Annotated in this window: 85 protein-coding genes and 1 tRNA gene (2 of these 86 cut by a window edge); 44 read left to right on the top strand and 42 right to left on the bottom strand. The window is 66.4% G+C overall.

Annotated elements, in window-relative coordinates:
• The 38 genes from HDA39_RS00980 to HDA39_RS00795 all read right to left on the bottom strand — a co-directional run.
• Nucleotides 1-602: the 5' end (the start) of a PrsW family intramembrane metalloprotease gene (locus tag HDA39_RS00980; protein ID WP_184793349.1), read on the bottom strand. 1,090 nt of this gene lie to the left of the window's left edge; the window shows 602 of its 1,692 coding nt (coding positions 1-602); the start codon lies at nt 600-602; its stop codon lies beyond the left edge, outside the window.
• Nucleotides 603-946: 344 nt separating this feature from the next.
• A tRNA-Arg gene (locus HDA39_RS00975) sits at nt 947-1,021 on the bottom strand.
• Nucleotides 1,022-1,065: 44 nt separating this feature from the next.
• Nucleotides 1,066-2,286, bottom strand: coding sequence for a tyrosine-type recombinase/integrase (locus HDA39_RS00970; protein WP_184793348.1), 1,221 nt, complete (start codon nt 2,284-2,286; stop codon nt 1,066-1,068).
• A 41-nt stretch (nt 2,287-2,327) separates the two neighbouring features.
• Entirely contained in the window at nt 2,328-2,513 is a 186-nt protein-coding gene (locus tag HDA39_RS00965) for a MerR family transcriptional regulator (protein ID WP_202892830.1), read from the bottom strand.
• 20 nt (nt 2,514-2,533) lie between these two features.
• A complete protein-coding gene (locus HDA39_RS00960; RefSeq protein WP_184793346.1) occupies nt 2,534-2,734 on the bottom strand; it encodes a hypothetical protein in 201 nt (66 codons plus the stop codon).
• Nucleotides 2,731-2,946, bottom strand: a complete 216-nt coding sequence (locus HDA39_RS00955; protein WP_184793345.1) for a hypothetical protein — start codon at nt 2,944-2,946, stop codon at nt 2,731-2,733. The genes HDA39_RS00960 and HDA39_RS00955 overlap by 4 nt, the downstream gene beginning before the upstream one ends.
• Nucleotides 2,943-3,239, bottom strand: coding sequence for a hypothetical protein (locus tag HDA39_RS00950; protein ID WP_184793344.1), 297 nt, complete (start codon nt 3,237-3,239; stop codon nt 2,943-2,945). The genes HDA39_RS00955 and HDA39_RS00950 overlap by 4 nt, the downstream gene beginning before the upstream one ends.
• Nucleotides 3,236-3,904, bottom strand: coding sequence for an RNA ligase family protein (locus tag HDA39_RS00945; protein ID WP_202892829.1), 669 nt, complete (start codon nt 3,902-3,904; stop codon nt 3,236-3,238). Before HDA39_RS00945 ends, HDA39_RS00950 begins: the two co-directional genes overlap by 4 nt.
• On the bottom strand, nt 3,901-4,332 hold the full coding sequence (locus tag HDA39_RS00940; protein WP_337925581.1) for a ribonuclease H family protein: 432 nt from the start codon (nt 4,330-4,332) through the stop codon (nt 3,901-3,903). The genes HDA39_RS00945 and HDA39_RS00940 overlap by 4 nt, the downstream gene beginning before the upstream one ends.
• Complete coding sequence (locus HDA39_RS00935; protein WP_184793343.1) at nt 4,314-4,637, bottom strand: hypothetical protein; 324 nt, start codon at nt 4,635-4,637, stop codon at nt 4,314-4,316. Before HDA39_RS00935 ends, HDA39_RS00940 begins: the two co-directional genes overlap by 19 nt.
• Nucleotides 4,634-5,074: a hypothetical protein gene (locus HDA39_RS00930; RefSeq protein WP_184793342.1), complete on the bottom strand. Its 441-nt coding sequence runs from the start codon at nt 5,072-5,074 to the stop codon at nt 4,634-4,636. Before HDA39_RS00930 ends, HDA39_RS00935 begins: the two co-directional genes overlap by 4 nt.
• Nucleotides 5,071-5,505, bottom strand: coding sequence for a hypothetical protein (locus HDA39_RS00925; protein ID WP_184793341.1), 435 nt, complete (start codon nt 5,503-5,505; stop codon nt 5,071-5,073). The genes HDA39_RS00930 and HDA39_RS00925 overlap by 4 nt, the downstream gene beginning before the upstream one ends.
• Nucleotides 5,502-6,053, bottom strand: a complete 552-nt coding sequence (locus tag HDA39_RS00920; protein ID WP_184793340.1) for a hypothetical protein — start codon at nt 6,051-6,053, stop codon at nt 5,502-5,504. Before HDA39_RS00920 ends, HDA39_RS00925 begins: the two co-directional genes overlap by 4 nt.
• The gene (locus tag HDA39_RS00915) at nt 6,050-6,334 is read right to left on the bottom strand and encodes a hypothetical protein (protein WP_184793339.1); all 285 of its coding nucleotides are present in this window, start codon (nt 6,332-6,334) and stop codon (nt 6,050-6,052) included. The genes HDA39_RS00920 and HDA39_RS00915 overlap by 4 nt, the downstream gene beginning before the upstream one ends.
• Nucleotides 6,331-6,819 carry a hypothetical protein gene (locus HDA39_RS00910; RefSeq protein WP_184793338.1) on the bottom strand — a complete coding sequence of 163 codons (489 nt, stop codon included), beginning with the start codon at nt 6,817-6,819 and terminating at the stop codon, nt 6,331-6,333. Before HDA39_RS00910 ends, HDA39_RS00915 begins: the two co-directional genes overlap by 4 nt.
• Complete coding sequence (locus HDA39_RS00905; RefSeq protein WP_184793337.1) at nt 6,819-7,331, bottom strand: NUMOD4 domain-containing protein; 513 nt, start codon at nt 7,329-7,331, stop codon at nt 6,819-6,821. The genes HDA39_RS00910 and HDA39_RS00905 overlap by 1 nt, the downstream gene beginning before the upstream one ends.
• Before the next feature lie 2 nt (nt 7,332-7,333).
• Nucleotides 7,334-7,708 (bottom strand): hypothetical protein, encoded by a 375-nt coding sequence (locus HDA39_RS00900; RefSeq protein WP_184793336.1) that lies wholly within the window; start codon nt 7,706-7,708, stop codon nt 7,334-7,336.
• An 82-nt stretch (nt 7,709-7,790) separates the two neighbouring features.
• Nucleotides 7,791-8,639 (bottom strand): hypothetical protein, encoded by an 849-nt coding sequence (locus HDA39_RS00895; RefSeq protein ID WP_184793335.1) that lies wholly within the window; start codon nt 8,637-8,639, stop codon nt 7,791-7,793.
• Between the two features lie 75 nt (nt 8,640-8,714).
• The gene (locus HDA39_RS00890; protein ID WP_184793334.1) at nt 8,715-9,377 is read right to left on the bottom strand and encodes a dATP/dGTP diphosphohydrolase domain-containing protein; all 663 of its coding nucleotides are present in this window, start codon (nt 9,375-9,377) and stop codon (nt 8,715-8,717) included.
• Nucleotides 9,374-9,580, bottom strand: coding sequence for a hypothetical protein (locus HDA39_RS00885; RefSeq protein ID WP_184793333.1), 207 nt, complete (start codon nt 9,578-9,580; stop codon nt 9,374-9,376). The genes HDA39_RS00890 and HDA39_RS00885 overlap by 4 nt, the downstream gene beginning before the upstream one ends.
• Before the next feature lie 89 nt (nt 9,581-9,669).
• Nucleotides 9,670-9,960, bottom strand: a complete 291-nt coding sequence (locus HDA39_RS00880) for a hypothetical protein (protein WP_184793332.1) — start codon at nt 9,958-9,960, stop codon at nt 9,670-9,672.
• 1 nt (nt 9,961) lies between these two features.
• Entirely contained in the window at nt 9,962-10,312 is a 351-nt protein-coding gene (locus HDA39_RS00875) for a hypothetical protein (RefSeq protein WP_184793331.1), read from the bottom strand.
• Nucleotides 10,309-10,671, bottom strand: a complete 363-nt coding sequence (locus HDA39_RS00870) for a hypothetical protein (RefSeq protein ID WP_184793330.1) — start codon at nt 10,669-10,671, stop codon at nt 10,309-10,311. Before HDA39_RS00870 ends, HDA39_RS00875 begins: the two co-directional genes overlap by 4 nt.
• Nucleotides 10,668-10,841, bottom strand: coding sequence for a DpnD/PcfM family protein (locus tag HDA39_RS00865; RefSeq protein WP_184793329.1), 174 nt, complete (start codon nt 10,839-10,841; stop codon nt 10,668-10,670). The genes HDA39_RS00870 and HDA39_RS00865 overlap by 4 nt, the downstream gene beginning before the upstream one ends.
• A gap of 84 nt (nt 10,842-10,925) precedes the next feature.
• Nucleotides 10,926-11,306: a hypothetical protein gene (locus tag HDA39_RS00860; protein WP_184793328.1), complete on the bottom strand. Its 381-nt coding sequence runs from the start codon at nt 11,304-11,306 to the stop codon at nt 10,926-10,928.
• Nucleotides 11,303-11,620 (bottom strand): helix-turn-helix domain-containing protein, encoded by a 318-nt coding sequence (locus tag HDA39_RS00855; protein ID WP_184793327.1) that lies wholly within the window; start codon nt 11,618-11,620, stop codon nt 11,303-11,305. The genes HDA39_RS00860 and HDA39_RS00855 overlap by 4 nt, the downstream gene beginning before the upstream one ends.
• Nucleotide 11,621: 1 nt before the next feature.
• Nucleotides 11,622-11,864 (bottom strand): hypothetical protein, encoded by a 243-nt coding sequence (locus HDA39_RS00850; RefSeq protein WP_184793326.1) that lies wholly within the window; start codon nt 11,862-11,864, stop codon nt 11,622-11,624.
• The gene (locus HDA39_RS00845) at nt 11,861-12,427 is read right to left on the bottom strand and encodes a hypothetical protein (RefSeq protein WP_184793325.1); all 567 of its coding nucleotides are present in this window, start codon (nt 12,425-12,427) and stop codon (nt 11,861-11,863) included. Before HDA39_RS00845 ends, HDA39_RS00850 begins: the two co-directional genes overlap by 4 nt.
• A gap of 1 nt (nt 12,428) precedes the next feature.
• Nucleotides 12,429-12,602 carry a hypothetical protein gene (locus tag HDA39_RS00840; protein ID WP_184793324.1) on the bottom strand — a complete coding sequence of 58 codons (174 nt, stop codon included), beginning with the start codon at nt 12,600-12,602 and terminating at the stop codon, nt 12,429-12,431.
• A 188-nt stretch (nt 12,603-12,790) separates the two neighbouring features.
• Nucleotides 12,791-13,162, bottom strand: coding sequence for a hypothetical protein (locus HDA39_RS00835; RefSeq protein ID WP_184793323.1), 372 nt, complete (start codon nt 13,160-13,162; stop codon nt 12,791-12,793).
• Nucleotides 13,159-13,509, bottom strand: a complete 351-nt coding sequence (locus HDA39_RS00830) for a hypothetical protein (protein WP_184793322.1) — start codon at nt 13,507-13,509, stop codon at nt 13,159-13,161. The genes HDA39_RS00835 and HDA39_RS00830 overlap by 4 nt, the downstream gene beginning before the upstream one ends.
• Before the next feature lie 85 nt (nt 13,510-13,594).
• Nucleotides 13,595-13,936, bottom strand: a complete 342-nt coding sequence (locus HDA39_RS00825) for a hypothetical protein (RefSeq protein WP_184793321.1) — start codon at nt 13,934-13,936, stop codon at nt 13,595-13,597.
• Entirely contained in the window at nt 13,936-14,475 is a 540-nt protein-coding gene (locus HDA39_RS00820; protein WP_184793320.1) for an antirestriction protein ArdA, read from the bottom strand. The genes HDA39_RS00825 and HDA39_RS00820 overlap by 1 nt, the downstream gene beginning before the upstream one ends.
• A 94-nt stretch (nt 14,476-14,569) precedes the next feature.
• On the bottom strand, nt 14,570-15,178 hold the full coding sequence (locus HDA39_RS00815; RefSeq protein WP_184793319.1) for a DNA polymerase III subunit beta family protein: 609 nt from the start codon (nt 15,176-15,178) through the stop codon (nt 14,570-14,572).
• A 531-nt stretch (nt 15,179-15,709) separates the two neighbouring features.
• Nucleotides 15,710-15,886, bottom strand: a complete 177-nt coding sequence (locus tag HDA39_RS00810) for a hypothetical protein (protein WP_184793318.1) — start codon at nt 15,884-15,886, stop codon at nt 15,710-15,712.
• 1 nt (nt 15,887) lies between these two features.
• Complete coding sequence (locus tag HDA39_RS00805) at nt 15,888-16,094, bottom strand: hypothetical protein (RefSeq protein ID WP_184793317.1); 207 nt, start codon at nt 16,092-16,094, stop codon at nt 15,888-15,890.
• Nucleotides 16,095-16,195: 101 nt separating this feature from the next.
• On the bottom strand, nt 16,196-16,396 hold the full coding sequence (locus HDA39_RS00800; protein WP_184793316.1) for a hypothetical protein: 201 nt from the start codon (nt 16,394-16,396) through the stop codon (nt 16,196-16,198).
• On the bottom strand, nt 16,393-16,599 hold the full coding sequence (locus tag HDA39_RS00795) for a hypothetical protein (RefSeq protein ID WP_184793315.1): 207 nt from the start codon (nt 16,597-16,599) through the stop codon (nt 16,393-16,395). Before HDA39_RS00795 ends, HDA39_RS00800 begins: the two co-directional genes overlap by 4 nt.
• Before the next feature lie 1,868 nt (nt 16,600-18,467).
• Between HDA39_RS00795 and HDA39_RS00790 the strand changes: the two genes are divergently transcribed.
• From HDA39_RS00790 to HDA39_RS00680, 23 genes are all read left to right on the top strand, one after another.
• Nucleotides 18,468-18,782, top strand: coding sequence for an HNH endonuclease (locus HDA39_RS00790; protein WP_184793314.1), 315 nt, complete (start codon nt 18,468-18,470; stop codon nt 18,780-18,782).
• Between the two features lie 233 nt (nt 18,783-19,015).
• Entirely contained in the window at nt 19,016-19,285 is a 270-nt protein-coding gene (locus tag HDA39_RS00785; protein ID WP_184793313.1) for a hypothetical protein, read from the top strand.
• Entirely contained in the window at nt 19,257-19,688 is a 432-nt protein-coding gene (locus HDA39_RS00780; RefSeq protein WP_184793312.1) for a phage terminase small subunit, read from the top strand. The genes HDA39_RS00785 and HDA39_RS00780 overlap by 29 nt, the downstream gene beginning before the upstream one ends.
• Before the next feature lie 10 nt (nt 19,689-19,698).
• The gene (locus tag HDA39_RS00775; protein WP_184793311.1) at nt 19,699-21,135 is read left to right on the top strand and encodes a polysaccharide deacetylase family protein; all 1,437 of its coding nucleotides are present in this window, start codon (nt 19,699-19,701) and stop codon (nt 21,133-21,135) included.
• A 26-nt stretch (nt 21,136-21,161) separates the two neighbouring features.
• A complete protein-coding gene (locus HDA39_RS00770) occupies nt 21,162-22,823 on the top strand; it encodes a terminase (RefSeq protein ID WP_184793310.1) in 1,662 nt (553 codons plus the stop codon).
• A 14-nt stretch (nt 22,824-22,837) separates the two neighbouring features.
• Complete coding sequence (locus HDA39_RS00765; RefSeq protein WP_184793309.1) at nt 22,838-24,334, top strand: phage portal protein; 1,497 nt, start codon at nt 22,838-22,840, stop codon at nt 24,332-24,334.
• A complete protein-coding gene (locus HDA39_RS00760; protein ID WP_184793308.1) occupies nt 24,331-25,329 on the top strand; it encodes a VG15 protein in 999 nt (332 codons plus the stop codon). Before HDA39_RS00765 ends, HDA39_RS00760 begins: the two co-directional genes overlap by 4 nt.
• Nucleotides 25,330-25,331: 2 nt before the next feature.
• Nucleotides 25,332-25,874 carry a BAR domain-containing protein gene (locus tag HDA39_RS00755; RefSeq protein ID WP_184793307.1) on the top strand — a complete coding sequence of 181 codons (543 nt, stop codon included), beginning with the start codon at nt 25,332-25,334 and terminating at the stop codon, nt 25,872-25,874.
• Nucleotides 25,875-25,954: 80 nt separating this feature from the next.
• Nucleotides 25,955-27,142, top strand: a complete 1,188-nt coding sequence (locus HDA39_RS00750; RefSeq protein WP_184793306.1) for a hypothetical protein — start codon at nt 25,955-25,957, stop codon at nt 27,140-27,142.
• A gap of 63 nt (nt 27,143-27,205) precedes the next feature.
• Nucleotides 27,206-27,661, top strand: a complete 456-nt coding sequence (locus HDA39_RS00745; protein ID WP_184793305.1) for a hypothetical protein — start codon at nt 27,206-27,208, stop codon at nt 27,659-27,661.
• A complete protein-coding gene (locus HDA39_RS00740; protein ID WP_202892828.1) occupies nt 27,658-28,002 on the top strand; it encodes a hypothetical protein in 345 nt (114 codons plus the stop codon). The genes HDA39_RS00745 and HDA39_RS00740 overlap by 4 nt, the downstream gene beginning before the upstream one ends.
• A complete protein-coding gene (locus HDA39_RS00735; protein ID WP_184793304.1) occupies nt 27,995-28,336 on the top strand; it encodes a DUF5403 family protein in 342 nt (113 codons plus the stop codon). The genes HDA39_RS00740 and HDA39_RS00735 overlap by 8 nt, the downstream gene beginning before the upstream one ends.
• Nucleotides 28,333-28,821 (top strand): hypothetical protein, encoded by a 489-nt coding sequence (locus HDA39_RS00730; RefSeq protein WP_184793303.1) that lies wholly within the window; start codon nt 28,333-28,335, stop codon nt 28,819-28,821. The genes HDA39_RS00735 and HDA39_RS00730 overlap by 4 nt, the downstream gene beginning before the upstream one ends.
• Nucleotides 28,822-28,895: 74 nt before the next feature.
• Nucleotides 28,896-29,450, top strand: coding sequence for a phage tail tube protein (locus tag HDA39_RS00725; protein ID WP_202892827.1), 555 nt, complete (start codon nt 28,896-28,898; stop codon nt 29,448-29,450).
• A 142-nt stretch (nt 29,451-29,592) separates the two neighbouring features.
• Nucleotides 29,593-29,937, top strand: coding sequence for a phage tail assembly protein (locus HDA39_RS00720; protein ID WP_184793302.1), 345 nt, complete (start codon nt 29,593-29,595; stop codon nt 29,935-29,937).
• A 140-nt stretch (nt 29,938-30,077) separates the two neighbouring features.
• Complete coding sequence (locus HDA39_RS00715) at nt 30,078-30,302, top strand: hypothetical protein (RefSeq protein ID WP_202892826.1); 225 nt, start codon at nt 30,078-30,080, stop codon at nt 30,300-30,302.
• Nucleotides 30,303-30,317: 15 nt separating this feature from the next.
• Entirely contained in the window at nt 30,318-34,391 is a 4,074-nt protein-coding gene (locus HDA39_RS00710) for a phage tail tape measure protein (protein ID WP_184793301.1), read from the top strand.
• Entirely contained in the window at nt 34,391-35,290 is a 900-nt protein-coding gene (locus HDA39_RS00705) for a phage tail family protein (protein WP_202892825.1), read from the top strand. Before HDA39_RS00710 ends, HDA39_RS00705 begins: the two co-directional genes overlap by 1 nt.
• Nucleotides 35,291-36,925 (top strand): siphovirus ReqiPepy6 Gp37-like family protein, encoded by a 1,635-nt coding sequence (locus HDA39_RS00700; protein ID WP_184793300.1) that lies wholly within the window; start codon nt 35,291-35,293, stop codon nt 36,923-36,925.
• 34 nt (nt 36,926-36,959) lie between these two features.
• Entirely contained in the window at nt 36,960-38,015 is a 1,056-nt protein-coding gene (locus tag HDA39_RS00695; RefSeq protein WP_184793299.1) for a hypothetical protein, read from the top strand.
• The gene (locus HDA39_RS00690) at nt 38,012-38,344 is read left to right on the top strand and encodes a hypothetical protein (RefSeq protein ID WP_184793298.1); all 333 of its coding nucleotides are present in this window, start codon (nt 38,012-38,014) and stop codon (nt 38,342-38,344) included. Before HDA39_RS00695 ends, HDA39_RS00690 begins: the two co-directional genes overlap by 4 nt.
• A 90-nt stretch (nt 38,345-38,434) precedes the next feature.
• A complete protein-coding gene (locus tag HDA39_RS00685) occupies nt 38,435-39,253 on the top strand; it encodes a M15 family metallopeptidase (protein WP_184793297.1) in 819 nt (272 codons plus the stop codon).
• A complete protein-coding gene (locus HDA39_RS00680) occupies nt 39,253-39,564 on the top strand; it encodes a hypothetical protein (RefSeq protein ID WP_184793296.1) in 312 nt (103 codons plus the stop codon). The genes HDA39_RS00685 and HDA39_RS00680 overlap by 1 nt, the downstream gene beginning before the upstream one ends.
• 50 nt (nt 39,565-39,614) lie before the next feature.
• Here the strand turns inward: HDA39_RS00680 and HDA39_RS00675 are convergent, their stop codons facing one another.
• The gene (locus HDA39_RS00675) at nt 39,615-39,893 is read right to left on the bottom strand and encodes a hypothetical protein (protein WP_184793295.1); all 279 of its coding nucleotides are present in this window, start codon (nt 39,891-39,893) and stop codon (nt 39,615-39,617) included.
• A gap of 208 nt (nt 39,894-40,101) precedes the next feature.
• On the opposite strand from HDA39_RS00675, the gene HDA39_RS00670 reads away from it, so the two are divergent.
• The 20 genes from HDA39_RS00670 (at nt 40,102) to HDA39_RS00575 (ending at nt 49,873) form a co-directional block, all read left to right on the top strand.
• The gene (locus HDA39_RS00670) at nt 40,102-40,497 is read left to right on the top strand and encodes a hypothetical protein (protein WP_202892824.1); all 396 of its coding nucleotides are present in this window, start codon (nt 40,102-40,104) and stop codon (nt 40,495-40,497) included.
• A 332-nt stretch (nt 40,498-40,829) separates the two neighbouring features.
• Entirely contained in the window at nt 40,830-41,096 is a 267-nt protein-coding gene (locus tag HDA39_RS00665) for a hypothetical protein (RefSeq protein WP_184793293.1), read from the top strand.
• Nucleotides 41,093-42,217: a hypothetical protein gene (locus HDA39_RS00660; protein ID WP_184793292.1), complete on the top strand. Its 1,125-nt coding sequence runs from the start codon at nt 41,093-41,095 to the stop codon at nt 42,215-42,217. Before HDA39_RS00665 ends, HDA39_RS00660 begins: the two co-directional genes overlap by 4 nt.
• Nucleotides 42,218-42,356: 139 nt before the next feature.
• Nucleotides 42,357-42,911 (top strand): hypothetical protein, encoded by a 555-nt coding sequence (locus tag HDA39_RS00655; protein ID WP_184793291.1) that lies wholly within the window; start codon nt 42,357-42,359, stop codon nt 42,909-42,911.
• Between the two features lie 94 nt (nt 42,912-43,005).
• On the top strand, nt 43,006-43,293 hold the full coding sequence (locus tag HDA39_RS00650; RefSeq protein ID WP_184793290.1) for a hypothetical protein: 288 nt from the start codon (nt 43,006-43,008) through the stop codon (nt 43,291-43,293).
• A complete protein-coding gene (locus HDA39_RS00645; RefSeq protein WP_184793289.1) occupies nt 43,290-43,460 on the top strand; it encodes a hypothetical protein in 171 nt (56 codons plus the stop codon). Before HDA39_RS00650 ends, HDA39_RS00645 begins: the two co-directional genes overlap by 4 nt.
• Nucleotides 43,461-43,482: 22 nt before the next feature.
• Nucleotides 43,483-43,842: a hypothetical protein gene (locus tag HDA39_RS00640; protein ID WP_184793288.1), complete on the top strand. Its 360-nt coding sequence runs from the start codon at nt 43,483-43,485 to the stop codon at nt 43,840-43,842.
• 156 nt (nt 43,843-43,998) lie between these two features.
• Complete coding sequence (locus HDA39_RS00635; protein WP_184793287.1) at nt 43,999-44,442, top strand: hypothetical protein; 444 nt, start codon at nt 43,999-44,001, stop codon at nt 44,440-44,442.
• A gap of 77 nt (nt 44,443-44,519) precedes the next feature.
• Nucleotides 44,520-45,266, top strand: a complete 747-nt coding sequence (locus HDA39_RS00630; protein ID WP_202892823.1) for an AAA family ATPase — start codon at nt 44,520-44,522, stop codon at nt 45,264-45,266.
• A 16-nt stretch (nt 45,267-45,282) separates the two neighbouring features.
• Nucleotides 45,283-45,843: a hypothetical protein gene (locus HDA39_RS00625; RefSeq protein WP_184793285.1), complete on the top strand. Its 561-nt coding sequence runs from the start codon at nt 45,283-45,285 to the stop codon at nt 45,841-45,843.
• Entirely contained in the window at nt 45,831-46,013 is a 183-nt protein-coding gene (locus HDA39_RS00620) for a hypothetical protein (protein ID WP_184793284.1), read from the top strand. Before HDA39_RS00625 ends, HDA39_RS00620 begins: the two co-directional genes overlap by 13 nt.
• Nucleotides 46,010-46,390 (top strand): CHC2 zinc finger domain-containing protein, encoded by a 381-nt coding sequence (locus HDA39_RS44050; RefSeq protein ID WP_420488706.1) that lies wholly within the window; start codon nt 46,010-46,012, stop codon nt 46,388-46,390. The genes HDA39_RS00620 and HDA39_RS44050 overlap by 4 nt, the downstream gene beginning before the upstream one ends.
• Nucleotides 46,275-46,892: a toprim domain-containing protein gene (locus HDA39_RS00610; protein ID WP_420488791.1), complete on the top strand. Its 618-nt coding sequence runs from the start codon at nt 46,275-46,277 to the stop codon at nt 46,890-46,892. Before HDA39_RS44050 ends, HDA39_RS00610 begins: the two co-directional genes overlap by 116 nt.
• Nucleotides 46,889-47,281, top strand: coding sequence for a hypothetical protein (locus HDA39_RS00605; protein WP_184793282.1), 393 nt, complete (start codon nt 46,889-46,891; stop codon nt 47,279-47,281). The genes HDA39_RS00610 and HDA39_RS00605 overlap by 4 nt, the downstream gene beginning before the upstream one ends.
• On the top strand, nt 47,278-47,526 hold the full coding sequence (locus tag HDA39_RS00600; RefSeq protein ID WP_184793281.1) for a hypothetical protein: 249 nt from the start codon (nt 47,278-47,280) through the stop codon (nt 47,524-47,526). Before HDA39_RS00605 ends, HDA39_RS00600 begins: the two co-directional genes overlap by 4 nt.
• On the top strand, nt 47,523-47,726 hold the full coding sequence (locus tag HDA39_RS00595) for a hypothetical protein (RefSeq protein WP_184793280.1): 204 nt from the start codon (nt 47,523-47,525) through the stop codon (nt 47,724-47,726). The genes HDA39_RS00600 and HDA39_RS00595 overlap by 4 nt, the downstream gene beginning before the upstream one ends.
• Nucleotides 47,723-48,919, top strand: coding sequence for a hypothetical protein (locus HDA39_RS00590; RefSeq protein WP_202892821.1), 1,197 nt, complete (start codon nt 47,723-47,725; stop codon nt 48,917-48,919). Before HDA39_RS00595 ends, HDA39_RS00590 begins: the two co-directional genes overlap by 4 nt.
• The gene (locus HDA39_RS00585; RefSeq protein ID WP_184793279.1) at nt 48,919-49,236 is read left to right on the top strand and encodes a hypothetical protein; all 318 of its coding nucleotides are present in this window, start codon (nt 48,919-48,921) and stop codon (nt 49,234-49,236) included. Before HDA39_RS00590 ends, HDA39_RS00585 begins: the two co-directional genes overlap by 1 nt.
• Before the next feature lie 11 nt (nt 49,237-49,247).
• Nucleotides 49,248-49,511, top strand: a complete 264-nt coding sequence (locus HDA39_RS00580) for a hypothetical protein (RefSeq protein ID WP_184793278.1) — start codon at nt 49,248-49,250, stop codon at nt 49,509-49,511.
• The gene (locus tag HDA39_RS00575; protein WP_184793277.1) at nt 49,508-49,873 is read left to right on the top strand and encodes a sigma-70 RNA polymerase sigma factor region 4 domain-containing protein; all 366 of its coding nucleotides are present in this window, start codon (nt 49,508-49,510) and stop codon (nt 49,871-49,873) included. Before HDA39_RS00580 ends, HDA39_RS00575 begins: the two co-directional genes overlap by 4 nt.
• Nucleotides 49,874-50,087: 214 nt before the next feature.
• On the opposite strand, the gene HDA39_RS00570 is transcribed toward HDA39_RS00575, so the two are convergent.
• Nucleotides 50,088-51,281: an integrase core domain-containing protein gene (locus HDA39_RS00570; protein ID WP_420488705.1), complete on the bottom strand. Its 1,194-nt coding sequence runs from the start codon at nt 51,279-51,281 to the stop codon at nt 50,088-50,090.
• A 257-nt stretch (nt 51,282-51,538) separates the two neighbouring features.
• Here HDA39_RS00570 and HDA39_RS00565 point away from each other — a divergent pair, with 257 nt between their 5' ends.
• The gene (locus tag HDA39_RS00565; protein WP_184793275.1) at nt 51,539-51,826 is read left to right on the top strand and encodes a hypothetical protein; all 288 of its coding nucleotides are present in this window, start codon (nt 51,539-51,541) and stop codon (nt 51,824-51,826) included.
• 23 nt (nt 51,827-51,849) lie between these two features.
• Here HDA39_RS00565 and HDA39_RS00560 read toward each other — a convergent pair whose 3' ends face one another.
• Nucleotides 51,850-52,107, bottom strand: a complete 258-nt coding sequence (locus HDA39_RS00560; protein WP_184793274.1) for a hypothetical protein — start codon at nt 52,105-52,107, stop codon at nt 51,850-51,852.
• Between the two features lie 204 nt (nt 52,108-52,311).
• Nucleotides 52,312-53,484: the 3' portion of a helix-turn-helix domain-containing protein gene (locus HDA39_RS00555; protein WP_184793273.1), read on the bottom strand. It continues 36 nt past the right edge of the window; 1,173 of the gene's 1,209 nt are visible here — the last part of the coding sequence; its start codon lies beyond the right edge, outside the window; its stop codon occupies nt 52,312-52,314.

Below are 53,484 nucleotides of genomic sequence, written 5' to 3'. Positions count from 1 at the left end.
TTGAAGACGCGGCCGAGATAGAGGATGTTCTCGGTGAAGGCGAAGCCGATCCCGACCATCCCGGCGTACACCAGGGAGTCGATGATCCCGTCGAACTCCTTGCGCCGGACCAGCGCCAGCAGCAGGATCACCGAGCCCTTGGCGAACTCCTCGACCGGCGGCGCGACGAAGACCGCGGCCCGGTTGCCGCCGCCGGTGGTCTCGTGCAGCAGGCTCGCGGCCTGGGTGTTGATCAGGAGTGCGGCCAGGGTCGCGATGAACGCGCCCCAGCAGAGTGCGAACACCAGGAACCGGACCGGCTCGGGTTCGTAGCGGTCCAGCCACAGGTAGAGCGGGATGATGATCACGATCGGGACGAAGGCCAGCCCGATCCCCCACAGGAAGCCGCTGGCACCGACCGACTTGGCCACGATGCCGAAGATCAGCAGCCCCGCGATCGCGAACACCACCGCGATCACGATGCCGATCAGCAGGCCCCGGTTGCGCCGCTGGCCCGGGACCGGGTGCGGTCCCAGCGTGTTCGGCTGCGGGTACGGCGCGCCGGCCGAGCCGTTCGCCGCCGGTTGCGGCGCGTCGGCAGGGCCTCCTGAGGGGTAACTCATGACCGCAGCCTAGTTGGAGTCCCGTCAGCACGGCAGAACCGGCCACTCGGCGTTACCGGGATGGAACGACAAGGCTGTACTTATCCACCCGCTGTCCCCGTACGGCGTACGCCCCGTGACGCCGCACCGGGAACCCACGAGCGTGATCGGCCCCCGATCTGAGACACTCTTCCCCGTGCCGCAGGCACGGGCGCCCGTAGCTCAGCTGGATAGAGCGTCGGACTTCTAATCCGTTGGTAGAAGTCCTGGAAACACAGATATGGCCCCTGACCTGCGGTTATGCAGGTCAGGGGCCGTTCTTTTTGAGGTGAGTTACCGGTTAAGTTACCGGTGATGGGTACTTGCGCCCCCGGCTGGACTCGAACCAGCGACCAACGGTTTAGAAGACCGGCGCTCTATCCGGACTGAGCTACGGGGGCGTATCCCGCCCGAGGTACTGTACCGGGCACCTCGGGCGAGCTGGCTAGAGGATATCGGCGGCGCGCGAGTCGCCTCGTCCCATGAGATCGCGCTCCAGGTAGTGGTCGGCCGTCATGGATGGATCGCCGTGGCCGAGCTGGTCCGCGATGTCGGACAGATCCCACCCAGCCTCCTCCAGTCGCTTCGCGACAGTGCGACGCCAGGTGTGCGGGATGGCCCACGGCATCTCCGCGCCGTCGAGTATGTGCCGGACCGCCTTGTTGCAGTTCGACTGATCCCAGGGCTTCCAGGGATCGTCGGTCTGATGGGGTGATGGGAAGATCAGGCCCTCGACCCCGTACCGAGCGCCTCGCTCTCGTATCCGTTCGAGGAGCCAGCTCGGCATCCTGACCGCGCGCCTAGACCCCTCGGTCTTGGTGCCGAGGATGAGTGCCCAGCCCGTGAGAAGGTCGACATCCTCCCAGCTCATGCCGCGAGCCTCGCCGATGCGAGCGCCCGTGCCCTTCATGAATGCGTTGAGGTCGGCCGTCGTCGCCCACTTCCGCAGCGTCCGTGGGTTGGCGGCCTCGTCGATGGCGAGCTTGTCGGCGTACGCCATGACCGCATCGGCCTCTTCGGCGGTGTAGGCACGCTGGTGGTCGTGCTGAGCCTGGCGCACGGTCTGCTTCTTGACCTTCGCCTTGACCGGCCTGACCATCCTCGTCGCGTTCACCGTGAATACGCCGTCGTCGACCGCCATCCAGAGGATGCCCGACATCACCTGCCTGGCCATCTTGGCGGCACCAGTGCCGCGTCGGTCTGCCACCTCCTGGAGGAACAGGCGCAGCCTCTGGGGATCGTTGGCCTGCTTCAGGGTCAGACCCCGCAGAGTGGACGACTTGCCCTTCACATGATTCTTGAACGCACGCTCGTAGTCGTCGATCGTCTCGGCCGAGAGCTTCGACTCGGGGCGCTTGATCTGCTCAAGCCAGAGCTCTCCGGCCAGCGGGACAGGCGTTGATGGCGTCATGCCCTCCAGTGCGGCGCCCAGGCTTGGCTGTTCCTTGAGGGCATCCTCGACGTTCTCGATGGCTGCCCGGCGGGTCTTGCCGAAGCGGGAGATCTCTCGGGTGATGCCATCGAAGCCACGGAAGTAGACTCGGGCACGCCAGCGTTCAGCGGAGCGGTGGTGTACCGCCCGCTTCCACTTGCCGGCCCCGTCCCGCTTCTGCGGGATAGCCTCAATCTCTCCGTGCTCTCCGAGCCCGAGCGCCTTCCCTGCCATCACTCCCCCGTTTCATGTCGTGGTGGATCACCGCCGCCCGGTCAGGCAGCCTTGCGTTGGCGCACCAGGGTGCGCTCCTCGTACTGCTCGATGTCGGCCAACCGATAGGCGACTCGACCCCCCGGCCGGATGAAGTCCGGCCCTCTACCCTCCGAGCGGAGGTTGGCCAGATGGCCGACCGAGACCCGCCATCGCGCGGCGAGATCCTTCGGGGTCAAGTGGACCACGGGTGGACAGTTCTCGCAGCTCATTCGACCAGCTCGACGGCGTAGTCCTTGTCGACCGGCACCTCGAAGTCGCCCAGGTCCACCTCGTGCGCGCACTGATGGCACAAGATGACGCCCTGGAACTTCTCGTACGCCTTCTCGATGGCGTCCTCGCGATCCTCGGCCTGGACCTCAACCGAGGTGGACGCCTCCGTCCCCATGTAGACGCGGTAGGTGCTCACAGCTCGTCCTCCACGCTCGGAAGCGTGATGACGACCTCGGCCCGGAGGATCAGGCTGAAGGCTCGATCCAACTCCTCACCGGTCAGATCCTCCTCGCCCTCCCAGCACTCCGCGATCAGGTCCCACTCCGGGTTGTGCTGGCCGTACTTCCGCACCATCTCGGCGGCGTAGATCCGAATGGGGTCGGTCTCGACCTCGGCCGGCGTGCTCACAGCGCCGCCATGATGCGTCGCTCGGTCGGGCTGGACTGGTCGACCCGCACCACGCGCCGCTGCCCCTCGTCGAAGGTCCAGAGCACGGTCTCGTGGAGTCGCATCCTGTCTCGGAGCGGGAGTTGGTCCTTCGCCTGCTCGACCAGGGTCTCCAGGTCGGAGATGTCCAGATGGATCGGGTCGCCGTCCGGGATCTTCACTCCGCGGACGATCGGCGAGTTCGGCCGGCGCTCGCGGTACGCCTTGCAGAACTTGGTCAGCCGGTCGATGTCCTCCCAGCTCGTCTTGCTCACGCTGCAACCCCCTTCGGCAGGTGGTCGTTCTCCAACAGGGCCTTGAACACCTGGCCGGCGGCCGAGTGGTGCACGATGACGCCTTCCGGCTTCATGAATCCCGGCGCCGCGTGGGAGCCGGTCTCCTGCAAGTCCTCCAGCACCATGTACACGATGTCGGTGGAGAACGGGCCGATGTACAGCTCAGGGACCACGTCCAGCTCGGGCAGGATCTCGTAGCCGTCGATGTCCGACACGGCGGCGGTCAGCAGGGGGCGGTAGCGGTGGGTGTTGAACAGACTGAACCGCTTCTCGCCCTCGGTCAGGCCGTAGTTGCGCTGGATGCCGGAGCCCCACCACTCACCGAAGTGGCGGCCAGTGCCGAGGATGTCCACCAGATAGACGGCGTTGTCGTAGACCCACCCCGCGAAGCCAGCGTTGTCGGTGGTCTTGCCCGGAGTGATCAGGCGCTTCCGCGACTGCGCCCCGACGAGGTACTCCTTCTCGGGCACCTCGCACTCTCCCACCGGGCCGAGCACGTGCACCTCGGGGCCGGCGTAGTCGGCCAGCTCTCCGAAGCTGAACTCGCGGATGATCACCGCGGCGTTGGTGCCGTCGATCTTCTCCGTGATGCTCACGTCACGGAACAGGCGCGGCGTCTTCGGCCAACCCTCGAACTCGATCACTGCTGTACCCCCTGTCTGGCCGCCACCGCGAGGCGATCGGCTCGTTCGTTGAGTGGGTGCCCCGAGTGGCCCTTGATCCAGCGGAAGTCGATGTCTCCGCGGTGCAGGACCAGCTCGATGAGCGGTTCCCAGATGTCCTTGTTTGCGACGGGCTTGCGGGCCGAGTTGACCCAGTTCCGGGCGTGCCAGCCCTTCCACCAGCCCTGCTTGAAGCAGTTCACGACGTACGAGCTGTCGGAGACGATGGTGAGCGGACCGAACAGTGACTGAGCCGCCTCGTACGCCGCCTGGAGCTCCATTCGCTGGTTGGTGGTGTCGTTGGTTGCCCCGGACCCTTCCGGGCCGTCAGCGACGACCCAGGCCCATCCCCCGGTGCCTCCGGAGCAAGCTCCGTCCGTGTAGACCTCGATCAGATCGGAAGCACCCACTTCGGGCACTTCCGGTGGTGATCCAGCCCGATGCACCAGCACTTGTGGTCGTTCGACGAGCCGAACTCGTCGGTGACGACCTCGGTGAGGTCGTACTGCATGAAGTCGTAGCCCTCCATCCCTTGGCCGGTGATCCAGGGAATGCCCTCGCCGGCGTCCTCGATCGTTTCGAGGTACTCGTAGAGTTGATCGCCGGTGATCGGCTCGTGCTCACTCACTCCGAAGGCGTCTCGTACCTCCCACTCCTGAACCTCGACCTCGGCGGTCCGGCGCCAGGTCTCGTCCCAGGTGATGGTTGCCTTCACGCCGCCGCCGCGGTCTTGCGCTTCTTCACCCACGGCAGGCGCAGGGAGGTGAAGCCCCGAGCCTTGGATGCCTGGACGTAGCCCGGCTCGACCGCACCGACCAAGGCCAGGGCGTCGAGCAGGAGCTGGTAGTCACTCCAGTTCACCGGCACGTCGATGTAGAGATGCGAGTGGCCTGGCGTGGTCGACGGGATCAGCGTGGCCGGCACGTCGAGGTCGACCATGATGGTGTGTCTGGGCTCGGGCGGTCCGAACAGGTCGAACGGGTCCGCCGGCCGAGCCTCCACGATCTCGCTCGTCACCACCTCGGCGTCGTCGTCCATCCACTCGGTGGTTCCGCTCGGCTCGACCTGGTTCGAGTAGGGCTCGCCCTCCACGATCTCCACGATCTTGCCGACCGGGTGCTCGTAGATGCTCGGGACCCTGAGGGTGCTCACCAGCCCACTCCGAAGGCGTCGACGACGTGCTCGTAGGTCCACCCCGACCAGTAGCCGGAGTCACCGGCCCAAGTGGTGGCGTAGGTGCCGCCGGCGTCCCGAACCCAGGTGTCACCCTCGCCGTCGACGAACCTGCTCGGCCGGCGCCGCAGTCGGGCCTCTTCGGCACGCTGACGCTCGACCGCAGCCTCATCACCGCGGCGCATCGAGTCTCGCACCCACTCCCAGCCGGTGGTTGGCTCGGCCTTCGGCGTGAGCTTGCGCTCACCGCCGCAGTTCGTGGTGCCCCGCGGCTTTGCCTCGACGACCTCCACCTCGATCTCCTGCCCCACGGCGAGGTCGATGGTGCCCCCGTCCGGGAACGTCAACCGCACGGGGTTGTCACCGAGGATCATGATGGTCGTCGATTGGATGGGGCTGAGAATCCTCACTGCTGTACCTCCTGCGCGTCTCGGATGGCCACGTCCAACAGATCCCTGAGCATCACTGCATCCCGGAGTTGCATGTCGTGGAAGTCGTTGCGGTGGACCTCGCGGTTGAAGTCGAGAGTCACGAACGGTCCGTTGCTGGCGAGCGTGTCGATGTAGGACTGCGCCGACTGACCCTGGAACCGCCCGTTGTGTGTGATGCCCCGATGGACGACCTCGCCACCGCTCTCGACGGGCGAGAACCACTTGGCGTGGGTCTGTATCGACATGGCCGGCGGCAAGACCACGCCGTGGGTGTGGCCGTAGCGCACGCCATCGTCGAGCAGCTCCACATTGCGCGCCGCGGTCCACAGCGCGTAGTCGTCCGTGTCCGCAGGCTCGACTAGGACCTTGTCGCTCCCCGGTCCAGCCTGCCCGTGGAAGGGGCCGGCCTTGATGTCGAGGACTCGAACGAGGGTTCCCTTCAGGATGCGGCGATCGCTTCGTCCGCTCAGTGCATCCTTGATGAGGATGCCCCGGCGGTTGATGTCTCTCGCTTCGGTGGGAATCACGCGGCTCTCCTCTCGCTCGCCTGGAACTGCTCCCAGGTCAGGGTCGGGGCGGGGATGGTGCGCATCTGGTAGTCGCGCCGGCTCTCCGATGTGAGGTGGTAGGCGTCGCCGGCCTGGCACAGGTAGAAGCGGTTCTCCTGCTTGCCGATGCGTCGCGAGCCGACCACCTCCATCCGAGCTCGGTGGCTCGCCTTCGCCTTGCCGAGAGCCTTCTCGGCCAACCGCTCACTTGCGAACGATCGCTTGCCACACGGGCACATGCTGTGCGCCACGGTCTTCACACACTCACCTCCGTCTTCCAGATCGGTCCCCAGTCGGGCGTCTCGGCCTCGGGGTTGTCCTTGAACCACTGCACCCGGCGCTGGAGCTCGGCCTCGGGGCCGGACTTCAGCGAGTTCTCGGCCGCCTCTCGCGCCTGCTTCCGAGTGGTGTAGTACGCAGCCGGCGTGCCGTTGAAGATCGGCAACGTCCACGTCTGGAACGTCTCGTGCGTGGCCGTGGAGTAGACCAGCGAGAGGGCGGCGGCATCGGCCTGCCCCTCGGTGGCGTACCAGCCGAGCGCCACCTGGTTGGCCCGCGCCTCGTCCGGCGTCAGGTGTCCGGCAGGGAAGCGGAGCTGGCCCACCACGGTGAACTTCGCCCTTTTTTCGATGATCTCCAAGGCCGCGCTCAGCGCCGCGACAGCCGCGGCGTCCAGGTCTTCGTGATCCCGGTCGAGCACCTCGGCCATCGTGGCGACATGTTTCTTGGTGAAAGTGATTGCCACTACGGCCCCTTCCGTCCAGCTGCGCGCTTGCACGTCAGGCACGTTCGAGAGAATCGCCCTTCACCCCTGGGGCGCACGAGGGTGTTCTCCGCGGTGTACTCGTGGTTCTTCGGGCAGTGGGTCTTCGATCCGGTGGGGTGCGTGCCGTGCCTGACCGCATCCAGACTGTTGTTCGACTGGGTGTCGTACCGGAGATTGCAGAGATGGTTATTGGCCGGATTCCCATCTCCGTGGCAGGTCACCAGGCTCGGGTCCTCCCGCTCACCGACGAACGCCAACATCACGAGGCTGTGCACCCGGCGAGTGACGGTCTTGCCATCCCTGCGCAAACCGACCTTCAGGTGACCCCATCGATCCCGCTCTACCGTTGGGCGCAGGATGCATCCGCGTATCTTCTTGGTGTGGCCGCCGCGCCCCATCGAGACCGTGCGATCCAGGCTTCTCACCCGCCCGTCCGAGCTGGCCTGGTAGTGGCCTTCGTATCCGGGGATGTCCTTCCATGTGATCGCCACAGCTAGACGCCGGCACCTTCCAGTCCGTCGTCTTCGATCGGGCCGCAGGCCGGCAAGACCGGGGCGGTCGCGACCTGCTGGAAGTACTCGCTCATCAGCTCGCGGTCGACCAGCTTCACGCTCCACGGCAGCGGGATGTCGACCTCCTCCGCGGTGTGCGTGACGAATGTGTCGGTCGCCATGTCGATGGCGTCGTCCAGGAACTCACCGAAGGACAGCTTCTCCGAGGAGGCGACCGTGACCGCGGCGACGATGCCACCCTCGTCAGAGAACAGCGTGACCAGCTCGTCGTACTGGTCGGCCTTGTCGGCGGCCAAGATGCTGGCGGCGAGCTCGGCGGGGAAGGTGAAGCTCAGCTCGAAGTACTTGAAGTCCATGGGGGTAGATCTCCTCTCGTCAGGCGGGGCGAGACCCTGATGTCTCGCCCCAATCGCAAGTAACACACCGTGACCTGACGAATCAGGGCTGGTAGACCACGAGCACCCCTTCGTCGAGCGCCAGCTCCAGCGTCTGGTCGGTCAGGTCGAAGCTGTTGTCGGCGAAGCAGCGCCACCCCGCCTGGTCGTCCGAGAAGCCGGCGCCGTAGAACATCCGCGGCGAGTAGCCCTCGGCCAGCGGGACCACGATCGAGCCGCCCGGTAGGGCGTTCAGGCCGGCGGCGTCGTTCACCAGCGGGTACTCCAGCGTGGGCTCGGCGCCCGGCTCGATCAGCGGCTCCACCTGGAAGAAGATGTCGTAGTCGCCGTCGTCCAGCGTCACCGAGTACGGGAACGCCTGGCTGTCGGGGTCGATGCGGGTCAGCGTGCCGGGCCGTCCGTCGTACCTGCTCGTCCCCTCCTCGAACTCACGAACGATGCGGACGCGGTCGCCGACCTTCACTGCGGTCGCGACCACCGGCTCGGTGGGCTTCGGCGTGTCGGTCAGCTCGACCACCATGGCGCCGATAAGCGGGCCGGTGTCCGTCTTCACGGAGTAGGACCAGGTCTGGCCGGGGTGGACCTCCGCCACCTCGCCGAGCTCGCCGTCGAACTCGCCGCGGCCCTCGACCTCGTACTCACGGACGATGCGCACCCGGTCGCCGACTCCGGCGAACGACCCCAGCGTCTCGGGGTTGGTGATCTCGGCCGGCAGGTAGGTGTTGGCGATGTGATTGGTGGTGTACTCCGTGCTGGAGTTCGCCAGGCCCACGCCATGGCTGGTGCGCGCCAGGCTGAAGAACCGGCCGATGCCGCGGAACTCAGTGCCGGTCGGCAGGGCTTCGAGCCCGGCCAAGTCCTCGACTGTGATGGTGGTGTTCTCGTTGGTCACTGTGCGTCTCTCCTCGCTGTCGTGGTGTGTTTGTGCAACACTAACACACCGCTTCGACGGTGTGCAAGTGAGGTATCAGCCCACGAAGGTGAGCGGGCTGTACTTGCGGCGGATGTCGGCCAGTGTCGTGACCTCGCGGTTCGCCTCGACCAAGTTGCGCTCGGCTCGGGCGGTGGCGGTCGCCTCGTCGCACCCCGTCGCGGCGGTGCAGTACCAGGAGTCTCCGGTGCGGGCTCGGTGCCACCGCTCCTCGTCGCAGTCGAGCAGCTCGGTCTTCGGCTCGTCGTTCGGCCGGCAAGCGATCACCACCGGCGTCTGGGTCCTGATCGCCTGCTCTCGCAGAGCCTCGGCCTGCTCGGCGAGTTGGTCCCATTCGTTCGGCTCGCGCTGGTACTTCTTCGGCCGGTCGTCGGTGCCGATCCCCCGGATCATGAAGCCGAGCTGGCACAGCGCATGCCAGGCCGCGTGGCCCATGTGGAAGAGGTCGGACTCCGGGTCCCGATCCTCGCCCGACCAGTGCAGCATCTGGTGCCGCTGGCCGGCGTCGTAGGTGTCGGACCAGGGGAAGCCGTTGAGGTAGTTGTAGTGGTCGCCGTCCTCGTCGAGGTCGTACTTCGCACCACCCCACGACGCAACCTCGGCCACGTACGCCAACGCCAGGGGGTCGAGGCGGTGGATCTGCTGCGGCTTCCGCGCCTTCTTCCCTCCGGTCTCGGAGATCACCATCGTCTCGGTCACGCTGCCCTCAGTTCTCGCACCCGGAAGGCTGTCTCCCAGCTCGGGTTGCGCTCGATGAGCAGCCGGACGTACCGGCTGCGGTAGTTGTTGTTCAGGCGGTAGATGTCGCCCGTCGTCTCGATGCCGGTCAGCCAGCGCATGGTCTCCCAGAGCATCCCGATGCTGACGCTGGAGTGCCCCTGCTCGAACCAGTTCCGAGCCATGGCCTCCAGCTTGAGCAAGACCTGCGGGTTCTCTCGATGGAACTGCTCGAAGTCCTGCTGAATCGTGTCCAAGTGCGGGTGCCCTCTCTTCAGTTGTCCTTGAGGTAGGCGCGATCGAGCTGGGCGTACTCGATCCCGTCCAGGTGGATGCGCACGCCGTCGCCAGGCTCGGAGCGCGGGCTGTGGCGCGTCAGGACCAGGTCGTCCTCGGTCATGATGTCCAGCTCGATGGGGCGAGGGTGGAACACCAGCTCGGGATCCATCTCGCCGAGACTGATCGAGAGCGTCACCCCCTGGTAGGTCACGTAGAGCTGGTCGTCGGGGCCATCGAGCACGATGTGCTGCGTGGTCAGGGCTTCGCCCTCGTTGTCGATGTGCACGTCAGTCCTCCTCGTTCATGGACCGGGCCAGGGCGGCGGCGGCCAGGATGTCTCGGGCGTGCCGCTCGGCAGCGCCCGGCGTCAGGTAGGCGATCAGGTGGTCGGCCGCCTCGACGGCGACGAACACCGCACCGCTTGCCGAGTCAGGGCTGGCGTACGCCATCAGGTCCTCGTCGTCGTCCACCCATCCAGCGTCGGCGCGGACGGCCGCGGGTTCCTCGACGACCACACCGCAGGGGACGCACGGGCAGTTGTTCGCCCTGTCGTTCGCTTCACCCCAACTGGCGATGACGTTGGGGTGGTTCTCGTAGAACTTCGCCCACTCTGGCGAGCGAGGATTCTCCCGGCTCACGGGCAGTTCCAGTGCGGCTTGCCGGGGTATCGCACCTCGGTAGCTCCGGCGCCCACGCCCCAGTCGTCCAGCGGGCCAGCCATGGCCTCGTTCGACGGAAGCCCGTCCTCTTCGAGGATGCACACCAGGCGGCCGGTGTAGTACAGCTCGCCGTCGTCGTCGTACACCTTCCAGATGGCGTCCCCGAAACCAGCTTCCAGCTTGGCTAGCAGCTCGGCCGGCGCCTGGCTCGGTCCCATCGTGCCGGCGTCGCCGGTCTCCCCCTCGTCTGCGAGGTGGTCGATGTCCACGATCCAGGCGTAGTCCTCGGCGGGCGGGCCGTCGAGCTGCTGCGCAAGGGCTTTCAGGTACAGGTTCACGGGATCTCCTCGGCCTCGACGGTGCGGTCCTCAACGACGACGGGGTACGAGTGGGCGCCGTTGTTCAGGAACTCCTCCTCGGCAGCCCAGATCGCCGCGTCCTCGGAGTTGGCCTCCACGTGCACCGCGTACTCCGCAACCTCAGTGATCGTCACTCGATAGCTGGCCATGCTCGGTCTCCCATGTCTGGTGGTGGTCGTGCTTGAGCGCCTGCCCCGGAATCGAACCGAGGTGCAACCATTCAGGCTGGTGGATCAGTAGTCGCGAGTGGCCTCGGCCACTGCGTAGCCCCACGTGTATCCCTGGTCTTGCAGGTCCTGACCGACAGAGAGGAGACCGGCCGTCCGTCCCTCCGGAATCTCCAGCTCTCTCGGCCAGCCCTGACCGCCAACGCCGAACGAATCCGGGTGCACGTCTTCGGCGTCGGCCAGGAGTGCTAGCGCCTCGGGTCCGTGCACTCGATCCACGACCGCGGCGACCAGGCAGCTCGGAGCCTTCGTCTTGGGGTTCACGTAGACGCAGTGCTGAACCTGCTTGAAGTCGTCGCTCTCGTGGTAGTTGAAGTCCGGGCGCTCGGCCGCCAGCTCCAACATCGCGGTGCGTACCTCGTCGTACTTCAGGGTGAAGGTGGTCACGCTGTGCTCCTCTCGCTCGATGTCCCGCACGTCTGGCACGAGTAGCCAGCGGGCGGATTGTCCTTGCATGCTTGACACTTCACCGGAGTAAGCAGGTCGCCGAGCTCGCAGCTCAGTGCTTGAGCCAAGGCGATGGCGTCGGCCAGGCTGACGCCCCGCTTGCCCGTCTCGATGCGGGCGATGGTCGCCTGCTCGGTCCAGCCGCGCTCCAGCGACACCTTCCGCGCGAGGACCTTCTGGCTGATGCCGAGCGCGTCGCGCCTCTGCCTCATCCGCAGTGCGAAGGTGGCCTCGGCCTCGGGTGCGGCGATCACGTCAGCTCTCCTCGAATCGGATCAGCTCTGCCGACGAGAGGACGAACATGTCGCCGCCGTAGTGGCTCTGCACCACGAGCTGATCGGCGAACGAGTTGGTCAGCGAGGGCGCAACGCCGAGGATCTTGCAGTGCGCATCTCGTCGGTAGTGGCGCCCATAGATCACGACCACCCACTCCCCGACCCTGGACTTCAGGTACTCGGTCCGCGCGGCAGGCTTCATCGAGTAGATCGCCCGACTCATGCCGCCGCCGCATCTCCGGCCCACGAGGTCAGCGCCTCGCGCGCCTCGGTTGAGGCGTAGTCGTGGCCGTAGAGGTCCCACAGGGAGTCGACTTCCTCCCACGTCTCCATCGTCTCCTCGTCGCCACCCTCGCGACGCCAAGTGGCGCGCTCCTCCACGACGTAGCCGTAGATGTCACCCTCGGCCCACTGCATGAACGTCTCGGCGTCGCCGTCCGCGCACTCCTGCACTCGATCCTCGGGCGTGCCGTAGTACCACCGCGCGTCCTCGGTCAGCAGCACGAGGTAGGTGGCGTCTCGCGTGTCCACCTGGGACACCGCCCGCACGCCGTGGAAGATCTTCAGCCACCGGTCGATCACGTCGAAGTCGCGCAGTCGCTCCGACCACTCCCGCCGGACCAGCGCGCCGAGTCCGCGGGTGTCGTTGTAGGACAGGTAGCGGTCGTTCATCGAGATCACTGCCGACTGCACGAAGTCGGGGAACTCCGACTGACTCTCGTCGTACACCACTCGGACCCGGAAGTCTCCGGTCTCCTCGATCAGACCCTGCGCGTAGTCGCTCACGTCATTCCCCTTCGATGATGTAGTTCAGGATTCCGACCATGTCCGTCACGGCCCACTTGGCGACCGCCTCGGGGTTGTTGCCGTGCCGCTCCCAGTACGAGCGGAGGCGCTCGGCCTCCTCCTTCAGCGTCGGGCGAGGGGGGATGATCTCCTCGACCACAGCTCGGTCGCTCATCACTTCACCAGGGTCTTGATCGCACGGACCTGGCGACGGCGCAGCGTCTCGCGCTTGGCCTCGGGGGTGGTCTTGCGCGTGGTGTGCTTCATTGGTGTGTCTCCATTCAGGGGATGGCGCACTGGTCTGTACGCCGGAGCGCCTGCCGGGGACTCGAACCCCGCGTGTCTGCCAGTCAGGCTGGTGAATCAGTGAACGGTGACGCTGTCGGTCCAGGCGTAGCCCTCGCCGCGGTCGCGACAGAGGATCTCGGCCACCTCCTCGGCGGCATCGACATCGCGGTAGAGCTGCGCGCTGTCGTACTCACCATCGACGGTGTAGACCGCGTAGAGCTCATGCTCCGGCGTCTCTGGAGTGGGCGCGACGACAGGATTGCGGAGCAGTGCGACCAGGTCGTCAGCGATGTCGCGGAGGTCTTCGTTGAGGTCTGCCGACAGCTCGTCTGCCTCCTCGTAGCCAGCCTCTCCGGTCTCCGCCAGCTCGTAGAGCTCGGCCAGGTACTTGCGGCTCTTGGCCAGCCCGTCGTAGTGATCGAGCACGTCGGCCAGCGGGCGGGTCACGACTTCCACGCTTCCGTGTGGTCGACCGCATCCTGCACGTCAGCGGAGGTGTCGTCGCTCTCGACTTCCCATGCGGCAACCTCGATCTCGACCGTGTTCCCAATCCCGCCACCGACCAGCGCCACCAGTGCGTCGCCATCTTGGGCGTCGGACGTGTGCGCGGCGTAGTACTCGATCGCGTCGGCGATCTCGTACCCGATGCGACCCTCGGGCAGCTCGATCATCTCGTTGCCGTCGTCATCCAAGGTGACTGCGACGTACGCCTGGAACTTCGCCAGGACGGACACCTCGACGCGCTTGACGCGCATCTCGTTGAACATCATGGGCTCTGTGACGGTGGTCGTCATGAGTGGATCTCGTCTCTCTCGTTGGGGTGGTGCGAGTGCCCTCCCCGGACTCGAACCGGGGTGACTTCCCTTCAGGGCTGGTTGCTCAGTAGGCGTTCTGGGCCCACTCCTCGTCGGTCCAGAGGAAGAACTCGCAGTCGTGCCAGCCGAAGGCGTGACCCTCCGGCGCGACGTTCTCGTTCATCCACACCTCGGCGTCATCCGCGAGATCAACGACCCAGTCGTAGACGTCGCAGTCCTGGCCGTCCCACACGATCGACTCGTCGCCGGCCTCGTACGCTTCGAGCGCACGCCGGTCGTCGTCGTCGATCTCGAAGCCACGATTCGCAGCCCTCCACACCAGCTCGGAGGTGACGTACCGGCCGCGGTGTCCCTCGATCCAGCACCCGATCTCAAGCGGGCTGGCCTTCTCGATCACGGCGCTCATCAGTGCGCGTCCCAGATGTGGACCATGCCGGAGGGGTCCTCTCCGGACCAGTAGTCCTGCATGAAATCCTCGGTCGCCGCATCCCAGTCGATGTGATTCAGCGGCCAGGGCTGTTCCCTGTCGAGGAAGTCGTCCGCATAGTCCTGCGCGAAGTCCACCTCGGAGTCCCACTCGCCCCGGTATGCGTCGTCGCACCTCCGCAGATCCACGTCGACGAACGCAACGCCTGCCCATTGCGCGTACATCCGCACGGCCTCGGTCGTCAGGCGATCGTGGCTCTCGATCTCGTTCAGGAAGGCGCCGATCCGGTTCGCCTCGTCGGGCGACATCTCCCGGCTCTCCGGCATGCCGTCCGTGTCCATCACCCAAAGCTCCTCGTGAGCCTCGGTGATGTGCTCACTCGGCACCTTGACCCGAGCATCGAACTCGTTCTCACCGGTCGTCTCGGTCGGCGCGTCTCCCGCGTCGAACCACTCGCCGACCAAGTCGCCGCCGTTGTAGCAGGCGAGGCAGCCCACCCACACCATCGCGTCACTCATGATTCCCTCACTAACACACTAGGTTCTGCGAGTGCCCGCTCCGGAATCGAACCGGAGCTTGAACCGTTCGGGCGGTGAAGCACTACTAACACATCTAGCCGTTGAGGCGCACCGGCATCAGGAGGTAGACGAACTGCACGTCGTCGCTACCCCACTCGGCACGCATCGCCTTGGGACCGTTGAAGCGGAGCTTGACGGACTGATTCCCGTCGAAGCCCGGCATCTTGCCCAGGTCGGCGAGGTACTTCGGATTGAAGCCGATCTCGTCGACCGGGTTGATCTCGGTCGGGATGATCCCGTCGACCTTCGGGAAGTCGCCGTCGAGCGGCTTGAGTCGGAGCTCAGCCTGGCCCGTGTCAGCGTGCAGGATGCCGTCCTCGACGGTCAGCGCCACAGGCGCCGGCGCCTGCCCCTTCTTCGGCTTGGGGAGTGCGTTGACGAGCTGCTTCACGTCCGCCGCAGAGAGTGTGACCATCCAGTCCGGCGACGGCGCATCCTCTGAGTTGAGCGTGATCGTGACCCGAGTCAGGCGGTATCGATCAGTGGCCCGGAAGATCAACTCCCCTCCACACTTCTCAACCTGCACCGCGGCCAGGATCGGAAGGAACACATCCTTCCCCGCACTCAACAGCGCCGCACTCAGTGCATCCCGAAGGTGGGTAGCGGGGACCAGCGTCCGAACGTTTTCCAGCGTGACAGTCATGCGGATCTCTCTCATCTCAAGTGGGATTGGTATGTGCGATTGCGTCAGCCTGGCTCGCACGTGCCTACGTCTCTTCCCTGTGTCCCGGCCAGCGATCGCAACGATCGGGCTCGGGGGTAGGTGCTTGTGAAGTTGTCCCTGGTTTCACGAGTCGCCGTTCGGATTCACGGATTCAGCCGCGGATCACATCGGAGCTCACCCCCAGTTGGCTTGGCATCCTCAGCGGGCAGGGCGCCACCCTGTCCCGGACCACGCGACTCCTGGCGGGAGGCCACGTGGTTTCGCCGTGTGCTCGGTCACCGATACGTCGCCGCATCCCCCACCGAGTCCCGCAGGATGCGGCACGGTGACAAGCCTTTACGCTTCGGTCGGACCCTGCGATTTCGCTTCGCTCGACCCATCTCGACCCATTCCTTTCTTCCGCTCTGCGGATTGATTACCGCTGGACAGACGCCTCCTTGATCCCCGTACGTCTGTCTGAGTGCCAGCCGGGGACTCGAACCCCGTTGCCTGCCTGTCCTGGCGGTTGCTTCACCGGCCGTCACGCATGTCCACGACGCCCGACGTATCGAGGTCGGCGTCGAGACAGAAGCTCATCTGTCCGGGCTCCAGCGATGCGGCGTGACCGCACTGACTGTCCGGCTGGTAGTAGTTCCAGCTCGCCGAGAGCATCCCGACGGCGATGGCCAGGGCACACAGGATCCGCACGTCAGCGACCCATCAGGTGCCACGGGAACTTCCGCTCACCCTCCGGCCGCGGCCTCGGGGCCACGTGCCTCACCGACACCTCACCACCGGGGACCACGCGGTCCTGCATGCGGTGCTTCACCTTGCCGTGCCGGTAGATCTCGGTTCCGTGCGGGTGACGGCCCAAGTGAGTGCCTGGGACGTTCTCGGTCAGCAGCTTCTGGCTCATGGCAGAGCTCTCCTCTGATTCGTGGTTCGGGTGATTCGGCTGAGTAGCCAGGGCTGCACACCTCCACCCCCGTGCCGGGAGGTGTGCAGGTATCAGGTGACTCAGAGCTTCTTGAGCAGGACCCCTGAGGGGTGGATGTCGTACTGGTAGAGGCCAGCCGTAGTCAGTCGGTGCTTGGTCGTGCCGGGAATCGGAGCGGTGTCTCCCCCGTTCACCGCGATGACAGCCTTGCTCCACTTCCCGTCGTCGCCGGGATTCGGCCTGGCCTTGTCGAAGATGTCGTCCCACGTGTAGTCGGTCATTCGGCCGGCCTTTCCGTGACGTCGCCGCACCGAGGGCAGACGCCCTGATCGATGCCGTCGACCGTGTGGGTGGCGTGGCCAACCTCCCGGCAGATCCGAGCGTGAAACTCGGTCACAACCTCACCCGCCAGAGCGGGCATCTCGCGCATTCGGCGCTGGGCGGCGAGCTGCGCCTCAAGTGCCAGCCTGTCCGTTCTCGTCATGTCCGACTCCCTCACCATCACGTGGGTGACACACTAACACACCATGGTCAAAAAATAGAGTCCCTCCGTTCCGATTCGATCGGTCTGTCGCTCGCACCCGCTCACCTCTCGTCAACGTGTTCGGAGAGAGTGAGCCTAGGTGCGGCACCCGGAGGGTTGTTACATTTGTGGCCGGAGAGGTGAGCGAGCGAGGCTCGCACCGTTACCCTCTCCGGCCCCAGCCACACCTTCGGGCAGCTCCCCGGTTTCCCGTTCGGCCCGGCCAGTGTGGCTGGTTTCGCAATCTCACTCGCCGACCTCAGGTATGCCCAAGGACAGTAGCAGCTAGCTGCATTGCGAAAGACTCCGGCGCGGCTCGTCTCGCGGCCTACCGCAACCCTGCTGTCGACCTGGTAGCTGTCGCCTCTCACCGGCATACCGGATCGAAGCTAGGCGTATCGAGAGCTCTTGTGCGGCGGTTCCATCGTTGCCCGCCTGCCAGGTACAACATTCCCGGCAAGTAAGTACTTGGCCCTCCGGCGGCGAATGCGCGCCGTTCATTTCCCGGAGTTCCCGTTGCCCGTGATGCTTTACGTTGTCCCGAAGGACGCGGTCGATTCGATCTCGGGCCTATTCAGTTGTTGTGTCCGTGTCTTGCTGGTGCAAGCTTACCACACTTGCACACCGTGTGCAACTTGCGACTTTCGATTTCCAGTCGATCGGCGGGCGGGAGACAAGCTCTAACCGGAGAGCTCCCAGCGGGAGATCCAGCCGCCCTGACCAACTGAGACACAGTCAATCATGGATGTGATGGTGTGTCAAGCCGAGTCGCTGAGCGGTGTGGATCGGTGGCTACTGCCATGGTTTGGCGGGCGTGCCCATCTGGGGCCACTTGGAGGCTGTCGCTGCTCTTGCCCTATCCGGGTGAGTCCGTGCCCGCCTGCGTGCTGCGTGCGGTGACTGCCCCGGCATTCTCTTGGCCGATCCACACCGCGTGTGTTGCGCGGTGTGCCTGTGTGGAGTTGTCAGCCTGCGTGCGGTCGGCGCCCTGTGCGCCCCCTGGTGGCCGGTCGCTCCGGCCCTGCGTCGTGCTGATGGGTAGAACTCTGCCTCACTAACACACCGCTGTCAAGCCCTGTGTGTTAGTGGCGAGGACCACGGGCCCCGGCCATTGACAGGCGGGAGGGGTGGGGGTACCATCCCCGCGCGCGTCTGGAGGGGCACCGCCATGTTTAGCAGCTAGGATTCTGCCACGGTTCCAGGGTCAGAACGCGACCGCCAGGTCACCGCCGGCGAGTGGATCAGCAGGGTCCGTGCGACGGCGCCAGACGGCCTCTGACCAGGGCTTTTGTCCCGAGTGGCGCTCTTGCCCGCGGACCGTCTGGCGCGGCGCTCAGGGTGGCACGGAAGGGCACCTAACGGCGGTTTCGGCCCGAGCGCCAGCCGGCTCCAAGGTCGTTCTCGTCCACCTCGCCGGCGCCGCGGGTGTGTTAGTTGCACCGTTTGGCGCTCCATGCTACGGTCGGATAAGTACTTAAGATCTTCGGTCGAGATGCTCGTGGGGCGTCAGCCCCCTCTAGCTCCTAGTAGCTAACACGTAGCTCTCAGTCCTTCCTCTCCTCCCTCCCCATCACTTCGCCGGTGGCACTCAGGTCTAAGACCTGAGTGTGTTAGTGTGTCCTAGGTCACACGGATCCTGTGTTGAGAAGTGACTTCGCCGCTGCGTCTTTTAAAGAGTAAGACGAAAGAGTGAAGAGGAAAGAAGTGAAGAGGAAGACCTTCGCTCTAAGTCTTAAGAGCTAACCCCGAGTCCACGAGCCAAGCTCACCGACCAGCGATGGTCGACACGTGGTCGGGGTTCTACTTCCCGGTCCGAGGGGGTGGTTGGAGTGCCGAACTGGGCTAACTCAGATCGCCGCAACCGACTCCCCTCGGACTGGGACGCCAGGCGGAAGAAGCGATTCCGCATCGACGACTTCCGCTGCACGTGGGAGAACGTCTACGACGAACGATGTACGGGGCCGGCCGAGGAATGCGACCACCACATTCCGAACGACGACCACAGCATCGAGAACCTCCGCTCCATGTGCTCCTTCCACCACGGGCAGAAGTCCGGCAAGGAAGGCGCGGATGCGCGGGCCGCGAACTGGCGGCGGAACAACAGCAAGTTTCGGCGAGCCGAGAAACACCCCGGCGAGCTGTGAATGACCGGGAAGGTGCGGCGCGTGCCTCGCTACATGTGCCCCTTCCTGAGCCCCCGTGATCAGCTCTGAGCGCCCCTCTCCCGCTCGCTGATCCGGGGGCTTTCGTAGTCCCTACGGACCCGCAAAGTACGCAGCGGCGAGGGAGCGCCGAGTCGACGGTGAACAAAGGGGGTCGCTCCCCCATCGGCAAAACCTGCACCGCCCTCGGTCACCACGCCGGGGGCGGTGCAGTCATGGGTCGCGCTCTGTGTGCGCAGGTCGGATTCCAACCCCGACCGTTCGAGGTTCGATTCCTCGGCGGCCCGCAACTACTACGCCAGGAGGCGATCGTGCACATCCACATCGCCTTCGGCGAGTTCGTCCTGATTGACCTGCGGGTCGCCCTGACCCTGTTCCACCGAGACCACGAGGTCGAGCTGGAGGAGGTGCCGGCCGCCCCGCTCGGATTCCAACTGCCCCGAGGAGGTGAGCCCGTTGCCGGGACCGACGCCGAACCACAGTGACGACCTAGCCCGCGAGCGATCCCGCAAGGGTGGCGACGCCGGCCGCCCGATCTCCTCGGGCGAGCGCCGCAAGGTCTCGATCCCCCGCGCCGACAAGGATTGGCACCCGATCGCGAAGCGCATCTGGGAAGCCATGAAGGTGTCCGGCCAGGAGGACTACTACCAGCAGACCGACTGGGCCTACGCCTACTCCCTCTGTGACGACCTCACGTACTACAAGAAGGCTGAGCGCCGCTCGCCCGAAATGCTCAAGGCCATCATGACCGCGATGGAGCGACTCCTCCTCACCGAGGGCGATCGCCGCCGCGCCCGCATCGAGCTTGCCGAACCCGAGCCCGAGACCGAGCCGGCCAGCGTCCACGCCATCACCGAGTACAGGCGCGAGCTCGGGGTCGCGCCGTAGGAGGAATCTCTTGAGCAACAACAACGACCCCCTGGCGATCTTCCGCGAGCCCAGCGACATCGACTGGCGCAGCGATGAAGAGGCCACGTACGACGGGCTCGACCAGCGGGTGACGAGCCTCGAAGAGGCCGGCACCGGCGACATCACCGAGCTGACCACGCGGGTGCAGGTCGTGGAGACCGAGGTCGACCGCCTGGTCCACCGCCCGGTCCCCGCTCTGCGAGCTCGCGGCGCCGTCGTCTTCACCTGGGACGACGGATGGGACACCCACCCGCAGGTCGCCCAGTGGCACGCGGACCGCGGCCAGAAGGCGACCTTCTACCTCACGACGGGCCTGCTTGGCGGGGCGCAGCACATGCCGGCCTCCGCCGTCGCGGACATCTTCGCGCTGGGCCACGAGATCGGCTCGCACAGCGTCAACCACGTGTCGATGACCGGCCTCACCGCCGCCCAGCGCCAGCCCGAGTGGGACAACTCGGTCGCCACGCTGGACGGGTTGATCGGTCTGAGTGGTCAGGTGCGCAGCTACGCCTACCCGCTGGGCGATCACTCCGACGTGACCGACCGTGAGGCTTACCTCCGTTACGACCGGGTGGCCCTCACCGGCCTGGCGCAGGGCTTCATCGGCTCGTCGACCAAGGCCGGCAACTGGCTGCTTCGCCCGGACTACGAGGGCTTCAAGCACGGCCGGTTCCCCTGGAACCAGCAGACGCACTCTCAGCTGATGGCGATCCTGCGGGACCAGGTGATGGCCAACGCCGTCACCCTGACGACGTACGCCCACCAGATCGGCAACCCCGACACCCCGACCGAGGAGCAGGTGCTCGAAGCCCTCGACTTCTGCGAGGCCAACGGCATCCCCTGCCTCACCACGGCCGAGGCGCTGCCCGGCCCGAAGGTCGTGAACGGCGGTTTCGAGAACGACCTGGTCGGATGGACCGTCATCACTGCCGGCGCCGCCGCCACGGGCACCACGGTGAGCGTGGTCGACGACGCGCCGGCCACCGGCCTCAACGGATCCAAGTCGCTCCGGATCGTGTCCCCGAACACGACCACGAGCTCGGACAGTGTCACCGTCTCCCAGACCGTCGCGGTCCAGGGTGGCCGGTCCTTCGCGCTGTCCGCCCAGATCCGCCACGAAGGCACCCCCACCGGGACCGGCAAGTTCTCCGTCCGCATCAACGAGTTCGACGAGAACGGCACGAGCATCCCCGGCCGCTCCGTCCGCGGGACCGCATCCACCAGCGCGTGGGCGCAGAGCACCGCCTGGCCCGGCGAGTCCACGGCCGGCGCGAGCTACGTCGGCGTCCTCCACCCCGACACCCGCCTCGTCCAGGTCGCCCTCTACGTCCAGGAGGCGGCCGGCACCTTCTACGCCGACCACGTCTACTTCGGCCCCACCACCTACCAGACGAGCACGACCGCTCGCGCCTCCCTCTTCGGCTAGGCGGTCACGAGAGGGGGTGAGTCGCGATGGCTGCGATGAACCCCCTCTCCACCGAAGAGATCGACGCCCTGGAGCCGACCTACCTCGGCCCCACCTGGGCGAAGAACGAGGACGGCTCCTGGTTCCTCCCGCAGCGCACGCTGGGCTGGCAGATCGCCGGCTGGTGCAGCGAATGGCTGCTCGGCGAAGACGGCAAGCCGTGGAAGTTCACGATGGAGCAGCTCCGCTTCATCCTCTGGTGGTACGCGGTCGACGAGAACGGCCGCTTCATCTACCGCACCGGGGTCCTCCAGCGCATGAAGGGCTGGGGCAAGGACCCCGTGCTCGCGGTGATGTGCCTGGTCGAGCTCGTCGGCCCGAGCCGCTTCTCCCATTGGGACGCCGATGGCAACCCGGTGGGTGCTGCGCTGCGCAAGACCTGGGTCCAGGTGACCGCGGTCAACCAGTCGCAGACCACGAACACGATGGAACTCATCCCTGGCCTGATGAGCGATCGCTTCAAGGCCAAGTACCGCGTCAAGGAAGGCGCGGAGCTGATCCGCGCGATGGGTGGCAAGTGCCGGCTCGAAGCCGTCACCTCGTCGTACCGCGCGATCGAAGGCAAGCGAACCACATTCACCCTGCTGAACGAGACCCATCACTGGGTCGCGTCCAACAAGGGCATCAAGATGTACGAGACGATCGACGGCAACGCGACCAAGAAGGACGCTCGCTACCTCGCGATCACCAACGCCTATCTTCCAGGTGAAGACAGCGTCGCGGAGATCATGCGCGAGGTCCACGAGAAGATCCTCGAAGGCCGCACCGTCGACATCGGAATGATGTACGACAGCGTCGAGGCGCATCCGCGCACTCCGCTGACGATCGAGGCGCTGCACATCGTCATCCCCAAGATCCGGGGCGACGCCGTGTGGCTGCGCGTCGAGACCATCATCCAGTCGATCCAGACGGGCTCCATGTCCGCCTCGCGATCGCGCCGGATGTGGCTCAACCAGATCGTCGCCGAGGAGGACGCTCTCTACGGGCCGGACCAGCTCTCCGCGATGGAGGACCCCGACCTTGAGCTCCACCCTGGCGACGAGATCGTGGCCGGCTTCGACGGCGGCAAGACCGATGACGACACCGCCCTGGTGGCGATTCGCATCAGTGATCAGGCCATCTTCAAGCTCGGCCACTGGTTCAAGCCAGACGGTGCCAACAGCAACGAAGACCCCGACGCTCCCCGCTGGGAGGTCAACCGTGAACAGGTCGATAGCCAGGTGCGCGAGATGTTCCGGTTGTACGAGGTCAAGGGTTTCTACGCTGACGTGGCCCTCTGGGAGTCCTACATCGGCGATTGGGCCGAGGACTACAGCGAGGGTCTGACCGTCAAGTCCGGCGGGCACAACGCCATCGCCTGGGACATGCGGTCGTCCCTCAAGCTCGTCACCCTGGCGCACGAGCGCCTGATGCGCAGCGTCTTCGACGCAAAGCTCAAGTACGACGGCGATCTCGCCATCAAGCGGCACATGCTCAACGCGCGTCGCCGCACCAACAACCACGGACTCAGCTTCGGCAAGGAAAGCCGCGAGTCCCCCCGCAAGGTCGACCTCTACGCCGCACTCCTGCTGGCACACGAGGCGTTCTACGACCTGCGCACCCGCGCGAAGAAGGAAAAGAAGCGCACGGGCAAGGGCTACTTCATGTAAGGACGGTGACGCACGTGGCTGACCTGACGGCCAGAGCGGTCGAGCTGCTCGCCATCCTGGCGAACGACCGCCCCCTGCTGGAGCGATTCGATCGGTACGTCGAGGGCGAGCAGGACGACCCCTACATGCCGAACAACGCCGACGCGGAGTACAAGCTGCTCGCCGAGCGAGCCAAGACCAACGTCATGCCGCTCCTCACTGGGGCGCCGGCGCAGGCGATGTACGTGGACGACTTCCGGCCGGGCAACCGCTCGGTCACCGGAGCGACCTCCTCGTACGAGATGGAGCACTGGCAGTGGTCCCGCCTGGACGCCCGCCAGTCCGCGATCTACCGCGCCTCGTTCAAGTTCGGCCACAGCTTCACCCTCACCGAGAAGGTCAAGGGCCGCGCTCGCACCAAGAGCCTGTCGGCCCTGAAGACCGCGGCGCTGTACGAGGATCCGGCCAACGACGAGACCCCGCTCTACGCGCTGACCATCACCAAAGAATCGACCGGCTCACAGGACGAACGCATCCCCGGCAAGGCTCGCCTCTTCGACGGCAAGCACGAGTACGAGGTGACCTTCAAGTCCCTGACGGACGCCGACTCGGTCCAGGTCGGCAAGGGCAAGATCCACGGCGCCTCCGAGTGCCCGGTCACCCGCTTCGTCTGCCACCTGGACACCGAGGGCCGGACGACCGGCCTGGTCGAGCCGATGATCGCGATCCAGAACCGGATCAACCAGACGGTGTTCGACCTCCTGGTCGCCCAGACCTACGCGAGCTTCAAGGTCCGCTGGGTCACCGGCATGGCGCCCCCGCTGCTCATGCAGGGCGTCGATGCTGAGGGCAACTACACCAAAGTCGAGGCCGACATCGTCGACTACGTCCCCGTGCGGGACGACGCCGGCAACGCCAAGCCAGCCCCAATGGACCACAACGCGCGACGCTTCCTCTTCGCCGAGGACGACAATGTGAAGTTCGGCTCGCTCGACGAGACCCCGCTCGGCGGGTTCATCGAATCGATCGACATGAGCTTCCGCCACATGGCCGCGCTGTCGCAGACACCCCCGCACCACCTGCTCGGGCAGATCGCAAACCTGTCCGCCGAGGCTCTGCTCGCCGCCGAGACCGCCTTCTCCCGCATGGTCGAAGAGTTCCGCAAGGGCTTCGGCGAGGCGTGGGAGCGGGTCTTCCGCCTGGCCGCGGAGATCGACGGTGAGGCCGCGGCTGCCGAGGACTACCAGGGCGAGACGCTCTGGCGGGACATGGAGCAGCGTTCGCTCGCTCAGGCTGCCGATGCCCTCGGCAAGATCCGCGAGCAGCTCCAGGTGCCGAAGCGTGGCCTGTGGGCTCGCATCCCCGGCGTGACCCGCACCGAGCTTGATCAGTGGGAAGACATGGCCGAGGACGAGGACGCCGCCCTGGCGCTCTCCCAGGCCGTCACCCGCTCGACGGGCTCGGCGACGACCAACGACAGCACGAGCTTCCGCAGCTCCGCGCCGGCCCCCATCGTGGGGGCGATTGAGTGACCACCCCCGCGAGGCAGAGAGAAGCCGAGCGGGTCGACCAGGTCTTCCACGTAGCACTCTCCCAGATCGGCCTCGCGAGCCTGGAGGAGGCGCTTGCTCTCTGGCAGAGCATCCCGCCGGCCTCCATGGCTCGCGTCCGTACGACGTGGCTCAACCGAGCCACGAGGGCGCTGCGCGGTCGACGCTCCGAGGCGCGCAGTCTCGGCCGGGCGTACTACCGCCTGGCCCGCGCGCTCCGCACTGGCTCGACGATCGCCGACCCGAACAAGCCCGAGCCGGCCACCATCACCCTCGACGTGCTCCGCGAGGAGTTCGAGGCGCTGCTGCCCAGGCCGGCCGGTCAGGACACGGACTCCGGGTCCAACGAGATCCCGGTCGAGCACCTGTCTGGCCTCGCGGCCGACGCCGAACGCCAGGAGCGTGAGGCCGAACGCGAGGCCGAGCTCGTCCTGGACGCCCTCGGGCCGACCAACCTCGGCCGGCTGTTCGGCGACCTCGACGGCAAGCTCCCGTACGACGACATCGAGACCGCCCGCGCCGAGGCGTACCGCCAGGCCGGCGCCCGACAGGGTGCAGCGTTCGAGCGACTCGTCCTGAACGGAGCTCGCGCCGAGCTGTGGACGGCCATGGAGCACGACGAACGCGCCCTCGGCTACGCCCGCTTCTCGACCACCGGAACGCCTTGTGGTTGGTGCGCGATGCTCATCAGCCGCGGCGCGGTCTACAAGTCCGCCAAGACGGCTGAGTACGCCGATGGCGACAAGTACCACGACAACTGCCACTGCGAGGCCCTGCCGGTCTTCACCGACGAGCAGTACGACAGCGACCCCAAGTACGCGCTCAATCGGCAGTACGCCGACGAGTGGCCCAAGGTCACGCGCGGACTCTCCGGGAAGGCCGCCGTCTCCGCATGGCGGCGCTACATCCGACAGCAACAACGAGCCGAAGCCCAGGCGGCGAAGGCCACTCCCACCACAAACGTCCAGGAGGCGTGAGCGTGAGCGACACCACCGTATCCACCGAGACCACCGAGACCCCTGAGGTCCCCGCCGGCACCACTCCCCCGGAGACGCCGGACGGCACGACCCCGCCGGAAGGCGCGGCGCCGGAGGGCGAACAGCCCGACCCGCTGAAGGAGCTGCCCGAGTGGGCGCAGAAGGAGCTGACCAAGGTCCGCGGCGAGGCCGCGAACTACCGGACCAAGCTCCGCGACGCCGAGGCCAAGCTCGGTCAGGCCAAGACTCCCGAGGAGTACGAGGCCGCGGTGAACGAGCTCAAGACGGCGAACGCCGATCTGGAGCGACAGGTACTGGTGAACACCGTAGCCACCAAGCACAAGCTCCCTGACGAACTCGCCGCCGTGCTCCAGGGCCAGACGGCCGAGGAGCTGGAGGCGCACGCCGAGAAGCTCGCGAAGTTCGCCCCCGCCGAGGAGGTCGAGCCGGAGAACCTCTCCGGAGGGCTGAAGCCCGGCACCTCCGACACCGGGGCGTTCGACCCCGTGGCCGCCTCCCGCGCGGCCCGCAAGCGCCGCCGGTAACGCCTCCAGACCATCCCCCACCGAGCCCCCGAGGAACTGACCTCGGGGGCTTTCTCATGCCCTAGGAGGGCCGCAACACAATGGCATACACCGAGCACGACGTTGTCAAGGCCGAGCAGATCGCCGCCACCGCCGCGGTCTCGCTCGAAGAGACGCTGATCGTCCCGCAGGTCTTCTTCCGCGAGGACATCGCCCGCTTCAAGGGCGCGAAGGACGACACCGTCAACGTGAAGGTCGAGGGCGTGCTGCCCTTCCGCAGCTACGGCTGGCGGAACGACCGGTCGCAGCCGGTCGTCTTCGACGAGTACAAGGAGAAGACGGTCGCCGTCACCTTCGGTGGCGACACGATGTCGGGCATCCGGCTGACCGACGAGCAGAAGGACTTCGACCTCGACGGTTGGAGCAAGCTCGTCACCAAGCAGACCGAAGCCGTGGGCCGTGGTCTGGAGGCGCACTCGACCGACTTCCTGGTCGACGCGCCGTACGAGATCCAGCTCGGCCTGGACGCGACCAACCTGCGCAAGGGCCTGATCCGCGCCCGCTCGGTCATGAACCGGCTGAACGTTCCGGCCGGCGCGCGGACCATCCTCTGCGGCACGGACGTGGAAGCGGCCCTGCTGGAGGACGAGAAGCTGAACCTGGCTTCCAACGTCGGTGAGGCCGAGGCTGTCACCGCGCTGCGCGAGGCCACCCTCGGCCGGCGCTACGGCTTCGACTTCGTCGTGGCCCAGGAGCTGCCGCCGGGCACCGCGATCGTGATGATCGACTCCGCGTTCGTCTTCGTGACCGGCGCCGCGTCCGTCCCGAACTCGATCCCGTTCGGCGCCAACGCGTCGCACAACGGCGTGAGCCTGCGCTGGATGGTCGACTACGACATGGACTACAAGGTGGACCGCTCGCTGGTCGACACCTACGACTCCTACCGCCAGGTCATGGACACCCTCGTGGGCCGTGACGCGGACGGCCAGGGCTTCGTGTCCGACTACGAGCACTTCGTCCGGGCGTTCAAGCTGGAGCTGGCGGACGGCGCGACCGAGGCCGCGAGCTTCGACATCCTGCCGGACCCGGACGGCGACGACGAGAAGATGACCGAGCTGGGCAACATCACCGGCCTGTGGCTGCCGAGCAACGCCAAGAAGACGGTCGACAACCAGACCCGTCAGGCCAGCACGGTGAAGAAGGCAGACGGCTCCGCCGCGACGCCGGCCGCGCCGGGCCGCAAGGCGAAGAACGAGGCTGACGCCTCGGTCGCGACCCCGACCGAGTGATCACGAGCAGGGGCGGGCCTTCGGGTCTCGCCCCTGCTCACCTCCGGCAGATAGGAGCCCGCGATGGAGCCCTTGGCTACCCTCGAAGAACTGGCCAACCGACTCCCGTTCGTCATGGATGATGACGAGGAGCGCGAGGCGATGGGCGCGCTGGAGGATCTCTCCGACGACGCCCGGCACTACGGCAAGCCCTCATGGGCAGACCCGGCAACGACCCCACCCCAGGTGAGTCGGCTGGTACTGAAGGCTGCCGCCAGGCACATGAAGAACCCGGACGGGTACACCCAATCCCGTGCCGGTGATGAGACTTTGGCATGGGACGGCCGAGGCGAGGACGCAGGTTCCGCCTACTTCATCCCCCGCGAGATCGACCAGCTCCGCAAGCTCGCCGGCATCACGAAGATCTTCTCGGTGCCGGTCATTGCCTGGGGCACCCGCACTCGGCGCCGGGAGGGCCTGGTCCCTACCGAGCACGGCGCCCCGTTCCCGCTGTTCAACAGCGATAGCCACCCCTGGTGAGCATGCAGCGCAGGCGGGGCCAGCCGCTCACCATCTGGCGCACGATCGAGCAGACCGACAATCGCGGCAACAAGGTGAAGGCCGCCGACGCGGCGAACCCCTGGGTCGTGAAGGCGTGGACGATCCCGCAGCGCAGCGCCAAGGCTGAGGTGCCCGGCCAGCAGAAGATCAACGTCATCCGGATCGGCGTCAACGCCAACCTGGACGGCGTCGAGCTCTGGTCGCTGGTCCACTACCTCGGCCGGACCTGGGACGTTGTCACGCCGCCGGCCTACCACCACGGATCCCGCCACGTACGGCACTGGTCCATCGACATCCGGGAGCGTCCGAACAATGGCTGAGGTCTACCGCACGCTCGGCGGCCGGAAGGTCGAGAAGGCCCTGGCCATTCTCCCCGAGGTCCAGCGCGAGCTGGAGGAGCGAACCCTGCAAGTCGCCGGCCGAGCCGAAGCCGGCCTCGCCGAGCATCACCACGATGGCGATGCAGAAATCGACATCGAAGACGGCGGCGTCGACTGGTATGTGGTCCTGTCCGACGAGCGCGGCCAGCTCGCCGCCCTGTCCATCGAGTTCGGCCGTGAGCCGTACGAGAAGGACGGTGAGCTCGTCGGCGGCATGGACGGTCTACACATCCTCGGCAACGCGGCGCACCTCAAGAGCAGGGGGCGCCGATGACGACGACCCTGCACCCCGATGTGATCGCACTGACCGAGATGCACCCAGTGGAAGACCTCCTGCTGGAGCTCCTTCCCGGACAACTTCCGGGGGTGCAAGTCAGATCCCTCATCGCCGATCACCAAGAGTTCCCCCTCGTCATTCCGCGACGGTCCCCCAACTTCGGGGAGTGGGGTGGCGATCCGCGCTTCCTCGATGCAGCTCGCATCAACATCCACGCGATGTGCGACGGCGTGAACGGCGACGAGGATGCCGCACTCCTCTCCGAGGCGGTACGCGTGATCCTCCGCGACTCGGTCAACATCGTGGTCCCCCACCGTGGCCACCTGGTCAAGGTCGAGATGTCATCGGCCCCTCGCCGAGTGACCGACTGGGCGACCGCCACCGGCCCTGTGCAGTACGCCGACCTCCCCACCGGGGTGACGCGCTACGAGACCGTCTACGACCTGGTCATCCGCAAGCCGGCGAGCACTCAGACCCCCTGATCCAACCCCAACGAAGCAAGGCCCTCAGCACCCGCTGGGGGCCTTTTGCTTTGCCCACAGAAACGGAGCCCCTAGTGGCACTGAACGACAACGCGACCCTGGTGATCGGGGCCGGCAACTACTTCACCGCGGTGACCGGCACCGCCCTTCCGGCCGATCTGCTCTCGCCCGCGGTTGCGTGGGAGAACGTCGGTCACACCTCGATCGAGGACATCCTCGCGATCAGCTCCGAGGGTGGCGAGGCCACCGTGCTGAGCACCCTGCAGAACAAGACGCTGCGGACCAAGTACTCCTCGCGGTCCGAGACCCTGGCGTTCACGCTCCAGCAGTTCGACGAGAAGTCGCTGAAGCTGTTCTACGGCTCGAACGCGCCGACCCTGGCGGACGGCACCATCGGCGTCCCGACCGAGCCGGTCCCGACGACCTGCGCCTTCATCGGCATCTTCGTTGACGGCAGCAACGTCTTCGCGTTCTACGCGCCGAAGGCCGAGATCTACCGCGGCGACGACCTGGCCATCGCCGACACCGAGTCGCTGGCCGGCCTACCGCTGGGCGTGAAGCCGCTCCAGCTCGGCACGAACACCTGGACCTACGCGGTCACGCCGCTGGGTGTCATCGAAGAGGGCTGATCAGCCCCACTGAACCACCCTCCCCGCGATGCGTTGCGGACCCGTCGCGGGGAGGGGGCGCCGCCCGTGCCCCATAGCGAAGGTCCGCTCCCCCACTGATTTCGCACTACCCCATTCATCAACCCTGGAGGTCCGCAAAACCATGTCCAACTCTTTCACCCTGGATGACATCCGCGACGCCGCCGAGGCGAAGTACGGCTCCACCGAGATCGTGCTGGGCGACGGCTCCGTCTGCCGGCTGCTGAACCCGCTGCGCCTGAAGAAGGAGAAGCGCGACCAGCTCATGGCGCTCCAGAAGGAGCAGGGCGACGAGGAGAGCGACACCGAGGAGCTGCTGGCCAAGAGCCTGCTCCTGGTGGCCGAGAACCAGAAGTACGCCAAGCAGCTCCTGAAGGAGCTCGACGGCGACCTGACGATGCTGGCCACCGTGTTCGAGATGTTCAACTCGGGCGCCCAGGTGGGGGAAGCCTCGCCCTCGCAGGACTGATTGACGACTACGGCGAGGGCCTCTACCCCGACCTGCTCGATCACTACGGCGTCGACCTGGTCGACGTGATCGAAGGTCGGGGGCCATCGCCCCAGATCGTCAACATCCTGGCGAGGGGTCTACCCGACACCTGCCTCACGATGGCGCTCGTCGCCGGCGGCCGAGAGCACTACGGCTGGGGCCAGGACCGCCACCTGGCGGCCGACAACTACGACGCGCTCAACCAGAACACCCGCGCCACCGGTCAGTGGAAGGGCAAGGCGCCCAACATCCCGCTGTACCCGCGCCCCGAGTCGGTGAAGCCCAAGCCCGACGAGCGCGAAAAGCCCAAGACCGTAGCCGATCTGTACCGCGGCTTCCAGTAATGAAGGGAGCAGTGCATGGCAACACAGATCATCGGCCGGATCGCGGTCAAGGTGATGCCCGACACGAACGACTTCCGGCGCACGCTCAAGCGTGACCTGACCGCCATCGAGAAGTCGGTCGATGCCCTCGACATCAAGCTGAACCTCGACGCCACCGGGGTCGTGGCCCAGGCCAAGGCCACCGCCGCGAAGGTGAAGAAGGAGCTCGGCTCCGTCACCCTCAGGGTGAACGAGAACTCCCTCACCTCCCTGGAGGCGACACTCAAGCAGGTCCAGCGCGAGATTGAGAAGCTCGACGAGATCTCCGTCGACGTGAAGCTCGACCGGCCGGCGCTCGAAGCCGCGAAGAAGCTGCTGGCCGACAAGGTCGCCGAGGCCACCAAGATCAAGGTCGCGATCGACGACCAGGCGTTCGCCGAGATGCGCGAGCGCGTGAACGCCGAGTTGAAGGATCTCAAGTTCCACCCCTCCCTCGACGCCTCCTCCACCACTCGGATGCGTCGGCAGATGGCCGGCATCCTGGAGCAGATCGAGAAGCTCCAGGCCACCATCAAGCCGGAGATGAGCGACCGCGACAAGCACAAGGTCGAGAACGACATCGCCGACCTGCGCGACAAGCTCGACGACCTGAAGGACACGGCCATCGAGCCGAGCATTCAGGAGCGCGCCAGGCTGAAGGCTCAGGCCCAGCTCGCCCTGCTCGCACGGAAGCGCCGCGCCGAGATCGTTGCCTCGATCAACAAGGCGTCGGTCGCCAAGGTCGGCGCAACCCTCGCGGCGCTGTCCGGCGCCCGAGTCCTGAACGGCTACCTCCAAGACCTGACCCGCTCGCTGTCCAACCTGGACCGCAACGTCCCCCTGATCGGCACCATCGCTGAGGCGATCGCCGGCCTGGGTGCGTTCGCCCTGGCGAGCGCGAGCAACCTGTTCGCCTTGTCGGCGTCGCTGGCTCAGATCGGCGGACTGGCCTTCGCGCTGCCCGGCCTGTTCGGTGGCATCGCCATCGGCCTGGGCGCGAGCTTCGCGGTGCTGAAGGACTTCAACAAGGTCATCCCCGAGGTGGGCAAGAAGTTCTCGAAGCTTCAGGACCAGATGTCCAGCAAGTTCTGGGCAGTGGCCGAGAAGCCGATCCGCAACCTCGTCGACCACGTGTTCCCCGAGCTCTCGGCCGGACTCCAGAAGACCGCCGGCAACCTCGGCGTGTTCTTCGGCGGCCTGGCCACGGCGCTCACCACGTCGTTCGACGGCCTGCTCGGCAACATGTTCCGGGACCTCAACGACTCCATCGGCATCGCCGAGGGTGCGACCAGCTCGCTGGCCTCCACCATCGCGACGCTCGGCAAGGTCGGCGCGGGCTACCTGCCCCGCCTGGCCAAGTGGTTCGTCGACATCGCCAAGCAGTTCGACGGCTGGCTTACCGCCGTCGCGGCCGATGGTCGCCTGGAGGGCTGGATCGAGTCCGGCCTGTTCGCGCTGAAGGAACTGGGCCGCGTCGCTGCTGGCGCCGGCAAGATCCTGTCCGGCCTGGCGAAGGCTGCTCAGGCCGCCGGTGGCTCGTCCCTCAGCGGGCTGGCCGACGCCCTGGAGCGGATCGGTGCAGTCGTCAACGGCGCCACCTTCCAGACCGCCCTGGTCACCACGTTCGAGGCCGCTCACACGGCCATGGACAACCTGACGAAGAACGCCGGCCCCGGCCTGGAGAAGTTGTTCCTGGCCCTATCCAAGACCGCGACCACGGTCCTGCCGCTCGCTGGCGAGACCATTGGCAAGGTCATCGGCGGCATTGCCAAGGCGCTGGCCTCTCCCGCAGTGCAGCAGGGAATCGAGACCCTCTTCGGTGGGATCTCGGCCGGCGTCGATGCCATCCTGCCGTACCTGCCGCAGCTCGGCGATGCGTTCGGGGCCATCCTCGAAGTGGCCGGCAAGCTGGCCGAGAACCTCGGTCCCGTGCTGGGTCCGGCCTTCGGCGCCCTGGCCGACGTGGTCACCGAGCTCGCTCCCGTCCTGACGCCGATCATCGACCTGCTCGGTGAGGCGCTGGCGGACGCAATCGGGATCATCGCCCCGCTCCTGCCGCCGATCGCCGAGGCGCTCGCCAACCTGGTTACGCCGGAGCTGCTCGCCTCGTTCAAGCAGTTGGTCGAAGAGGCGATGCCGAAGCTGGGCGAGCTGTTGCCGTCCCTGGCCCAGGCGTTCATCAGCCTGGTCGAGGCCGTCGCCCCGCTGCTCCCGCAGTTGGTCGGCTTCGCCACCGACATCCTGCCCGGCTTGATCGAAGGGTCGACCGAGCTCGCGCTCGCGCTCACCCCGATCATCGAAGCCTTCGGCTTGCTGCTCGAAGCGGTCTCTCCGATCCTCGGACCGCTGGGCGAAATCGCTGGCTACCTGATCGGACCGCTCACCGAGGCGCTCAACGCGCCCTGGCTCGCGCTGTCCAACCTGGTCACCAACATCGGCCCGACGATCGACATCCTCAAGCAGTTGTTCTCGGACGGCTTCGTCACCGAGATCCCTGGCTACGTCGAGGCTGGCTTCAACGCCGTCAAGGGCTGGTTCGAGGACATCGGCACGACCATCTCCGGCAAGATGGACACGGTCGTCGCCGACATCAAGGCCGGCTGGGCAACCGCCAACACCGACACGGGCTCCGCGGTCTCCAGGATCGCCGCCAGCGTGCGCGTCGGATTCGACTCGGTGCAGGCCACCGTCAGCGCGAAGGTCGGGCAGGCCAAGAACAACCTGGTCACCGGCTTCAACTCGATGGTCACCTCGGCCAGCGGTGCGATGGCCAAGCTCGTCGCCGCAGTCAAGACGGGCGTCGACTCCGCGATCTCCACGGTCAAGAGTCTCGGCACTCGCGCGGCTGGCGCCCTGGGCAACCTCGGCGGCGTGCTGGTTTCGGCCGGCCGCTCCCTGATCTCCGGCTTCGTCAGCGGCATCACCAGCGCGATCCCCAGCATTCGGGGCGTCCTCGGTGGCATCACCGACAAGCTCCCTGAGTGGAAGGGGCCGGCCGAGCGGGACGCCACGATCCTCACGCCCGCGGGCGTGAAGGTCATCAACGGCTTCATCGTCGGAATCAAGAAGCAGATCCCCGTCCTGCGGGCTGCGCTCAAGGGCCTGACGAACGCCATCCCGTCGATGGTGAAGACCAACATCGGCAAGGTCAACACGGTCATCGGCTCGATGTCCAGGGTGCTCACGGCGAACCAGAAGGCTCACCTGAACACCCTCGTCACCAACAGCCAGACCGCGCTCGCCCTGGTCACCAAGGCTCAGGACGCGCTGGCCAAGCGGATGAAGGCCGCTCAGTCCAACCTGGACGACCTCCGCAAGAAGTCGGCCAGCTACGCCTCCAGCATCTACGGCAACCTCGTCGGCGCTGGCGACGTGACGGCGGGCGACAAGCACTCGTACGACGCGATCGTGGCCGGCCTGATCAAGGCCCGCAACGCAGCCGCGGAGTTCCAGCGGGTGCTCGCCGACCTCCAGAAGGCGGGCCTGAACAAGACCGCCCTCGACCAGATCGCACAGGCTGGTCCGGAGGCCGGCATCGCAGCGGGCAAGTCGATCCTCGGCGCCGGCAAGTCCGGCGTCAAGGAGATCAACAAGCTCCAGGCCGAGCTGGCGACGTACGCCGGCAAGGCTGCGAAGGCCGCAGCGGACACGCAGTACGCCAACGGCATCCACATCGCCGAGGGCCTCGTAAAGGGGCTCAAGGCAATGGAGAAGCCGCTTGAGCTCCAGATGCTGCGGATCGCCGACGTGCTCACCGCCGCGATCAAGAAGGCACTGAAGATCAAGTCCCCGTCTCGCGTGTTCATGGCGATCGGTGGCTTCGTCGGGCAGGGGTTCGCCAACGGCATCTCCGCCTCGGTCCCCCGTGTCTCCGCGGCCATGGAGGACATGGCCTCCCAGCGCCCGTCCGGGCAGTCCCTGAAGCTCGCGTCCGCCGTCGACTCCTCGCTCTCGGGTGGGGCTGCCGGCGCACAGCGCGTCCTTCATTACCACGCGGCCGAGGGCTCCTCGATCAACGCCGAGGAAGACCTCTTCGCGGCTGCCGAACGCTCAAGGATGGTGAACTGGTAATGGTCAAGCTCGTACTCAAGTCCAACGTCACAGGGGATCTGCTCGACCTGGATTCCCTCCTGATGGAGGACGACCCTGTGTACGACTTGATCCCGCCCGAGATGCGCGGCGCGCAGGCCCTGACCGGGGTAACCGGTCTCGGCCTGCCGCCGGTCTCGGTGCAGTGGATCGAGGGCGCAGGCGACGGCGCGACCTTCCGCGGGCAGCGGGTCCTGCCCCGCGACATCGACCTGCCCTTGTACTTCGACGGCAAGGATCGCGAGGGGCTGAAGGCCCTCGTCTCCCGGCTGGCCATCATGGTGTCCGGCGAGTGCGAGCTGCGGCTCGTAGAGGCCGATGGCACCTACTGGTACTGCAATGTCGTCCGCGTCGGCGGTGGCAGCTACGTCTACGGAGCCGACACCATCGGCGAGCGCGACCTCATGATGGTCATCACCTTCAGGGCGGGCGATCCGTACTGGATCAGCTCCCGCGACGGCGGCCTGACCATCGTCACCGAGGGCGCCGGCCGAGGACTCCTCAACGGCCCACTCACCGCGCTGAAGGTCCGCTCCTCGCAAGCCTTCGGCGACGTGACCCTGGTCAACGGCGGCGACGCTCCGGCCTACCCGCTATGGGAGATCACCTCCGGCACGAACTTCGAGGCGATCTCGCCCAGCGGCCAGAGGATCGCCTGGAACGGGACGCTCGCCGATGGCGTGACCCTCTACATCGACACCAAGTCGGGGCGCGTCTGGGACTCCACTGGAGCCAACCGCTTCGCCAGCGTCGGTGCGGCTCCACGAATGTGGACCGTTGCCCCCGGCACCAGTACTGCCCACGTCTCCATGGACGTGGTCGATTCCGCCAAGGCCCGCATCCGGGTGACCTGGCAAGACCGGAAGTGGATGGTGGTCTGATTGAAGCTCGACGACATCACTGTCACCGTCCGGGACAAGTCGCTCGTTCGCCAAGGCATCATCGTCCCCGCCGAGCTGAACCTCACGGCATCCGTCGACCACAACAACGTCGGTAGCTGGACGCTCAGCCTCCGAGCCGATCACCCGCTCGCGGCGATCCTCCGAACGCCCGGCTCGGGCCTCATCGTGGACGGCCCGGAGGACGTGCTGTTCTCCGGGCCGATGGTCACGCCCACCGAGGTGACATCGACCACCGACCCCGGCGGCACCCTGACGATCGAGGGCGTGACCGACACCGTCATCCTGGCGGACACGCTGGCCTACCCCGACCCAAGCCGGGCGGTCAACGCCCAGCGATACAAGGCCGACAGGCGCTCGGGCTTCGCCGAGACGCTGATGCACGCGTACGTCAACGTGAACATCGGCTCCTTCGCCACCGCGGCCCGGAAGAAGGCCGGCCTGACCACGGGCACGGACCTCGGCCGCGGGGCGTACGTGACCAAGGCCCCGAACTTCCAGCCCCTCGGAGAACTGCTCGCCGAGCTGGCGATCCAGGAGGGGCTCGGGCTCGGATTCAGGGTCGTGCAGCGCGGCGCCGGCCTGGTCTTCGAGACCTACCGAGTGAGCGACAAGTCGGACATCATCCGGCTCGACGCGCGCAACGGATCCCTTGCCAGCCAGAAGGTTGCCACCTCCCCACCGGGGCTCACGGTCGCGATCGTTGGCGGCCAGGGTGTCGACGAGACGCGCCAGCTCTCCGAGTACACCACCGCGGCGTCGGTCGCAGCGCAGGCCCAGTGGGGTCGGCGCATCGAGCGGTTCATCGACCAGCGCACGGAGGACGATCCCGCCGAGCTGGCCGCCGCCGGCAAGGAAGCCCTGGACGACGCTGGCTTCAGCGCAGTCTCGGCCCAGACCGTCCCGTCCGACGACAGCGCCGCCACCTTCGGCACGGACTGGAACCTGGGCGACCGGGTCGCAGTCACGGTCGACGGCCAGGAGCTCAAGGTCGACGTAACCGGCTACGTCCTGAAGGCGGACGCCACCGGCTTCCGCGTGGGCGTCACCATCGGCGACCCGACGCAGTTCGGCGACGGGATGGCGAGCCGGGTCTCCAGCGTGGAGAGCAGGATCTCTGCGATCGAGCGGAACACCGGGGTCGAGACGACCCGGCCGTACACCGAGTGGGTTGTGCCCAACCTGAAGGCATCCGCCTCGTCGGCCATCCCACCCAATGCGTGGCAGGTGCTCCGCTGGACCGTCAAGCGAGACTCCTCGGCAGACCCGGCCGGCACTGACTTGATCCCCCACAACTTCAGCGTTGGCGGCGGCGAGTTCACGACCAGAGTGCCGGGCCGCTACCTGGTGAGCGCGCGAGTCACCTTCCCCTCGGTCCCGAGCGGCACGGTCGGCTACCGCTACATCGCGCTGCACTCCTCGACCAGGGGCATGTTCGCCTACCAGTCGCTGCCGGGCAACTCCACCAGCTTCACCGCGCTGAGCGTCTCCGACGCCATCCGCCTCGCCTCAAACGAGACCGTCTGGGTGCAGGTCTTCCAGTCCGCTGGCGGCCTGCTCACGCTCGTGCCCGGCGACGCCTACGCCCGCATCACCATCGAGCACCTGGGGCGCTAACCCCTCACATTTTCAGCCCCATTGGAGATCCCTAGTGGCTATCAGCTCCTTCCCATTCGACAACCAGGACAGCACGGAGGGGCAGTACACCACCCTCTTCCGTGAGCTCCAGCAGACCGGCGTCGCCGACACCTACGGCGGCACCGCCTGGAAGATCGTCGCCGCGTCCGGCATGAACGTCACCGCCCAGCCGGGCTTCGCCCTGGTCCGCGGCCACGGCGCACAGAACACCGCGGTCGAGCCCATCGCCATCCCGGCGGCCAGCTCGGCGCCGGTGTACCACCGCGTGGTCCTTCGCCTGGACCCCGCCGCGAACTCGATCCTCCCGGTCGTCATCTCCGGCACGGCCGGCGGCCCGGTCCCCTCGCTCAACCAGACCGACATCGGAATCTTCGAGATGCCGGTGGCAACGATCCTGATCTCGCCGGGCGATGTGAACGTGAACCCCGCCAAGATCACCGACGACCGCCTCTTCCTCGGCAGCACCGTTGGCCCCTGGTCGACGGCCACCAGGCCGAGCTCGCCGCGCTACGGCCGGCTGGGCTACAACACCACCATCGGCCAGTGGGAGTTCTGGAACGGCTCGGCCTGGGCGACCATCGTGCCGGCCGACGTGTTCGCTCGGCTGTCCACGCTGGAGAACCAGCCGTACATCATGCGCTCGGAGGCGTGGCGTGTCGGCGTTGCCGGCGGCATCAGCATCCCCGACGACGTGTGGCAGATCCTCGACTGGCGCATGGACAACGGCGGCCAGAGCGGCATCGGCTACACCTTCGAGAGCGCGCGCTTCAGCTTCCCGACCGCGGGTCGCTACGTCTACGACGTGACGCTGACCTTCAACAGCAACACCACGGGAGCTCGCGAGCTGCGGCTGGCTCGGGTCGACGGCTCGCCCAACGGCGACTACATCGACTACGACTCCCGCGACGCAGCCAAGATCGGCTGGACCACGGTCCGGCTGAACGGCGAGGTCCGCCTCGCGGCCAACGACCAGGTCATCCTGGCCTGCCGCCAGACCTCGACCGGCAACCTCAACCTGATCTCCGGCCACGAGTACCAGCGGATCTCGTTCCGGAGGGTCGGCTCGTGAGTGAGATCCCTCTGGCTATCCAGCTCGCCGCGCCCTTCCTCACCGGCACCGCGGTAGCGGGCGTGGTTGCGGCCTGGACGGCGCGGAAGAAGGTCCCGGTCGAACGGGACAGCATCATCGTGAACGGCGCGGAGACGGCTGTTGTAGCCCTCACCGCAGTGCTCGCCGCCGAGACCGCCCGAGCCGACCGGGCCGAGGCTGACCGGGACCACGCCATCGCCGACCGAGATGCGGAGCGCGAGCGCCGGATGGCCGTCGAGCTACGGCTCGATGCGATCCAGGCCGCGCTCGACGACGCCCGCGAGGAACTCCGCTCGATCGCCAACTGACCAACCATGTCGCAGGCCCCGGTGTGCTAGTGAGGCACCGGGGCCTCCGTCTGTACCGAACTGCCCACACCACCCTGGAGGTACGCACTCATGCCCAAGAGCCAGAACGGCTGGCCGGCCAACGACATCTCACTGACTAAGAGCTGGACCATCCCCGGAACTACGCGCAAGTTGCGCCTGGCGAGCGGCGATGCCGGCTTCCTGCTGACCCACTTCCTCGCCTGGTTCGACAAGAACATCGAGGACATCGAGGGCGGCATCTTCGACGACTGGGGTTACGCCGAGCGCCCGGTCCGCGGCGGCACCGACCTGAGCAACCACGCCTCGGGCACCGCGGCCGACGCCAACGCCGTCGACCACCCGCTCGCCGCGCGCAACACCTTCACCGCGGCGCAGGCGGCGAAGATCCGCCAGAAGCTGAAGGAGTACGACGGCGCCATCCGCTGGGGTGGCGACTACTCGGGCCGCAAGGACGAGATGCACTTCGAGATCAACGCCTCCAAGGCGCGCGTCGCGGCGGTCGCCCGGAAGATCCGCGGTGGCTCCACCAAGCCGCCGAGTTCTGCGCCCGAGCGTGACGTGACGATCGTGACCTGGAGCCTGAAGTTCGGCGCCGGCTTGATCCAGCCGGGCGGCCACATGCGCACGGCCGACGCCACCTGGCTCGACATCCGCGCCTTCATGGCGTGGGCTCGCCGGCTGAACTTCATCACCGCCGAGCACGAGGCCGCCTGGGTCAACAAGACCAGCCACCCGCAGTGGATCAACTGGACCGGCGCCAACGCGCTCGTCCTCCAGGCGGTCAAGGCCGTCCAGCGCAAGAACAAGCTCGCCGCCGATGGCGTCTTCGGTCCCCGGACCGGCGCCCTCATGGCCCGCTACGGCTACCACGTCGTGGTCAACGGCTGATGGCCGAGCACCGCAAGCCCACCCTGTCCGACACCCTCATCGGAGGTAACACCGTGCTGAAGAAGATCTCCTCGACCTCGACTCGCCGCGCCGTTCGCACCGGCATCGACATGGCGCTCGGCGTACTCGCCGTCATCGCCGTCATCGTGCCGATGCTGCACGAGTTCGGCGTCAGCCTGGAAAGCGAGGCGTACGTCTTCGGGCTGGTTCTAGCCGCGACCACCCTGATCTCCAAGGTCAAGAACAAGCTGGAAGACCTCGGCTACCTGCCGGCCTTCCTGAAGGACGACCAGGCCAGCATCAACCACTGAGCCTGACATGACGAAGCCCCCGCCTCACGGCGGGGGCTTTTCGTCGTTGCTCAGCTCTTGCGCTTCTGGGCTTCGATCTCTTCCATCGTCATGACCCCGGACTGCCGACCGCCGCGGGCCGCCGCCTTCTTTGCGGGCCGCTTCGTCGCCGGCCTCGCTGCCGCGACGACCTTTCCCCCAGGCGCCTTCGGCAGGAACCGCTCCAGCGGGGCGGCGTCATCAGCGCACAGGACGGGCTTCGCGACACGGTCATCCTCGGAGACCCCGTACTGCTTCACCGGCTTGCCCACCTTCTCACACACGTCACACACCTGGATGACGATCTCCATAGCTACTGCTCCTATCTCGGCGTGATGTACGCCACGTCCCTAAACTGTAACACCTTGACACTGTGTCTCAGTTGGGCAACTATGGACTCATCTACACAACCCCATTGACGGGGCAGGACATCGAGAGGGGGCTCCAATGCCGGCATCGAAAATCCAGGACAAGGCTGAGGTGATCCGTTGGTTCGACGAGGGGCGAACCTACGATTGGATGGTCGAGCAGTACAGAGAGAAGTACGGCATCGAGACCGTGCCCTCCATGTGGGGGAACTTCCGTCGACGGAACGGGATCGAGGCGCGGCTGGTGCGCGACGACGACCTGATCCCGTGGGAGATCAAGGACGAGCACCGCTGGCGGAACGCCGTAACGCTCCTTCGCGCCGTGGCCCGCCAGCGCGCCGGGATGGAGCTGAGTGAGCGTGACGCTGAGCGACTTCCCGGATGGCTGGAGACGCGACGCGAGACCGGCACTGTGGTTCATTACGACCCCGACACGGAGCGCGGATTCTTCTACGTTCCTCGCCGGCCGGGGATCGACAACGACCTGATTCGTGAGCCTGAGAGCAAGACCACGCCTCGAAGGAGTCGGGACAAGCGAGACTCCTAGGTCTGCGTTTGAACGTTCAATAACAGAGAGATCACAACTCCCCAGTAACCCCAATAGTGACTATCTGTCACATCCCTCCGACTGCTAGGTTTCCCGTCACAACCGGGGGACGGAGGCACCGAGGCCCCCGGCTTGTGGCTGGGGGCCTTTTCTGTCGCGCGGGGGGAACCGCGGATTTGCAACAAACTGCAATCCGCGTCCGCATAGTTGACACACCATCACACCCTGGTATAGAAATGCCGCATGAACATCACCACTAACACACCAGGAGGTACGTCACTGTGGTTGCCGAGCTGGTTCACCCGCCGGTCACTTCCGCTGCGCGTCCGCACTTGAAGCTCGTCGGATCGTCCGTCGTCCCCAAGCTCTGGGAGCGGCTGGCGATCACCATCAGCTCGGGCGGCATCAGTGTCCACCTCGACTGCGAGAACGAGGAGCTCTACATCGACGCCGCGCCCGACCACGACGAGCGCGCCCTCACCATCCTGATCCGCGCACTGCCGGCGTACGGCTTCGAGGTCATGCCCGAGAGCGAGTGCCCCGCCGAGACATTGGACGACGGCACGGTTCGCATCTGGCTCGCCGAGGTGGTCGAGTGACGGCGGTCTTCGCGGAGCCCAGTACCAACGCCAAGCTCCAGCAGAACCGCGCTGCCGGCGGCGACAACGAGGTCCCTCGCGAGGAGGGCTCGGGCCGGCCGAAGATCCGCAACGTCTGCCACAACCCGCAGTGCGACGGCGTCGGCCGGATCCCCTCGGAGAAGCGGCCGGGCAACACGATCCAGTGCCCGAAGTGTAAGGGCAAGGGTGAGATCACGCGGGCCTACTCTCGCGTCACCAGCTACATCGACGTGCTGGAGGACAAGTCGCAGCTCATGGCCTGGGGCGAACGCTCCGTCCTGATCGGCGTAGTGCTCGACCCGAGCCTCACGGAGGGCGTGGCCGAGCGCGACCCCGAGAACGCCGACGACAAGGACTGGCTGAACCGCCGCGCCAAGGTGGCCAAGCAGACGGCCGGCTCGGAGAAGAAGGCTGAGCGGGGCACCTACCTGCATGGCCTGTCCGAGCTGAAGGACCAGGGCGAGGTGCTCCCCGACGACGTGTCGTTCGAGGACGTGGTCGACATGGATGCCTACCGGCGTACGTATCGGCACTTCGTTCACGTGGAGATGGAGCGCCTGGTCGTCGTCGACGAGCTGAAGGTCGCCGGCACGCCCGACCGGGTGAGCAAGTGGTCGTGCTACCGGAACAGGATCACCGGCGAGCACGTGAGCATGGCGTACCTGGAGGAAGAGTTTGACCTGAGCAACGACCAGTGGCGCAAGGACTGGGAGTTCGTCGAGCTGGTGACGCCGGACGGGCAGATCATCGACGAGGACGACCTGCTCATCACCGACCTCAAGACCGGGCGGGTCGACTTCGGCCAGCTCAAGATCGCCATGCAGCTCTCCATCTACTCACGCGGGGAGTTCTACAGCCACACCCCGGCGAGCGTGAGGCACTGCCGTCGACCGATGGGCGAGGTCCGCAAGGACTGGGGCATCATCATCAACCTGCCGGCGGGCAGCGGCGAGGCCGAGCTCTACTGGGCCGACCTCGACATGGGCTGGGAAGGTGTCCAGGTCGCCGGCAAGGTGCGGGACCTGCGCAACCGCGGGAAGAAGGCCCTCATCCCGTTCAGCAAGAACGCGCTCAGAACCGAACTTGTTCGTTCGGCGTAAGTGTGTTACTGTGTACTGTGTACTGCGTGAGCGTGGCTAGCGGCCCGCTCGAAGCCCTGAAAGATCAGCTTGACCTCGCCGGTGTGAGTGTGTTAGTGTGTACCTCACAAGCGGCGCCGAGGAGAGGAGCACCAACCGAGTGACAGACAACGAGTTGACCAGCCGGACGAGCGTCACCTACAAGACCGGCGAGAAGTACAAGGAGTCGCTGATCAACTTCAGCGGCGAGCGCGAGGCGGTTCGCGCCGACCAGATCGCCTACTTCGGCCTCAAGCCGAGCGAGTGCGACGGTCGCACCGACTTCGAGATCCGCCTGATGTGCGACGCTGTCGCCCAGGCCGTGACCACGGTGCAGAACAAGCTCGGCGCGGTCCTCGCGACCAAGTCCGAAGAGACCGCAGCGAACGCGGCGGCCAGCACCCAGCCCCGCGACCAGATCCCCGCGGCGGTGCACGAGGCCATGAAGGACGGCGACCCGTGGAAGGCGGCCGAGGGCGCGAGCTCGCCTGCGAAGGCCGAGGCCGCGGACCCCACTCCGAACCCGGTCGACGTCATGATCGACACCGTCAACTCGCAGACCAGTGTCAAGGCGCTCCAGCTCGTGTGGGCCGAGAACAAGGTGCTGTTCGACGCCAACCCCGAGATCATGGCCGCGTACAAGGCCAAGGGCAAGTCCCTCCAGGCGGCGGCGTGAGCACCGCGGACGGGTGGGACGACGGCTACACCAAGGGTCGCGAGGAGACCCTGGCCGAGCACGATATCCGGGACGACTCCTGAACGCGGTCAGCATGGAGTCGGTCGGCTACACCTACGGTGACCTCGTCGAGGGCTACGGCCCGATGATGGGTAGGGCTAGCGAGTCGATGGAGCAGTTGCACGAGATCGCGCTGACCGGGTGGCACCAGTTCCGCTCGTTCTCCTCGACGTTCAACCTCATCGAGGTGAACCCCGCGACCCTGCGCCTGCTCTACGGCCTGCCGGCCGAGCGGTGCGACTACTCGTGGCTCTGGCCGAACGAGTGCGCCCACTGCCTCGGCCACGAGCTGCCCGACGACGTGCCGGTCCAGCAGTCGTGAGCCGGCGCAAGCTCAAAGAAGCTCTGGCCATCGCGCTCGCCGGCATTCCCGTGCTGATCGTGATCGGCCTCCTGATCTGGATCAGCACGCACATCCCGTGCGCCTGGTTCCAGTTCGCCAAGGCGGCCGAGGTTCCGGCCCGCTGCCTCACCAACTTCAAGCACTGACGAGAGAGAGGACCACCTAATCGTGATCAAGAACCTGCTGAAGAAGACCCCGCCCACCCCGTCCCTCGGCGAGCAGTACGGCGCGGCCTTGGCGCTGCACTCGTCGGCCGCCTCCGTCTTCGAGAACCTGATCGAGGACCACGTCCAGGCCGAGGCCGAGCTGAGCGCCGTCGCCAACGAGGCCACGTTCCAGATCGAGCAGGCCGAGATCGCCTACGCCGACGAGCGTGAGCGCATGGTCAGCCGGCACGAGCGCGAGCTCGACGACCTGGAGGCGGACCACTCCCTCAAGGTGACCGGCCTGAGCGAGCTGGCCGACGCTGCATACAACGACGCCTGGGCGGCGTACGACCGCGCCGAGAAGATCCGCGCCCTGGTCTGACGGTTCGACATCGTCGCGAGAGTGTGTTAGTGTAACTCTCGCTGACGCGGGTTGAGCGAACGCTCCCTCGCGCTCATTTTCAGGGCTGGTGTGTTAGTGTGCCACCGGCCCTGTCGCATGCCCTCACATCCCTTGACTGACAGGAGAACCACAACCGTGACGAACCCCTTCGCGACCCAGAAGAACACCAACGGCGCCTTCTTCAAGCCGGCCGAGCACGCTGCCGACCTGGCCCTGATGATCGAGCCGAAGCGGGTCCTGGAGAACCAGAGGAACGAGTTCCAGGGTGACGTGACCTACCGCGACGAGATCGTCTGCGACATCACGATCTTCCGGAACTCGCAGAACCTCGACGAGGGAGCGCCGTTCGACGTGCTCCGCGACGCGAAGATCACGCACTCTGCGTTGGCCGGCGAGGCGCGCGAGCACATCGGCACCGGCGTTCCGATGCTGGTCACGGTCAAGAAGGCGACGGGCAAGAACTACTACGTCTTCGACTTCAACGTGCCGGGTGACCGGGTCGCCGCGGTCGGCGCCTACTACATCAAGCGCGAGGCCGCCACCGAGGCCGCCACCGCCGACGCTCCGGGCTTCGACTGAGCTACGGAGACTGCTGAGTGCTGACCCCTTCGAGGTCGCTCGCGCTCAACTCTGAATCGGGGCGCGAACTCCCCCGCGTGGACGCCTTCTCGGCGATCTACGCCAAGGGAGTTCGCCCCCGCTTCGGCGAGGTCATCATGGTCGTCGGCCGATCAGGCACCCAGAAGTCGGGCTTCGCCCTCTTCTGGACGGCACAGATGAACCTCCGGACGCTGTACTTCAGCGCCGACATGTCCGCCTTCACCGCGTCGTCGCGGCTCGCTTCGATGAAGACGAACCAGACGACAGAGCAGGTCGAGCAAGGATTCGCCACGAACCGGGACCTCTACACCGAGGCCCTGTCGGATCTGAACTTCACCTTCTCGTTCGGCGCCCCGATCACCTGGCAGCAGGTGGATGAGGAGCTGGAGGCGTACGTCGAGCTGCACAACAGCTATCCCGAGGTCATCGTGTTCGACAACCTCATGGACTTCGAGGGTGCGGAGAGCGATTACACCGAACAGATGGCAGTGATGTCCAACGCGACCGAGCTGGCGAGAGCCACCGGCGCGACGGTCATCCTCATGCACCACGCATCCGACAAGTCGTGGGATGCCAAGGCGGACCCATGGAACCCGCCGTCGCGCGACCAGGTGAAGGGCGGCCTGTCCGAGAAGCCCGAGCTGAGCCTCTCCGTCGCGCTCGACCCGAACACCCTGGAATACAAGGTCGCTTGCCTCAAGCAACGAATGGGGCCATCAGACGCGACCGGACGGAACTTCGCCGTGCTCCGGTGCGAGCCGGACAAGACGAGGTTCCACGCCATCAACCGGATGGCCGCATGAGAGAGGAGGTGAGGCAGTGCGAGTAGCAGGATTGGATCTGTCGCTCACGTCCACCGGCATTGCGATGATCCACCTCGGCAAGCCGGAGTGGACGTACACCGCGAAGTCGACGGGCAAGAAGACCGACAACCTGGCCACCCGCCAGCAGCGCCTGAGCGCGTTGTGCCAGGAGATCGTCGGCGAGATCGTTCCCCACACCCACGTCGACCTGGCGGTCATCGAGAACCCGAGCTACGGCTCGTCGTTCGGCTCGCCACACGATCGCTCCGGCCTGTGGTGGATGGTCGTCGATGCGCTGATGTCGTTCGAGATCCCGGTCGCCACGGTCTCGCCGCAAGGTCGGGCGAAGTACGGCACCGGCAACGGAGCCGCAAAGAAGCCCGAGGTCTACGCCGCCGCGAAGGCGACGTACGAACCGCTCGGCTTCCACATCCCGAACAACGACGTGGGCGACGCGGTGATCCTCGCAGCCATGGGCAGTCGGCACATCCACTGGCCGCTGGCCGACATTCGCCCGGACGACCCGACCGACATCAAGAAGCTCGAAGCGATGGGCGGTGCGGCGTGGCCGGCCTGACGCGTACCGAGTACGACGAGGTGCTTGCCGCCGGCATCGACTTCCTCGGCGCCCACGACGAGTGGGGTGCGCACATCGAGCTGGTCGAGCTGGAGGAGCACTTCCTCGGCACGCCGCTCGACCCCTTCGTGCTGGTGCGCGAGCTGCGCGAAGAGGGCGTCACCCGATGAGCGACGGGAGGCCCGACCTCGCCGACCTACTGGAGCACTACGACGTGCCGGTCAACCGCGGCCGGGTCTCCCAGATGGTCAAGTGCCCGCTGCACGAGGACCGCACGGCGTCGTGCTCGATCAACACCGAGCGCGGCCTGTGGAACTGCCACTCGTGCGGCAACGGCGGTGACTCGTACGAACTCATCAAGCAGAAAGAAGGTGTGAACTTTGTCGGAGCACGAGACTTTGCGGCCGCTCTCGGACTCGCAGATGGAGCTTCTGGAGGAGGCGACGAGCGCCTATCAGGCAGCCGTTACGCCGGCCGTCGCAAGGTACCTGCTCGATCGGGGAATCAGCCGCGAGGCGGCGGTTACAAACCGTCTTGGCGTCGTTAGCGATCCCTTCCCCGGACACGGCAAGTTCCAGGGCTTCCTCGCAATCCCCTACCTGGACAAGGACGGTCGCCCGCTGACCATCCGGTTCCGGTGCTTGCAGGACCACAACTGCCGGGACCTGTTCCACGGCAAGTACATGACGATCGCCGACGACATCCCCCGGATGTACGGCATCGGCGCGATTCACCTGGCCGGCGACGAGATCCATGTCTGCGAGGGAGAGCTCGACGCGGTTGTCCTTCGGATGCTGGGGCTCCATGCCGTAGCTGTGCCCGGCGCCAAGATGTGGGCCAACCGGCACCGCCGCATGCTCGCGGGCTTCAGCCGGGTCTACGTCTGGGCAGATCCCGACGATGCCGGCGCCGAACTGACAGCCAAGATCACCCGAGCTCTGCGCTCGGCCAAACCCGTCCGCCTCACCGCGGACGTGACTGACACATACCTGGCGGGCGGCGCGGACGCGATCTTCGCTGCCCTTGGACGAGAGGCGGTAGCAGCGTGACGTACACCGAAGAGGTAACCGATCGGCTCACCAAGATCACCGAGGAGATCGCCAGCGCGTGGATGGACTTGCGCATGGAGGTCGGCGAGGACGACGTCAGTGAGTGGTCGAAGCCGGACGAGCGCCGCGCTGGGCTGATCGAGCAGGCCGCCGACATCCTCAACGAGATCGAGGGCATCGACGCGGCAGCCAAGCGCAAGGCCGACGCGCTTGCCGAGAAGAAGGCGAAGGAAGCCGCGGATCTGAAGGCGATGCAGGACCGGATCAATCAGTCGGTCTGGCACATGGCCAACCTCACCGCGACGCCGCGGCACCTGCTCAGCGGTCCGTACTTCCGCTCGAAGACCCCGGTCACCGATCTCTACCGCAACTACGTGGCCAGCCTGTGAGGCTGGTCTCCGGCGAGGTGCCGGGCGAGATGTCCCTGGAGCACGAGGACGGGACGCGCGAGCGGATCAACGCCGTGGTCATCGGCGACCTGACCCACTCGCTGACGGGGTTTGCTGTCGAGTTCCGGCCGGTCGGCGACGACCTGGTGGAGACGGTGCGGCAGGCGAAGAAGGTCTTTCGCGTGCTCGCCGGTCGCGACGGCACACTCCAGATCCCGAGCTTCAGCCTGGAGGTCGACCGGTGATCAAGCTCCCCGGCAAGCCCGGCCCGAAGCTCACCGACGCCTGGTCGTCGATGGAGGACGAGGCGCGAGCCCGCTTCGCAGAGCACCTCCTCGGAGGGACCAGCGCCGACTGGCTCTCCTCCCTCCTCAACGAGCACGGACTCCCCGTGTCCGCCACCACCATCCGCAACTACCGACGAGCACTTCAGAAGGGAGTGTGAGCACCTTGACTAGCGCACTCCTCCAGCAGTTGCTCGACAAGCCCGTAGGCCCGGCGACCCCGGCCCGCGAGCTGAACCCCGAGCAGGACTTCACCCGGCAGATCGAGATCAGCGGCGACACCGCCACTGTGACCGTGAAGGATCAGGCAGGCGAGGCCGACGAGTCCGCGGCGCGGTTCTACCTGCGCGCCAAGGGGGAGAACCCCGACGAGTGGGAGGCCACCGGCTTCCGCTCGGGCGAGTGGACCATGGCCAACGGCGAGACCGGCGAGTCGAACCGGTACACCTTCAAGCGGGTCGCAGCGGCCGGACGTTCCGCTCTCCCGCTCGACGAGCTGCTCTCGGCCATCGACCTGTACGAGCCGGTCGTCAAGCGCCCACAGGGCACACACGGCTTCACGATCTTCCTCGGCGACATGCAGTTCGGCAAGATCGACGGCGACGGCGCGGAGGGCACGGTCCGCCGGACCATCGACTGCCTGAACCAGGCGGCGAACAAGCTGGCCTGGTACCGGTTCGCCGGCTACGACATCGGCCACGTGCACATCGGCTGGCTCGGCGACCACATTGAGGGCTTCCAGTCGCAGGGCGGAGCCAACGCCTGGCGCACGCCGCTGACCCTGACCGAGCAGATCCGCCTCACCCGGCGCGTGATGCTCCACGCCATGCTCACGTTCGCGCCGCTGGCCGAGCGCCTGACCATGGCCGCGGTTCCGGGCAACCACGGCGACACGATCCGCTTCGAGGGCAAGGGCCTCACCCGCTACGACGACAGCCACGACACCGAGTCGCTCATCGCGGTCTCGGACGCGGCCAAGCTCGCGCCGGAGAAGTTCGGTCACGTCGAGTTCTTCGTCCCGCAGACCGACGAGATGATCGTCGTCGTCGATGTGGCGAACACGATCATCGCCCACGCCCACGGCCACAAGCACAAGCCGGGCAAGCACATGACCTGGTGGAGCGACCAGGCGTTCAACGCCAGCTCGCCGATGCACATGGTCGACGTGCTCGTGGAAGGCCACCTCCACCACGAGGAGGTCGACACCGAGGGTAACCGCCTCTTCCTGGGCGTGCCGGCCATGGAGTCCGAGAGCACCTGGTTCCGCCACTTCAAGGGGACTGGCGGCGCCCCCGGCCTGCTCATCGGCATCGCGAAGGACCACCGCATCGACGTGAGGGAGTTGATCCGCTAGTGAACGACGAAGACCTGAACATCGACTGGGCGGTCCTTGACGTGGAGGGGGTCGCCCAGGTGATCGAGCGGGCAGCTCGGTCCATCAGCAAGAACGAGAAGTACCGGCACGCTGTCGAGATCGAAGACCTGGAGCAGGACGCTCGCATCCTGGTCGCCACCAAGGAAGACCTTCAGGAGTGCGCCTACGGCGACGAGCTGGGCCTGCTGCACCACCGCTTGGTCCAGGACTTGAAGGACCAGTACAAGACCAAGGCCAAGCACGCCGACAAGCTGACCTCGTACGACGTGCTCCTGGAGAAGGCAGGTGTCGAGTGAAGCCTGTCGTAGTGGTGGCCAGCTTCTCCGGCGACGCTCGCGACTTCCTGGACCTCCACTTTCCGCACCCGATGAAGAGTGAGCTGGGCAAGCCGATCATCCTCACGCCGACGAACACTCACGGCTTGCAGGGCCTGCGCGGCGACATGATCGAGGGGATTTACGACATCCGCCGGCTACCCATCGCGGAGTCCACGAACCGGACAGTGGATCAGGAGCTCGACCGGTTTCGCTGGCGGTATCCCGACGTGCCGTTCTCGGTGAGAGTCCGATGACCTACACCCGAGAGATGGTCGAGCAACTCCTGCCCATGCTCTGGGATCCGGACGCCGTGTGGGGCGCGAAGGCCCCGCAGGCTCCTCCGCAGGACATGCCTCGGGCGACGCCGAACAAGAAAGAGGGCAACACCCTGTACGCCCACCTGGCGGACATGAACACCGGGTGGGAGAAGGCCGAGCTGACCCTGAAGGAGCGGCGCGCGATCTTCCTGCACTACGGGCTCGACTGGTCCGAGAAGGATGTCGCGTACAACCAGGAGATCTCGCCGCAGGGCATCAACGTCCGCCTCTTCACCGGGGTCGGGAAGTTGGTTGCCCACCTCAACGGCGGCGAGTTCACTGAGGCCGCAGTGTGTTAGTAGTGACGCCACCTCGACCGTCCGTGCGGGTGAAGTGCCCTCGGTGCCACGCCGTCCTGGTGTGGGCCGAGGGCTTGCCGATCCGGTGGGTCTGCCCGGCCGGCCACGACTAGGGACCAGCCCTCGACCATCGCGGTCGGGTGTCGCGGTCGGGTGTGATGTCTCAGGACATGGGTGACAGTTCTGGATCAGGAGATCGGTGACACTGGATGTGTCAGGACATCGGTGACGGTTTAGAGGTTTGGCGTGGGCCGCTGGGGCGGCCGTTGCCGACGTAGGTCACTCCGGGCGCGGGCCTGGTGTGCTCGATGAGGATCTCGCCTTCGAGGTCGGCAACGGTGATCTTGTCGCCGGCTGTGATGACGAGGACCTGCTGGAAACCTCGTCGCCCGTCGACCATGTACTGGACCTTGTTCAGCATGAAGACGCCGTTGCTGGCCAGCTTCTTGACGACGGTGCCGTCGGGCAGGTCGGTAGGCACCGGTGTCCGGGCGGGTCGGGGCCGGGTGACGGGACGGCGGAACAGATCGCGGGTGGGGCGGGGTGCCTCGGTCTTCTCGGTGGCCTGCCAGGCGGTCAGGGGTGTGATGCGGCCGGGCAGTCCTTGGTGGGGGCGCTGGGTGTTGTAGATGTGGTCGAAGGCGTCGACCTGGGTCTGCAGCTGGGCCAGATCGGCGGCCAGTGGCTGCTTGTCGAGGTAGCGGAACAGGGTCTGGTGGAAGCGTTCGTTCTTGCCCTGGGTGGTTGGTTTGTAGGGCTTGCCGGTGATCGGCTCGACGCCTAGGGCCATCAGGTGGACGACGAGCTGGCCAAGGAGTCCGCGCCGCGAGGGGTTGAGCGCCGATCCGTTGTCGGACAACAGCCGCTGGGGCACGCCATAGGCGGTCACGGCCTTGTCGAACACGACGATCGCCGCCTCGGAGGTCTCGCCCCACGCGACGTGGGAAGCGACCGCGTAGCGGGAGTGGTCGTCGATGAGCTGGAAGATCACGCATTTGCGGCCGCGAGTGAGCACGTACTCGGTGGCGTCGAGCTGCCAGCAGGCGTTCGGGGCCGGATAGACGAACCGGCGCCACGCAGCCCTTGGCTTCTTCCTTGGTTCCAGCCGTGCCACGCCGGCCTCGCGGAAGATCCTGGCCAGCGACGCGACCGAAGGCACCACCTCTAGGCCCATCGCGTGCATCTTGTCGTGCACGCTGATCGGGCCGCAGTCCAGCCCGGACTGCTCGAGTGCAGCCCGGACCCCGATCGCCTGCTGCTTGACCTCATCGGCCAGCTTCGACGGGCTCGACTTCGGTCGCCGCGATCTCGGCTCCAGCGCCGCCGCGGGCCCGTCGGTGAGGCTGCGCCGCCGGATCTCATAGAACGTCTTGCGCGAGATGCCGTGCTCGGCACAGAAGGTCGTCACCGCCCCACGTGGAGCGTTAGACGGCCACTGTGCGATCGCGAGACGGACACGAGGATCAACAAGCTCATTCTTCGACACCCGCGGAGTCGACCGAGCCAGGACACCACCGACCCCGACGACTCACCGAAGTGTCACCACCAAGATCCCCGAAAGTGTCACCGATGTCCTGATGTGGATCCGTCACCTATGTCCTGCGACATAACAGGTGTCGCGGTCGGGGCTTTCCTGCGTTGTCGAACACGTGTTCTAATAAATCCATGCCTAACGCAGACGCCTTCGAGCGGATGGCGCCGATGCACAACAAGTGGCAGACGGCGCTGAACGAGAGCTGGCCGCCCAACGCTCGCGACATCCCGGAGCAGGCGGGTCGCCCCGTCCGAGCCCGAGTCGTGTGGAGCGTGGACGGCGAGGAGTGGATCGACGGGCGCGCGACCAAGTGGGTTCCCGGCCATGTCTTCGTGGCGATCGGCGACCGCCGCTGCAACCCTGTCGGCTTCTGGCTCCCAGGTGCGGACGCACACGAAAAGCCCCCGACCTCGGACTGAGGTCGGGGGCTTTGTTGCGTTACCTACAGGTCGCCGGCCTGGTCGACGCAGAGGTTGTGGATCGCCGCCGTTGCAATGGCCTTGGTCTGTGCGATCTTCTCCTCCGTCTGATTGTCCTTCTTCATGTTCTCGACGAGCGTGGCCATGTTCCCCGGCTTGTCGCGGAACGCCTTGCAGCTCGCGTAGCCGGCCTCGATCAGCTCGGCTCGGGCGAGCAGGCCCTCGGGCACAGCCGCGGCCACCTCCAGCACGTACGCCTGCTCGGTGGCCGCCTTGTTCACAGCCGGCGCGACGGTCGAAGCTGCGGTGGTCGGAGCTGGCGCAGATGCCGGCTCCTCGCTCCCCCCGCAGGCTGTGAGTGCGCCGGCCAGAGCAAGGAGCGTGATGGCGCGCAGGACTGATTTCATGAGATCCCCCCAGGTAGATGACGGGCCACCCCTGACCCGACCGGAAATCATCCCCGAGTTGGGGGCGGGTGTCCAGTCTCAGGCTGGTACGGCACCCACGCGCTGAGCCAGCTTGCCCAGCTCTCCGGTGGCCAACTCACGCTGAGCCCTGCGGAGCATATGCCCTACCAACTCCTTGACGACGGTGCGCGAGCGCACCTGCTGCGGGGCAACCAGTTCGGCGCGGAGCAATGCAGACATCCCCGCCCGGTAGTTCTTCTCGGCCACGTGCGCGCGACCCAGCTCGATGAAGTACCGCGACTTTCGGTCCTCCGTGGTGATCGCCTCCGGATTGATGGACTCTGCGATCTCGATCACCGCGCCGGGGCGCCGCTGCTCGTTGGCGATCGACATCCGCCAAACGGTCACGTTCTCAGCGCCGAAGGCCAGCTCGAAGGCAGAGCCGTCGCCAGACCTTCGCACCGTCTCGGCAGCCTCCCGGATGTGCGCCGCTGGGTCCTGCCCTACGGCGGCCGAGGTGAGCCCTGCCTGAAGGTGGAGCATCCCGTACAGCTCTGCCCCCTCGGGGCTGGTCAGCTCAGACTGAAGCCTGTCGGCTCCGCCGGCGGAGTGCGCGAGTGACGCCCGGAGAGAGCCCGGCGTAGAGAGCAGTACCTGAGCCCGTGCGAACTCGGCCGCAGCCATCGCGCCTGGGTCGCCGACGATCCGAGCGGCCTCCGTCGTCGCGCCTGCCGCGTTCCAAGCCAGGCTCACGAAGCCCAGCCCCTTCGTCGCCAGCGTCGTGACGAAGCCGGCCGTCGCGAGCTCGCTCCATGCCCGGAGCCGTGTGCGCTCGTCATCCGAGGCCGTGTGCCGGTACAGGTCGTTGATCAGGCCGGGCAGGATGCCGCCAAGCGTGGCGTAGTCGTTCTTCATCCTGATCTTGAGCGCCCGTCGAGCGTCGGCAGCGAGAGCATCGAGCGGCCTGGGGTCGCTCGGGTCATCCCCGTGTCCCTGATTCATCAGCGCCGCCTCAATGCGAGGCACCTGGGCGTGGAAGGCTGCGACGGCAGGGTTGGCCTTGTCCTCGGCGTGGCCCGTGAGGTCGCCAACCGTGACCTGGAGAGCCAGCGCCAGGCCGTAGAGAACATCCCTGTCGGCGACCGGCCGGAACCCGCTCTCGTACTGCGCGATGGCAGACTGAGACTTACCCACGAAGTCGCCAAGCTGCTTCTGTGTCATGTTCCGGAGCTTGCGGTACATCTTGACCCG

It is taken from the genome of Kribbella italica (assembly GCF_014205135.1).
Classification (GTDB): Bacteria; Actinomycetota; Actinomycetes; order Propionibacteriales; family Kribbellaceae; genus Kribbella; species Kribbella italica.
This window is presented reverse-complemented; position numbering and strand designations above follow the sequence as displayed.

Bases quoted from the DNA above. Each gene is read 5' to 3' on its own strand.
- HDA39_RS00670 (WP_202892824.1), top strand. From the start codon at position 40,102: ATGGTCGAGCAGTACAGAGAGAAGTACGGCATCGAGACCGTGCCCTCC.
- HDA39_RS00850 (WP_184793326.1), bottom strand. From the start codon at position 11,864: ATGAGTCGGGCGATCTACTCGATGAAGCCTGCCGCGCGGACCGAGTAC.
- HDA39_RS00815 (WP_184793319.1), bottom strand. From the start codon at position 15,178: ATGACTGTCACGCTGGAAAACGTTCGGACGCTGGTCCCCGCTACCCAC.
- HDA39_RS00750 (WP_184793306.1), top strand. From the start codon at position 25,955: ATGGCATACACCGAGCACGACGTTGTCAAGGCCGAGCAGATCGCCGCC.
- HDA39_RS44050 (WP_420488706.1), top strand. From the start codon at position 46,010: ATGAGCGACGGGAGGCCCGACCTCGCCGACCTACTGGAGCACTACGAC.
- HDA39_RS00715 (WP_202892826.1), top strand. From the start codon at position 30,078: ATGGCGCTCGTCGCCGGCGGCCGAGAGCACTACGGCTGGGGCCAGGAC.
- HDA39_RS00785 (WP_184793313.1), top strand. From the start codon at position 19,016: ATGGGTCGCGCTCTGTGTGCGCAGGTCGGATTCCAACCCCGACCGTTC.
- HDA39_RS00885 (WP_184793333.1), bottom strand. From the start codon at position 9,580: ATGGCTCGGAACTGGTTCGAGCAGGGGCACTCCAGCGTCAGCATCGGG.
- HDA39_RS00720 (WP_184793302.1), top strand. From the start codon at position 29,593: ATGTCCAACTCTTTCACCCTGGATGACATCCGCGACGCCGCCGAGGCG.
- HDA39_RS00650 (WP_184793290.1), top strand. From the start codon at position 43,006: ATGGAGTCGGTCGGCTACACCTACGGTGACCTCGTCGAGGGCTACGGC.
- HDA39_RS00745 (WP_184793305.1), top strand. From the start codon at position 27,206: ATGGAGCCCTTGGCTACCCTCGAAGAACTGGCCAACCGACTCCCGTTC.
- HDA39_RS00805 (WP_184793317.1), bottom strand. From the start codon at position 16,094: ATGAGCCAGAAGCTGCTGACCGAGAACGTCCCAGGCACTCACTTGGGC.
- HDA39_RS00865 (WP_184793329.1), bottom strand. From the start codon at position 10,841: ATGGCCAGCTATCGAGTGACGATCACTGAGGTTGCGGAGTACGCGGTG.
- HDA39_RS00900 (WP_184793336.1), bottom strand. From the start codon at position 7,708: ATGGACTTCAAGTACTTCGAGCTGAGCTTCACCTTCCCCGCCGAGCTC.
- HDA39_RS00565 (WP_184793275.1), top strand. From the start codon at position 51,539: ATGCCTAACGCAGACGCCTTCGAGCGGATGGCGCCGATGCACAACAAG.
- HDA39_RS00795 (WP_184793315.1), bottom strand. From the start codon at position 16,599: ATGACGAGAACGGACAGGCTGGCACTTGAGGCGCAGCTCGCCGCCCAG.
- HDA39_RS00820 (WP_184793320.1), bottom strand. From the start codon at position 14,475: ATGAGTGACGCGATGGTGTGGGTGGGCTGCCTCGCCTGCTACAACGGC.
- HDA39_RS00680 (WP_184793296.1), top strand. From the start codon at position 39,253: ATGGCCGAGCACCGCAAGCCCACCCTGTCCGACACCCTCATCGGAGGT.
- HDA39_RS00800 (WP_184793316.1), bottom strand. From the start codon at position 16,396: ATGACCGACTACACGTGGGACGACATCTTCGACAAGGCCAGGCCGAAT.
- HDA39_RS00575 (WP_184793277.1), top strand. From the start codon at position 49,508: ATGACCTACACCCGAGAGATGGTCGAGCAACTCCTGCCCATGCTCTGG.
- HDA39_RS00825 (WP_184793321.1), bottom strand. From the start codon at position 13,936: ATGAGCGCCGTGATCGAGAAGGCCAGCCCGCTTGAGATCGGGTGCTGG.
- HDA39_RS00685 (WP_184793297.1), top strand. From the start codon at position 38,435: ATGCCCAAGAGCCAGAACGGCTGGCCGGCCAACGACATCTCACTGACT.
- HDA39_RS00770 (WP_184793310.1), top strand. From the start codon at position 21,162: ATGGCTGCGATGAACCCCCTCTCCACCGAAGAGATCGACGCCCTGGAG.
- HDA39_RS00970 (WP_184793348.1), bottom strand. From the start codon at position 2,286: ATGGCAGGGAAGGCGCTCGGGCTCGGAGAGCACGGAGAGATTGAGGCT.
- HDA39_RS00730 (WP_184793303.1), top strand. From the start codon at position 28,333: ATGACGACGACCCTGCACCCCGATGTGATCGCACTGACCGAGATGCAC.
- HDA39_RS00840 (WP_184793324.1), bottom strand. From the start codon at position 12,602: ATGAGCGACCGAGCTGTGGTCGAGGAGATCATCCCCCCTCGCCCGACG.
- HDA39_RS00705 (WP_202892825.1), top strand. From the start codon at position 34,391: ATGGTCAAGCTCGTACTCAAGTCCAACGTCACAGGGGATCTGCTCGAC.
- HDA39_RS00675 (WP_184793295.1), bottom strand. From the start codon at position 39,893: ATGGAGATCGTCATCCAGGTGTGTGACGTGTGTGAGAAGGTGGGCAAG.
- HDA39_RS00830 (WP_184793322.1), bottom strand. From the start codon at position 13,509: ATGACGACCACCGTCACAGAGCCCATGATGTTCAACGAGATGCGCGTC.
- HDA39_RS00735 (WP_184793304.1), top strand. From the start codon at position 27,995: ATGGCTGAGGTCTACCGCACGCTCGGCGGCCGGAAGGTCGAGAAGGCC.
- HDA39_RS00710 (WP_184793301.1), top strand. From the start codon at position 30,318: ATGGCAACACAGATCATCGGCCGGATCGCGGTCAAGGTGATGCCCGAC.